Raw genomic sequence first — 57,671 nt, 5'->3', positions numbered from 1 at the left:
TAGCCAACGCCTTAACTTTCATAAGTTAGATGTTAATGACATTGCCGGTTTTAATTTATTAAAAGATAAGCTTGAAAAGTCACATCCTGCTATTTTCTATTTTGCGATGCATCCCAATGCCTTTGGTACGATTTGCCAAGGGTTAGCTGAAGCAGGTTTAAATCAGGCTCAAAATAGAATTGTAATGGAAAAACCACTAGGTTTTGATCTGCAATCATCAAAGGAAATTAATGATTCAGTTGCAAAATTTTTCAGTGAATCACAAGTTTATCGTATCGACCATTACTTAGGAAAAGAGTCAGTTTTAAATTTACTCGCACTTCGTTTCGCTAATCCTGTATTTGCTTCGCTTTGGGATAGAAATTCTATTGATCATGTTGAAATCACTGTTGCAGAACAAGTAGGAATTGAAGGTCGCTGGGGTTATTTTGATAAAGCGGGTCAAATGCGTGATATGGTGCAAAACCATTTATTACAAATTCTGACGATGATTGCCATGTCTCCACCTGCAAATCTTGAAGATAATAGCTTGCGTAGAGAAAAGATTGCTGTACTTAATGCATTACGTCCAATTAATAAAGCAAATATCCGTGAAAAAGTTGTTAGAGGACAATATACTGCAGGGTTTGTTAATGGTATCAATGTTCCTGGTTATTTAGAAGAAGATGGTGCAAACAAACAAAGTAATACGGAAACATTTGTTGCTATTCGAGTTGATATTGATAATTGGCGTTGGGCGGGTGTGCCTTTTTATTTACGAACCGGAAAACGTTTACCAAGCAAGTGTTCTGAAGTAGTAGTTTATTTTAAATCTTTACCCCTTAATTTATTTAGTGAGTCTTATTCTGAACTACCGCAGAATAAACTAACAATTCGTCTACAGCCAGATGAAGGTATGGATATTGAAATTTTAAATAAGGTGCCAGGATTAGACAGTACACATAATTTACAAACGACTAAGTTAGATTTAAGTTTTAGTGAAACTTTTCATCAACAAAGTGCTGATGCTTATGAGCGGTTGTTACTTGAAGTGATGCGAGGAAGACAAGCATTATTTGTTCATCGAGATGAAGTAGAGGCAGCTTGGAAATGGGTTGATTCAATTATTAGTGCCTGGAAATTAGATAATGAACCACCTAAAACTTATCCTGCTGGTACTTGGGGGCCTGTCGCTTCGGTTGCTTTGATAACTAAAGATGGTCATTCATGGCATGAGTTTGAATAGAGGAATTTAACAATATGTTTACATTAAAAAAATATCCAAATAGTCAATTATTAATTGAAGATTTAGCTGCTTATATTGTCAAAGATTTGAAACAAGCTATTGATAAAAAGGGACATGCTTCTATTGCTGTATCAGGTGGTAAAACACCTATTCCATTATTTAAACTATTAAGCCAACAAGATTTAGATTGGCACAATGTTTTTATTACATTAGTAGATGATAGATGGGTAGATGATACCGATGATGCTAGTAATGAAAAATTAGTGTTAACTTACTTATTACAAAATAAAGCTAAATTGGCCAATTTTGTAGGTTTAAAAAATAGTTGTGATAATCCATTTGATGGTGCAGAAATTACAGACAAAATTTTAAATAAAATTCCTATGCCTTTAGATGTTTTAATCTTAGGAATGGGAGAAGATGGTCATACTGCCTCACTTTTCCCTGGTGCGGCAAATTTGCGGGCTGGTTTGGATATGAAATCAGGTCGCAAAGTTGTTGGAATGACTCCATTGACGGCTCCATTAGACCGCATTACTTTAACATTACCAACTATTTTAGATAGTCAAAATATCTATCTGCATTTAGTTGGAGAAAGCAAAATGCAGGTATTACAACAAGCAGAAAAGGGAGATGATATTAATCAAATGCCAATTCGTGCAATACTGCAACAAAACAAAGTCAATGTAATTGGTTTTTGGACAGCATCTTAACTGAACAATCAACTTTGCCAGTTTTACTGGCAAAGCTCTCATTTCTGGTCTTATATTAAAACACCTATTGAGCTATTTTTAATCATTAATAAATTGATTATTTGTGACTTTTTTTATTATTGGTTTGTTTCGGATATTAATAAACACTGTTAATAATTTCGTCTTACCATTTCTAAGCGCTTCACTTAATTTGTTAGTGCTCACTTATTATCTTATTAATTTCTTAAATTGTTAGAAATTAATTGATTAAATATCTATTATTTTTGTAACTTTTGTGGTAAAAAGTGGGGTTAAGTGGTAAAAAATAGGTTTTTAATTAACATATTGATTTTTTAATAATTTAAAAACAATAAAAATTAACAATTACGGTGCTTTCATGTTTAGTGGTGCAATTTCAGTCAATTTAGATAGCAAAGGGCGAATAGCAATCCCTACTCGTTATCGTGAATTTTTGCCTGATGGTTTAGTTTGTACCATTGGTTTATATCACCCCTGTTTGACACTTTATTCAATGACTGAATGGCAAAAAATTGAATTACAGCTATCAACATTATCAACAGTTGTTGAAGCAGAACGAAGAATTAAAAGACTATTATTAGGTTATGCAACGGAATGTAATTTAGATAATGCAGGACGTATTTTACTTCCACCAACTTTACGTACTTATGCAAAACTAGAAAAACATACCATGTTTGTTGGCCAATCTAATAAATTTGAGATATGGGATGAAGCAATTTGGTATCAACAAATTAGTGATGACATTGCCACATTATCAACAGATGTTGAAAACTTATCAGAAAATTTAAAAAGTCTAACAATTTAATAAGAGTAAATAAAGATGGATTATCAACATAAAACTGTTTTGTTAAATGAAGCTGTGGCTGCATTAAATATAAAAAAAAACGGTATTTATATTGATGGTACTTTTGGGCGTGGTGGTCATTCTAGGTTAATTCTTGAACAATTGGGCGAACAAGGGAAACTAATTGCAATTGACCGAGATGAACGTGCTGAACAAGCCGCACTTAATATAACCGATCCTAGGTTTACTTTTATTCGAGGAGAGTTTTCGAATGTACATCAATATATCAATGATTTAGGGTTGTTAGGTAATATTGATGGCTTTTTATTAGATCTGGGGGTTTCATCTCCACAATTAGATGATCCTGAAAGAGGATTTTCTTTTATGCGAGATGGACCACTTGATATGCGGATGAATAACCGCAAAGGTGTAACTGCAAGTGAGTGGTTACTAAATAGTGATGAAAATGATATCGCATGGGTTTTAAAAACTTTTGGGGAAGAAAAGTTTGCCAAAAGGATTGCACGTGCAATTGTGGAACAGAATAAAGTTTCACCAATTACTCGTACATTAGAATTAGCAAATCTAATTGAAAAAGCAACACCGAAAAAAGACAAAAATAAACACCCAGCAACACGCTCGTTCCAAGCTATTCGCATTTATATAAATAGTGAATTGGAAGAAGTTGAGCAAGCCTTAAATAGCAGTTTGTCAGTGCTTGCTGCTCAAGGAAGACTTGCAGTTATTAGTTTTCATTCATTAGAAGATAGAATTGTTAAACAATTTATAAATAAACAGAGTAAAGGTCCTAATTTACCAGCTGGCTTACCATTAACAGAACAACAAATTAAACAATATGGTGATGCTAAATTAAAATCACTTGGCAAAATTAAGCCAAGCAATAATGAAATATATGGTAACCCGCGTTCTCGAAGCGCGATATTAAGGATAGCAGAAAGGAAAAATGAATAGTAACAATGAAATTTATCAAAGAAAAAGTGTAGATATACACAATCAAAAAAGACCCAGCAAAAGTTTATTTGGATTAATCCTTAGTGATTTGCTCGGCCATCAAAAAATTTCATTATTGTTATTGGTTTTTATTATTATTTCTGCTGGAGCTGTATTAGTTATAACCCAGCAAGTCCGTAAACAATTATTTGAACGTGAACAATTATTACTCGAACAAGATGTTTTAGAAAGTGAATGGCGTAATTTAGTTATTGAGGAAAATGTACTTGCTGATCCAAAACGTGTTGAAGATAAAGCTAAAAATCAATTGGGTATGTCATATGTGACACCGCAAAATGAAACCGTTATTGTGATAAAGAGTAAATAATGAAGTTTGCTAATAAAAGAGATAATGTAAAACATACTACAAAGTCGAATAAAGGGAATAAATTAAATAGTAAAAAACAAATTTTTACCCTCACTCGATTTTATATTGTTTATGGTTTTATTATTTTAGCAATTATTGGTTTACTTGTCCGATTGGCAATTTTACAAATAATAGAACCTGATAAGTTAATTGCTGAAGCCAATAAACGCTCAATTCGTCATCAAGAAATGAGTGCACCTCGAGCAATGATTACGGATCGTAATGGCAGAGCATTGGCTGTTAGTGTACCTATGTATGATGTTTGGGCTGATCCGAAAATTGTTGTACAAAAAGGCGGAGTTGATCCTAATGATATCCGTTGGCAAGGATTAGCAAAGACATTGAATATTCCAATGTCGACACTAGAGCAAAAATTGAGTAATCCATCGATGCGTTTTGTTTATTTGTCTAAACAAATTACACCAACAATATCGGATTATTTAAAACAATTAAAATTACCTGGTATTTCGTTTGCCAAAACATCTAAACGTTATTATCCAGCAGCTGAAAATATAGCACAATTAATCGGTTTAACTGACATTGATGAAAATGGAACGGAAAAAGGTTCAGAAGGAATTGAAAAAAGCTTTAATAAATGGCTGATTGGTGAATCAGGACAACGTGTTGTTAGGCGAGATCGTGTTGGTAGAGTTATAGAAGAATTAGAAAGGACTGAAAGTGAAGTTGCTTCTGATTTGACATTAAGTATTGATGAACGTTTACAATCTCTCGTTTACAGTGAACTTAGTCAAGCTGTGGAATTTAACAAAGCTGATAGTGGCACAGCTGTTTTAATTGATGTTCACACGGGTGAAATATTGGCCATGGCAACCAGTCCATCCTATAACCCGAATAATCGATCTTCAATTGATTATAGTTTATTACGAAATCGAGCGATAACAGATGCATTTGAGCCAGGTTCAACAGTTAAACCTTTAGTTGTTATGGCTGCATTAGAGAAAAAAATAGCTGATTTAAACACGGTTATTGATACTAGACCTTTTTTGGTAAATCGTTATGAAATCAAAGATGTGTCTTATCAAAAAGCCCTAAATTTGGCTGGTATCCTTGAAAAATCAAGTAACGTCGGTGTGAGTAAGTTAGCTTTACAAATGCAATCAGGTGACCTTGTTGAGTTTTATAGCCGTTTTGGGTTAGGACAACCAACTGAACTCGGTTTAGGTGGAGAAGTGAGTGGTTCAATTGCTGCTGATAGAACAAGAAAATGGGCTGATATAGAAAGAGCGACGTTTTCTTTTGGTTATGGATTAAGTGTTACCCCACTACAGCTAGCTAGGGCTTATGCAACTATTGGTAGCTATGGTGTTTATCGACCTGTTTCAATATTAAAAATTAACGAGCCAGTAGAAGGTAAACGTGTTGTAGCTGAAAAAACAGCTAAAACAGTAGTGCAATTAATGGAAGCGGTTGCTGTGACTGGAGGTGGTACCAAAGCTTCTGTCCCTGGATATAGTGTAGGTGTTAAAACGGGTACAGCTAAAAAACTATCTGGTGGACGATATGTTAATCAATATTTAGCTTATACCGCTGGTATTGCACCAGCAACAGGACCTAAATATTCACTGGTTGTTGTTATCGATAATCCAAAAGCTGGGCAATATTATGGTGGTTCTGTTTCAGCCCCTGTTTTTAGCCGTATTATGGGGGGAGTTCTTAGAACAATGAATGTAAAACCAGATCGTCAAGTTGATGGTCAAATGATTGTATATTAATAGGTAATAAATAATGGCAACAAGCACATTTAAAACTTTATATAACTTATTAGGTGGGAATCAACTACCAGTAGATGATTTCCCGCTTAATCAATTAGTAATTGATAGTCGGAAAGTGCAAAAAGGAGATGTGTTTGTAGCTATTAAAGGGTATACCGTTAATGGTAAAGATTTTATTCCTCAAGCAATTTCATCAGGTGCTGTTCTTGTTCTAACTGAAACAAACAGAAAATCAAATGATTTGAAAATTGATTACCTAAATCAAAAAGACGAGAAAGTTATTCCACAAATAAGTGTGTTTCAACTTTCTCAAAAATTATCAAAAATTGCAGCTGATTTTTATCATTCACCTTCTAAACATTTATCTGTAATTGGAGTAACGGGGACAAACGGTAAAACGACAATTACGCAGTTGATTGCACAATGTGCAACTTTATTAAATAAAAAATCCGCATTGTTAGGCACGATTGGTAATGGTGTTTACAATCATCTCGAACCCTCGCCAAACACAACTTTATCTGCTGTAGAAGTTCAGTCTTATCTAGCTGATTTTGTAGCAAAACGTGTTCAAGTTGTGGCAATGGAAATTTCTTCCCATGGGTTATCGATGAATCGGGTAAAAGAATTACATTGTGCAGCGACAGTATTTATTAATCTAAGCCGAGATCATCTTGACTATCATAAAACGATGAATAGATATGCTAAGGCAAAATGGTCGCTATTTAGTTCTGATGAAAAAGAAAAGCAGGTAGCTAGTTCAGGAAAACCCATTATTAATTATGATGATGCTTATGGACGACGTTGGATTGATAAATTATCAAAAGCGACTGCAGTATCATGCCAACCTAAGTCCTTGCGACGCTTGAAGATGATGGACAACCCTTTTGTTGGTGTGTCAATGATTGAATATCATGATAAAGGTGCCGAAATTCACATGGAATCAAGCTGGGGTAATGCCATTATTCATAGCCGATTACTAGGTGAATTTAATGTATCAAATTTACTATTAGCAATCGCAACATTACTAACACTTGATTATCCATTTTTTGCAGTAGTCAATATGGCATCGTATCTTAAGCCAATATGTGGTCGCATGGAAGTGATACACGTGAAAAATAGCCCAACGGTAATCATTGATTATGCCCATACACCTGACGCTCTACAAAAAGCATTACAAGCAAGCCGCATTCATTGCAAAGGTAAATTATGGGTGATTTTTGGCTGTGGAGGCGATAGAGATACAGGTAAAAGACCATTAATGGGGGAAGTTGCTGAACAGTTTGCCGATAAAATTGTATTAACTAATGATAATCCTCGTACTGAAGATGAAATAAAAATTATTCATGATATACAAGAAGGGCTAACTGACGTTAAAAATACACAAGTTATTACTGATAGAGTTGAAGCTATCACAAAGACCCTAGCTCAAGCCAAACCTGATGATGTTATTCTAATAGCTGGGAAAGGACATGAAGATTATCAGATTATAGGTATAACAAAGCATCATTATTCAGATCAAGAAACCGTAAAACAGATTTTAGGAGTAGAGAATCAATCATGATTCCTTTAGATATTAAGCAAGTTGAAAAAATAGTTAATGGGATTTCTTATCATATTCAAGATGAGAGATTAACTATTGAAGAAATTTGTACTGATTCACGAAAAATTACTCATAAATCACTATTTATTGCATTAGTGGGTGATAAATTTGATGGTCATTTATTTGCTAAACAAGCTATTAAAGATGGAGCTTGTTTGGTAATTGCTAATCACAAACTCGACGATGATATTCCTCAAATAGTAGTAAATGATACCCATTTAGCATTAGGTCAAATCGCTTCATTTGTGCGAGATCAAAGCTCAGCTAAAATTGTCGCGTTGACGGGTTCATCAGGTAAAACATCTGTGAAAGAAATGACTGCTACTATTTTACAGCAGTGTGGTGAAACACTTTATACTCAAGGTAATTTTAATAATGATATTGGAGTTCCATTAACGTTATTAAGATTATCAAAGCAAGATCAATTTGCAGTTATTGAACTGGGTGCAAATCATATTGGTGAAATTGCTTATACCACTCGTTTAGTTAAACCAAATAGTGCACTCATTAATAATATTGCTTTAGCTCATATTGAAGGTTTTGGTTCACTTGAAGGGGTAGCAACAGCTAAAGGTGAAATCTTTGAAGGGCTTTCAGAAAACGGCATCGCGATTATTAATTTAGATAGTTGTTCTGATAATTGGTTAAAAGAGCTAAATAATAAAACTGTTTGGACCTTTTCTTTACATAATTCTTCTGCTGATTTTTATGCTAGTAATATAAAAGTAATGGATCAGACTATTTTCACATTGTGCACACCAATTGGTGAGAGTGAAATCACCTTACCATTAGTTGGTGAGCATAATGTATCTAATGCAATTGCTGCTGCAGCTTTAGCAATATCAGTAGGTGCAACTTTAATAGAAGTTAAGAAGGGATTAGCAACGTCGAAATCTGTGAAAGGGCGTCTTTACCCAATTAAATTAAATCAAACTCAATTAATTTGGGATGATTCCTATAATGCTAATGTTGGGTCAATGTCGGCTGCTATTAATGTTTTAGCAACTCAACCAGGTTATCGAGTTTTAGTTGTAGGTGATATGGCGGAATTGGGACATAACGCAAAAAATTATCATCAACAAATTGGTGAATTAGCTAAACAACAAAAAATTGATTGTGTTGTCAGTGTTGGTGATTTAAGCGAATTGATTAGCCAATTTAGTGGTGTTGGACACCATTTTGTTGATAAACATAAAGCAGTGGAGTTTTTGTTAGCGTTATTACAAAAATATCCAAACTTAACTATGTTAGTTAAAGGTTCACGTAGTGCAAGAATGGAAGAACTAATCACAGAAATTCAATTAAAAACAGGTCAGGATTAAAAATTATGTTGGTGTGGATATCAGAATATTTAGTTAAATATTTTACTTTTTTTAATGTTATTTCTTATCTAACGGTAAGGGCTATTCTTGCGTTATTAACATCATTGGCAATTTCGTTAATTATGGGGCAAAAAGTAATTGATTGGCTTCAAAAATTACAAATTGGTCAAGTTATTCGCCACGATGGTCCTGAATCTCATTTAAGTAAGAAGGGAACACCAACAATGGGTGGAACGCTTATTTTAGCTTCTATTTCGTTTTCTGTTTTTCTATGGGCAGATCTACGAAATCCTTATGTTTGGGTAACCTTATTTGTTTTACTTGGTTATGGTCTTGTTGGTTTCGCTGATGATTATTTAAAAGTTATCCGTAAAAATACTGCGGGTTTAATTGCTAGGTGGAAATATTTTTGGCAGTCAGTTATTGCATTAATTGTGGCTTTTGGTCTTTATGCATATGGGAAAGATAGTTCCGTAACAGTATTAGTTGTTCCTTTTTTCAAAGATGTTATGCCGCAATTAGGGTTATGGTTCATTTTACTGACTTATGTGGTTATTGTTGGTGCAGGTAATGCAGTAAATCTTACTGACGGTTTAGATGGCCTAGCAATTATGCCAACTGTGTTTGTAGCTGCTGGTTTTGCTCTTGTTGCTTGGGCGACAGGTAATGTTAACTTTGCTGCATATTTACATATTCCATATATCAAATTTAGTGGCGAACTAATGATTGTTTGTACTGCAATCATTGGTGCAGGTCTTGGCTTTCTCTGGTTTAACACCTATCCAGCGATGGTTTTTATGGGTGATGTAGGCTCGTTAGCTTTAGGTGGTGTGTTTGGGATTATCTCAGTACTACTGAGACAAGAATTTTTATTATTAGTAATGGGTGGAATTTTTGTTATAGAGACTTTATCCGTAATTTTACAAGTAGGTTCGTTCAAATTAAGAGGTAAACGAATTTTCAAAATGGCACCAATTCACCATCATTATGAATTAAAAGGTTGGCCAGAACCAAGAGTAATTGTTCGGTTTTGGATTATTTCATTGATGTTAGTCGTAATTGGTTTGTTAACCTTGAAATTACGTTAAATAAAATAGAGTAGGATTGCATCATGGTTGACTATCAAGGTAAAAAAGTTGTTATTATCGGATTAGGGATAACAGGACTTTCGTGTGTTGACTATTTTCTTGCTCAGAATGTTATACCGAAAGTGATTGATACACGTTTATCTCCTTCAGGATTAGAGCAATTAGATGATCGTGTTATTCATCATTTAGGAAATCTAAATATAGACTGGCTATTTGATGCAGATCTGATTATTGCCAGTCCTGGTATTGCATTATCTACACCTGAATTACAAAAAGCCGCTGAAAAAGGTATTGAGATTGTTGGTGATGTCGAGCTTTTTTGCCGTGAAGTTAATCAAGATAGAAATAAAAAAATTATTGCTATTACAGGGGCAAATGGTAAAACAACCGTTACTACATTGGTTGGGGATATTGTCAAAGAGGCTGGATTAAAAGTTGGCGTAGGTGGCAATATCGGTGAACCTGCTCTTTCACTATTAAAACAAGATTGTGATATTTATGTGTTAGAACTTTCGAGTTTTCAGTTAGAAACGACATCAAGCTTACAAGCTTCTGTGGCAACAATATTGAATATTTCCGAAGACCATATGGATCGTTATCCTCTTGGTTTAATGCAGTATGCTGAAGCTAAACAACGCATTTATCACAATGCAAAATGTTGTGTAATTAATCATGATGATAAATTAACTAAACCAAAGAATAATCATCACCACTGTGTTTCATTTGGAATAAAGGCTGGAGATTATCATTTAGATGATAATTATGAATACTTGATTGCACAACAAAAGCCAGTCCTAGCGACTAACGCAATGAAATTAATTGGATGTCATAATTATTTGAATGCATTAGCAGCATTAGCTATTGTCGATAGTTTAAACATTGATCGTGATTCAAGTTTGAAAACTATTGCTAATTTTCAGGGGTTACCTCATCGCTTTGAGTTAGTATTTGAGAGCAATGGGGTAAAATGGATTAATGACTCTAAAGCAACAAATGTAGGTAGCACAGAAGCTGCTTTAAATAGTGTTATATGTAATGGAAAATTGTTTTTATTGCTAGGTGGAGATGGCAAATCAGCAGACTTTTCACCTTTGATTCCTTATTTAAAAGATAGAAATATTGAAATTTTCTGTTTTGGACGAGATCGAAATTTACTTGCTAATTTAGCGCCTAATATATCAACGATTACAGAAACGATGGCTGAAACTATTGAATGTATAGCTAAAAAAGTAGCACCAAAAGACGTGGTGTTGCTTTCGCCTGCTTGTGCAAGTTTAGATCAGTTTAAAAATTACATTGAGCGCGGAAATCTTTTTGCACAACTTGCTAAGCAGTATACTCAAAGGGGTGAAAAATGACATTCTTTTGGATAAGAAAACAAGTAAATCCAAATATTCCTTTCGACAACCAGTTGCTTTGGACAGTGATTGGTTTAATGATATTTGGTTTAATTATGGTGACATCCTCATCAATGGCATTTAGTGAAAGTGCTCCTTTCTTTTATACCCAACGCGAGTTAATCCAAATTGGAATGTCGCTATTTTTAATGTGTATAGCTTTATATATTCCTATGCAACGTTGGCAACAATTTGGATCAGTTTTATTAATTATTTCAATTATTATGCTGATAGTTGTTTTGGGGATTGGTTCTTCAATTAATGGTGCGTCGCGTTGGATTCCGTTAGGTGTTTTTAATTTTCAACCAGCTGAGCTTTCTAAATTATCATTATTTCTATTTTTAGCAGGTTATCTAGCTCGTAAATCAGATGAAGTTCAAAACGGATTTTGGGGCTTTTTTAAACCTATGGTGGTGATGGCTGTTTTATCAATTTTATTACTAAAACAGCCTGACTTAGGTACGGTGATTGTATTATTCATGGTCACAATCGGCATTTTATTTATTGCTGGTGCTCAATTATGGCAATTTATTGCCATTTTACTAACTGGGGTTGGTGCAGTTGCTTGCCTTATTTTATATGAATCTTACCGTTTGACACGTTTAATGACATTCCTTGATCCATGGCAAGATGCCACTGGAGCCGGTTATCAGCTTATTGCTTCATTAATGGCTATTGGTAATGGTGGTATAACTGGACAAGGAATTGGTAATTCTATTTTTAAATTACGCTATCTACCTGAATGTCATACTGATTTTATTTTTTCAATTATTTCAGAAGAGTATGGATATATCGGTGTCGTAGCTTTGTTGTTATTACTTTTCTTTCTAACATTTAAAGCATTAGCTATAGGATATCGGGCGTTAAACGAAGGATCTCAATTTTCAGGCTATTTAGCTTGTGAAATTGGCATTTGGTTTGGTTTTCAAACTTTTGTTAATGTTGGTGTAACATCCGGTATGTTACCTACAAAAGGTTTAACTTTGCCATTTATTAGTTATGGAGGCTCAAGCCTTATTGTAATGAGTATTGCAGTTGCAATATTACTAAGAATAGATTTTGAGTTTAGACAACAACAAGCTCAAGCAAGAATAAGGTCAATTAAATAATGAAAAAGTTATTAGTCATGGCTGGTGGTACTGGTGGGCATGTATTCCCTGGTATTGCTGTTGCTCATCATTTAATGAAACAAGGTTGGCAAGTAAGATGGTTAGGTACAGCTGATCGTATGGAGGCACAGTTAGTGCCTGAAAATGGAATTGAAATAGACTTTATTCAAATATCTGGCCTACGTGGCAAAGGTAAACTAGCATTATTAAAAGCGCCTTATAAAATATTGAAAGCTGTTTTACAAGCTAGGAAAATTTTAAAAGCGTATCGTCCTGATGTTGTTTTAGGTATGGGTGGGTATGTTTCAGGGCCGGGTGGAATAGCTGCCAAAAGTTTAGGTATTCCAGTAGTACTACATGAACAAAATGGCATTGCGGGATTAACAAACAAATATTTGGCTAAAATTGCAACTAAAGTTTTACAAGCTTTTCCAACAGCATTTAAAAATGCTGAAGTGGTTGGTAATCCAGTTCGTAGTGACTTATTAACAATTGAAGAACCCAGTGAAAGACTCAAAAATAGACAAGGCCCTATTAGAGTCTTGGTTATGGGTGGTAGTCAAGGCGCCAAAGTAATCAATACTGTTGTTCCTCAAGCAATTTCAAAATTGTCTGATAAATTTATTGTTTGGCATCAAACGGGCAAAGGAATGTTAGATGATGTACTTAAATCTTATCAGAACTGTAACATTAACCAAGTAACAGAATTTATTAGTGATGTTAAAGAAGCCTATAGTTGGGCTGATATAGTTATTTGTCGAAGCGGTGCATTAACTGTGAGTGAAATAGAAGTTGTTGGTATTGGTGCTATTTTTGTTCCTTTTATGCATAAAGATCGCCAGCAATTTTGGAATGCAAAATCTTTAGCTGATATTGATGCTGCTAAGATTATTGAACAGCCTGATTTTAATGTTGATTCATTATTTCAATTACTTTCAAACCTAAGTCGACAAGAATTAGTTGAAATGGCTGTAAAAGCGAAAAGTTTATCCATTATAAATTCGACAGAAAGAGTGGCAGAAACACTGATTTCAGTGGTAAAATAACGAATTTTATTTATAATTTTAAGTAACAGTTTTGTTAAGTTCTGTTTGAGATCAAAAAATGACTTTACTTAATAAATAATTAACCAGGGGTTTAATAGTGAATACTAAGGAATTAGCTGAATTAAGAGCAATCATTCCAGAAATGAAACGTGTCAAACATATCCATTTTGTGGGTATTGGCGGTGCCGGAATGGGAGGGATTGCTGAAGTTCTTGCTAATGAAGGCTATCAAATTAGCGGTTCTGATATTGCTGAAAATGCAGTAACACAACATTTAGAAACATTAGGCGCAAAGATTGTTATCGGACATGCTGCTGAAAATGTTCTTAGTGCAAGTGTTGTTGTTATCTCATCAGCGATTTCTCAAGATAATATAGAAGTCGTTGCAGCTAGAGAAGCTCGTATTCCTGTAATTCAACGAGCTGAAATGTTAGCCGAATTAATGCGTTTTCGATATGGTATAGCTATTGCAGGAACCCATGGTAAAACGACTACCACAGCAATGGTAACTGCTATTTATGCAGAAGCTAAACTCGATCCAACTTTTGTAAATGGTGGTTTGGTTAAAGCAGCAGGAACCCATGCTAGATTAGGTAGTAGTAGATATTTTATTGCAGAAGCCGATGAAAGTGATGCTTCATTTTTACACTTACAGCCTATGGTATCTATAGTAACTAATATTGAACCTGATCATATGGATACTTATCAAGGAAGTGTTGAGAATCTTAAACAAACCTTTATTTCCTTTTTACGTAATCTTCCTTTTTATGGATTAGCTGTTATGTGTTATGACGATCCTATTAATCGTGAATTGTTACCGATTGTTGGTCGTAAAATTATCACTTATGGTTTTAGTGAAGAAGCCGATGTTGTTATTAAAAATTATCGTCAGGAAAGAGGCGTTAGTTACTACACAGTGTGTCGCCCAGATCATAACGATTTAGAAATTGAATTAAATGCACCTGGCAAACATAATGCCTTAAACTCAGCAGCAGCAATTATCGCTGCGACTGAAGATGGTATTGATGATAATTCAATTATACAAGCTTTAGCAAAATTTGCTGGAACTAGCCGTCGATTTGATCTATTAGGTATTTTTCCTGATGGAAATGGAAAAGATATTATGATGGTTGATGATTACGGACATCATCCAAGCGAAGTTAATGCCACAATTCAGGCAGCTCGAAATGGTTGGCCTGATCGTAGATTAGTGATGTTATTTCAACCACATAGATTTACGCGTACTCGTGATTTATTTGATGATTTTGCGCAGGTTCTTTCTCAAGTTGATGCGTTAGTTATGTTAGATGTATATTCTGCTGGTGAACAGCCTATTGCAGGCGCAGATAGTCGATCACTTTGCCGTTCAATTCGTAATCGTGGAAAAGTTGATCCAATTTATGTTTCTGATTTAGATCTTCTACCTGAAATAATGAAAGAATTATTACAAGGTGGGGATTTGTTATTAACTCAAGGTGCTGGAAGCGTTGGCCGAGTTGCCCGTCAGTTAGCCAGTAGCCAACTATTTTCAAAAGAGGTTTTATAATAATGGTTGATAAAGTTGCTGTGTTGTATGGTGGGACCTCTGCTGAACGAGAAGTATCCCTAAAATCAGGTAAAGCAGTATTTTCAGGGTTACAAGAAAATGGTATTGATGCTCATCTTATCGATACTAAAGATCATTGTATAACAAATTTGAAGCAAGAAGGGTTTACTAAAGCTTTTATTATTTTACATGGTCGAGGTGGCGAAGATGGTATTACCCAAGCTATTTTAACTTATCAAAACATTCCTTATACCGGAAGTGATGTTTTATCATCAGCTTTAACTATGGATAAGTTAAAAACAAAACTAGTTTGGAAATCACTTGGTTTACCTGTTGCTGATTACGTTATGGTTGAAAAATCGCAATTAATTGACATTGAAAATATTGTTAAAAATCTTGGATTACCATTATTTGTTAAACCAAGCCATGAAGGCTCAAGTGTTGGTATGACAAGAGTTGATAAGGCAGAAGAATTAAAAGCTGCTATTGATGTTGCATTCAAATATGATAATACCGTAATGGTTGAATCGTTTTTATCTGGCCCTGAGTTTACCGTTGCGATAGTTGGTGATGAGGTTTTACCAGCAATTTACATTAAGCCTGCTACCAATTTTTATGATTATGATGCAAAGTATTTGTCAGATAAAACCCAATATTTCTGTCCAAGCGGATTATCTGATGAAAAAGAACAAGAGATTCGTAAATTAGCTTTAGATGCTTATAAAGCCGTTGGTTGCCGAGGTTGGGGTAGAGTGGACATTATGTTTGATAATAATGAAAAACCATATTTACTTGAAGTAAACACTGCTCCAGGAATGACAGACCATAGTTTAGTACCAATGGCAGCAAAAGAATACGGATGGTCATTTAGTGAATTGGTTAAACGTATTTTACTATTAGCAACCATATAATTGGCTTTATTTTTATGAAAAAAGTCCGACAAGCAGCACACAAACGAGAACATCAAAATAGAAGAAGGTTGCTTGTTTTTCGTAATTCAGAACAAATGATAGGTTTTTTGTTCTTTATTATAATTATTTGTATTAGTGCCTGGGCTATCAATTGTGTTAAGAACTGGATGGAAGATCCAGATCAGATGGTTTTATCACAATTGACTTTAAGTGGAGAGTATACTTACACAACTGAAGATGATCTTCGACAAGCAATATTAGGTTTAGGATTGCCAAATACCTATATAGGACAGGATGTTGACGATATTCAACAAGAAATAATGCGATACCCTTGGGTTAAACAAGCTAGTATCCGTAAGCAATGGCCGGATAGGTTGATTGTTTATATTGAAGAATACAAACCTGCATTTTACTGGAATGATTTATATCTACTTGATAATGCTGGCAATGTATTTAGTGTGCCATTAGATCGTTTGGGTGAATTGCAATTACCTAGGATATATGGCCCTGAAGGTAAAGCAAAAACAATATTAGAAACGTATTTTAAGCTAGAAGAAATTTCTAGAAAGTTAGCTAATAACAAGTTTGCATCAGAAATTAAAGCAGCTATAGCTGATGAACGTAATGCTTGGCAATTGCTGATTAAACAATGTACAGCTGATTTATGTTCTGAAAGTCAGGATATAAAATTGATAGTTGGTAGTGAAAAAATAGAACAACGCTATCAACAATTTATTAAATTATTTCCTGAAATTCAGTCTCGAATGCCAGCTGATGAAAAAATAACGGCTGCTGATTTGCGTTATGAAAACGGCATCGCAGTACAACGAGAAAAAATATCGCAATAAGGAATAAATAAAGGCTTAAGTATGAAAGCAACAGAGAAAAAATTGGTTGTTGGACTTGAAGTTGGCACATCCAAAGTACTTGCCCTTGTCGGTGAAGTGCTTCCTGATGGTGTGGTCAATATTATTGGTGTTGGACATTGTCCATCGAAAGGCGTTGATAAAGGTGGTGTAAATGACCTTGAATCAGTTGTTAAATCAATCCAACGAGCAGTTGACCAAGCTGAATTAATGGCTGACTGCCAAATATCTTCTGTTTATTTAAGCCTATCGGGTAAACACATTCGTTGTCAAAATGAAATAGGTATGGTGCCAATTGCTGATGAAGAGGTTACGGCAGAAGATGTCGAAAACGTAGTTCATACAGCTAAGTCCGTTCGAATATTAGATGAACATCGTATTTTGCACGTTATTGCTCAAGAGTATTCAATTGATTTACAAGAAGGCATTAAAAATCCTATCGGATTATCTGGTGTAAGAATGAAAGCGAAAGTTCATTTGGTCACCTGTCATAATGATATGGCAAGAAATATTGTTAAGGCTGTTGAACGTTGTGGTTTAAAAGTTGATCAACTTATTTTCTCTGGGTTGGCTTCTAGTTATGCAGTCTTGACTGATGATGAAAAAGAATTAGGTGTATGTGTTATTGATATCGGTGGCGGAACAATGGATGTTACTGTTTATACCGGTGGTGCATTACGTCATTCGGTAGTTATTCCTTATGCTGGCAATGTTGTTACTAGTGATATCGCTTATGCATTTGGTGCACCACCAATGGATGCTGAAAATATCAAAATTCGTTATGGTTGTGCTGTCGGTTCATTAGTTGGTAAAGATGAAGTTATTGATGTGCCGAGTGTTGGAGGACGACCATCACGCTCATTACAAAGACAAACATTAGCAGATGTAATAGAACCACGCTATTCAGAACTTTTATCTTTAGTCCAAAAAGAATTACTAGTGTTACAAGATGAACTTAAGAAACAAAATGTGAAATATCAGTTGGCAGCAGGGATTGTTTTAACTGGTGGAGCAGCTCAAATTAAAGGCATGGTTGAATGTGCTGAAAAAGTTTTTCAAAATCAAGTTCGTATTGGACAACCTTTGAATATTTCAGGATTAACTGATTATGTGCAAAAGCCTTATTGTTCTACAACCGTAGGCTTATTGCACTATGGAAAACAAAGTTTATTGAATGATGATACTAAAGATAGCAATAAATCATCATTGAAAGGGATAGCTAAAAGATTGACCGGTTGGTTTAAAAAAGAATTTTAGCTAATATATTTAATAACTTCGTAGACATTGTAGCTGGTTATCTGTACAATGTTGTTAGATCGTAAATTTGGAGATAAGTTATGTTTGAGCCTATGGTTGCGGATGATGAGCCAGCAGCAGTCATTAAAGTTATTGGTGTAGGTGGCGGCGGCGGTAATGCTGTTGAGCATATGATTGCTGAACATATTGAAGGCGTTGAGTTTTTTGCAGCAAATACTGATGCACAAGCATTGAAAAGAATTAAAGTTGGTCAAACTATCCAAATCGGTAATAATGTGACCAAAGGACTTGGTGCTGGAGCTAATCCAGAAGTGGGAAGGAATTCAGCAGAAGAAGATCGTGATGTTATTCGTAGTGCGATTGAGGGTGCCGACATGGTATTCATCGCAGCCGGAATGGGTGGCGGAACAGGAACAGGTGCAGCTCCAGTTGTTGCAGAAATTGCTAAAGAACTCGGTATTTTAACTGTAGCTGTTGTTACAAAGCCTTTTGGATTTGAAGGTAAAAAACGTATGGCTTTTGCTGAGCAAGGTATTGCTGAGTTAGCTAAACACGTTGACTCTCTTATCACAATTCCAAATGATAAATTATTAAAAGTATTAGGTCGAGGCGTTAAGCTATTAGACGCTTTTGCTGCTGCTAATGGTGTTTTAAAAGGTGCAGTACAAGGTATTGCTGAATTAATTACCAAACCAGGTCATATCAACGTTGACTTTGCCGACGTTAGAACGGTAATGTCCGAAATGGGTTACGCTATGATGGGTTCTGGTCGTGCGAGTGGTGATAACCGTGCCGAAGAAGCTGCTGAAATGGCTATTTCAAGCCCGTTACTTGAAGATATTGATTTATCGGGTGCGCGTGGCGTGTTAGTTAATGTTACAGCAGGTCTTGATCTTGGTTTAGAAGAATTTGAAACTGTTGGTAGTACTGTTAGAGCTTTTGCTTCTGACAATGCAACTGTGGTTGTTGGTACTACATTTGATCCAGACATGTCTGATGAAATTCGTGTGACAGTGGTTGCAACTGGTATTGGTATGGATAAACGTCCAGAAGTTAAAATTAATAAGCCAGTTACATCACATGGTTCATTGTTTGGCCAAACAAATCATTTGCCACAGCAACAAGAGGAACCAATGCCTAAAGTTGTTAATGAACCAGCGGTTTCTCCAATGGAAGAACATAAAATTTTAGATATTCCTGCTTTTATCCGTAAGCAGGCTAATTAGTATTGAACTTATTTGATTTCTTATTGTCTAATGGATAATGGAAGCGAATAAAAAGAGTAGGTGCGAAGTGAAACAAAGAACCTTAAAAAAGACAATTCAAGCAACTGGTGTCGGTTTACATACTGGCAAAAAAGTTACTTTGACTTTACGTCCTGCGCCAGAGAACACAGGTGTTATTTATCGCCGTACAGATTTAAATCCGTATGTTGATTTTCCTGTGGATGCAAAATCTGTGCGTGATACAATGCTTTGTACCTGTTTGGTTAATGAAGATAATGTTCGTATTTCAACTGTTGAACATATCAATTCTGCATTAGCTGGGCTCGGTATAGATAATATTATTATTGAAGTAAATGCGCCCGAAATTCCAATTATGGACGGAAGTGCAAGCCCATTCGTTTACTTATTATTAGATGCTGGAATTACTGAGCAAAATGCGCTGAAAAAATTCATACGAGTTAAAGAAACTGTTCGTGTCGAAAATGGTGATAAATGGGCAGAAGTAAGACCATATAGTGGTTTTCGATTAGATTTCACTATTGATTTTCGTCATCCAGCTATTGATAACAGTTCACAACGTTACCAATTGGATTTTTCTTCAGAGTCTTTTATTCGTCAAATCAGTCGTGCAAGAACGTTTGGATTTATGCGAGATATTGAAGCATTACAATCTAAAGGATTATGTTTAGGCGGTAGCTTAGATTGTGCAATTGTTGTTGACGATTATAAAGTTCTTAATGAAGATGGTCTTCGTTTTGAAGATGAATTTGTACGTCATAAAATGCTAGATACCATTGGTGACTTATACATGAGTGGCCACAATATGATTGGTGAAGTAGTGTGTTATAAATCAGGTCACGCTTTAAATAACCAACTATTGCAAGCGTTATTAGCTAAACAAGATGCTTGGGAATATGTCACCTTTGATGAAGAACAAAATGTTCCTGTTGCTTTAGGTACAAGACAGCTTGTTTTAGCATAAGTCATTAAAATCGTATTATAAATTTACTAACGCTTCCGATTTGGAGGCGTTTTTTATTTTAGAATCAATGAGATAATCATAATGAATAACAGCCATTTTTTTGCTCATTTATCGCGTTTAAAACTAATTAATCGTTGGCCTTTAATGCGTAACGTGAGAACTGAAAATGTATCAGAACATAGCCTTCAAGTTGCTTTTGTTGCACATGCTTTAGCGATAATTAAAAACAAACGATTTAATGGTAATGTTAACCCTGAACGCATAGCATTACTGGCTATGTATCATGATGCATCAGAAGTATTAACGGGTGATTTACCTACACCGACTAAATATTACAACCCACAGATCACATCTGAATACAAAAAGATTGAAAAAATAGCTCAAAATAAACTCATTAATATGTTGCCAAAAGAGTTACAAGATGACTTTAAAACACTAATTGATGACGATTATTATGATGAAGATGAAAAAAGCATTGTAAAACAAGCAGATGCTTTGTGTGCATATCTTAAAACAATTGAAGAGCTTAGTGCGGGTAATAATGAGTTTAGGTTAGCAGAACAACGATTGAAAAAAACATTATCAGATCGTAATACTCCAGAAATGGATTATTTTTTAGATGTATTTGTCCCAAGTTTCAGCTTATCATTAGATGAAATTACAATGGATGAATAGTTTTAGTAAACTTAGTAATCATTTACAGCACAATTAATAACAAACTAAATAAACTATTTTTGATAAATATAACGTTTTACTGGACGGCCAATTGGTAAATAGGTCAAATGGCTTTCTATTTCTCCTAACTCTTCTAAATAATCAAGATATTTCTTAACCGATATCCTAGATAAAGGAATCAATTCGATAATATCGCTCATAGAGAAATCTTGTTGATAGTTAACAATAACATCTCGAACAGATTGTAAAGTTTGTGAGTCGATTCCCTTTGGTAATCTGTTTGTAGTATTAAAGTTTTTAGTGAAAATTCGATCATCTAATTGATTCTGGTTTAGTATTTCGGAAGATGATAATAGGCGAATTCGTTCTTGATATGAAATCAAAGCCGTACGAAATCTCTCAAAAGTGAAGGGTTTAACAATATAATCAATGACTCCTAAACGTAATGCGGTTTGGATATCATTGGTATTACATGCGGCGGTTACCATAATAATATCTATTTTAGGGTAACTAATTCGAATATATTTTAACAGATCAAGACCATTTAGTTTTGGCATAAAAACGTCAAGCAACAATAGATCAATATGATTATCATGGATAAAATGTAGCGCTTGTTCTCCATTAGTAACAGTTGCCACTAAATTAAAACCAGGAAGCATTTGCAAATATTTTTTATTGAGCTCTGCTACCATCGGATCATCTTCAACAATTAAAACTTCTACCATATGATTATTTTTTCCTATAAATCTCTTCTAATGGTAATAATACCTTAAAGCAAGTCCCTTTTTTATTATCAGAATCACATAATTGTATTTGCCCATCTAACTCATCAATACTAGCTAACACTAAATAAAGCCCAAAACCACGATTATCGCCCTTTGTCGAATAGCCTTTTTGAAAAATATATTGAATATCATTTTCAGAAATACCTTCACCATTATCATTGATTTCAATCTGAAAATTAGAATTATCAATAACTAAACTCACCTTTATCTGCTTATCATCCAAAAATTGTACTGCATCAAGTCCATTATCAATTAAATTACCAAGTATTGTAACTAAACCATGTGTCACAGATGTATCTGTTATTGGTGCCAAAATACCATCAATATTAAACGTTAATGTCACATTTAGCTCACGTGCTCGGCTAAATTTACTATTTAAAAATCCTGCAATAATTGGATCTTTAATATATTGACTAACAAGTTTAGATTCCGCTTGTTGATTGCCAATAATTTCTTCAAGATAATCAATTAATTCAGATTTATTGTCATTAAAGGCTAACCCATAAATAACATGTAATTTATTATTAAACTCATGAGATTGTGAACGTAAAGCATCGGCATAACGATTAACTCCTGTTAAATTTTCTGCCAATCTACGTACTTCTGTCATATCTCTAAATGAAGCAATAGCTCCAACTAAAATATCATTAACAAATAATGGAGTTCGATTGGTTAGTATCACCACGCCATTAATATTTTGTTCACAATCATATTCAGCTTTTCCACTCATCATCACTTCGTGCAGTCGAGTATTTGGAATAAAGTCACCAATAGGTAAGCTTATAATATTTTCTTTATCTTTTTTTATGCGCAAAATTCTAATTGCTTCATCATTGATCTGTGTAATTAATCCATCTCGATTGATAACCACAATGCCTTCTTTTACCGTTCGGATAATAGCATTTCGCTCAGCAAATAGCTGCGCCATTTCAACTGGCTCAAGGCCGTATAAAATTTTCTTTATATTGCGAGATAACAAATAGGCCAAAAGAATAGCTATCGATAATGAAGCAAACAAGGATAGCCAAATCGGCTGACTTGTTCTTGATGCTAAATGATTAATTTTTTGCAAGGTCTGACCAACTAAAACTACACCAATTTGTTGATCTTTATCATTCATAATTGGCTTAAATGCCCGAACAGAATCTCCCAATGTGCCTTTCGCAATGGAAGTATAGGACTCACCATTTAATGCGCGCTGTTCATCTCCACCGACTATAGTTTGACCTATTTTATTTTCATCGGGATGCGAATATCGAACGCCTTGCATATTAAATATCACAATAAAATCAGTTTGTGTTAATGCTCTGGATTGTTCTGTTGTTTTTTGAATGGAAGCAATATTTTGTGGTGTTGGATTTTGTATTTCGTCAATGATACTTTGTGATGTAGAGATAATATTTGCGATATTCTCAACTCGTTGGCGAGAGTTGATAAGATATTCGTTATTCACTACATGAACAATATAAATATTTTGTGCAATAACTGAAAGTATAAACACTAAGCAAATCAGGCTTATTAACTTAACGTTGAGTGGTAATTTATTAAATAAATATCTCATTCTCATTTACTGTATAAAAAGCGATCACTTACTATCATAACTTATTAGGCAGGAAAACCTACTAATAAATTTCGTATTAGTAGGTTTATAGCTAATTTAATCGACTATTAAAGATTATTTGCTGCATTTTTTACACTTTCAGCAACCACCTTGGCTACATTAGGTTCAAATGCATTTGGCAATATACAATCAATTGATAGTTTGTCAGGTGTAATGATATTGGCTAATCCTTTTGCTGCTGCAAGCTGCATGGCTAATGTAATATTTTTTGCTCTAGCATCTAAAGCGCCTCTAAATATGCCAGGGAATGCTAAAACATTATTAATTTGATTCGGATAATCACTACGCCCAGTACCGACAATATAAGCACCAGCTGCTTTAGCTTCGTCTGGGAATATTTCTGGTGTTGGATTTGCCATAGCAAAAATAATTGATTTTTCTGCCATCGTTTTAACCCAATCTGCTTTTAATACTCCTGGGGCTGAAACACCAATAAACACATCAGCACCTTTAACCGCATCTTGTAATGTACCTTTTTGTTTGTTCTTATTGGTTCTCTTCGCCATGGCTAAATGGTGAGGTGGTAAAGAAAGATCATCTTCGGATAAAATACCAATCTTATCAACAATTTTAAGATCGGTTACTCCAGCGGCTAATAACATATCGGCAATTGCTAAACCAGCTGCTCCGCCACCGTTAATCACCACCTTGGCCGATTCGATCGACTTACCTGCAACTTTAAGTGCATTATAAAGCGCTGCTAATACAACGATTGCTGTACCATGTTGATCATCATGGAATACAGGAATATCTAATAATTCTTGTAATCGTTTTTCAATTTCAAAACACCTTGGTGCACTAATATCTTCCAGATTGATACCGCCAAATGAGGGCGCTAATGCTGCTATATGTTTAACTAACTCATCTGGATCTTGAGTATTAATTGATAAAGGTATTGCATCAACATCTGCAAATTGTTTAAATAAAATTGCCTTGCCTTCCATTACTGGAATTGCTGCTTCTGGCCCAATATTTCCTAACCCTAAAACAGCTGAACCATCAGTGATAACCGCAACTAAATTACGTTTACTAGTATATTCATAAACTGAATCGGGATTTTTAGCAATTTCGGTACAAACTGCCGCAACGCCTGGTGTATAAGCAACACTAAGATCTGCCATTGAATTAACAGGGACTTTCGAGTGGGTTTCAAATTTACCGTGCATTTGTTTACTGATTGCTAACGCTTTTTCTTGTACTGTTGTCATAATGCTTACCTTTTTAAATACTTAAAACTATATTTAATATTTTTTGAGATCAAACCAATATTTATCTCAAACTGCTTTTAAAACTTCTAATTAATTTTTTAATGTTTATAAAACTACATATGTAAATAACGCATTAGTGCCGTGGTGCATATCACCATTAAAGCTCCCCCTAATCGTGTTGCAACTTGTGCAAAAGGCATCAAGTTCATTCTATTGGCTGTTGAAAGTATTGCTACATCACCAGTTCCACCCATTCCACTTTGGCAAGATGAAATAATAGATGCCTCAACTGGATACATTTTTAAGAAGAAGCTACAAACAAATCCTGTCATTGAAACAGTGAAGACGATAGAGATAATGGTAATAAAGTATGGGATAGTTAATACTTTAACTACGCTATTTAAATCTATATAAAGTAGCCCAAGTCCTGCCATTAATGGAAAGGTAAAGTTGCCTGAGATAAATTTGTACCATTGTTGGCTTCCTCGTTCGACACTCGCTGGTAATAAACGAAAATATTTAACTACAGCGGTAGCAATAATCATTAAAACAGGACCAGGGAAATGAGTTACTTTTTCTAAAATCATACCGAAGATAAATAACGTAGCTAAAATCATAACTGCGCCACTCATTGCACGAGCATCAAGTGGTGTCTTATCATCTTTTAACGCTTCAGCTAAGCCATCAAATTCAATTTTTACTAATTGACCGTGCCCACTTAAGTGAGGTTTAACTTCACCAATTCGGCTCATAATCGCCGTAAAAGTGATTGCAAAAAAGTTACCTACAACAGTTGCAGGAATTAATGCGCTAACAAAAACATTATAATCTTGATTAAGGATATTGCTGTAGGCATTGGACAGTTGCAAAACACCTTCACCAATTCCTCCTGCCATTACTGGTGAAACTGTATAAAAGAAGGCGTGCTCCCAATCATCACCAAAAGCTACGGCGACACAGACGCCAACAAACGCAGCTAAACACATACCTAATAGCATCGGAATCATCATTCGAATAAAGCCTTGAACTAAAATCACTCGATGCATACCAAGAATACTACCGCACACTAAACTGGCGATATAAAAGAGTAAAAAGTTAGAGTCTTTCATTAACATCTTTGTTGCTGATAAAGTATTCTCATCAAAAACGTTGTAGTAAACCAATAATGAAGGAACGATAAGTGACAAAATGGCAGGCGCCCCAAATTTTTTGAAAAATGGAATATTCTGCCCGACAGTGCCTAAAAACCAACCTAAAGGTAATATCACAGCAAAACCACCAATAAGGCTTTTAGGTAGCATATCTAATTGTGCAGCAATAATAACGATAATCGAACAAACTAAAAATATGGGGAGGGGAAGTGAACCTATATACATTTTGTTTTCTTTTATATCTTGTAACATACTCATAACTAAACCTCTTTATTTTTTTATAGCACATATGCAGTATAGTTATGCAGAAAGAAATCAGAAGAATAAGAAAGTTAACTAACTAGTTTTGTAACTAATGTAAGTATCTTAATAATTTTATGATTGATTTATATAGGTTTTTATGACAAAGTCACCTTTAAAATGGAAGAATTAGTAATGACTAATTTATTAGAAAGACTTTTATAAGTTATCTAATTAAAGAATGGATTGATGTCAAATTTTGACTATTTTTAAACTCAAAAAACCCCGCTCCTCAACTTTTTTTATACATCAATGAATCAACAATTTTTGTATTGTTTATCTAATAGATAACAAATAATTTAGGGAATAATAAATTAAGGAGTTGGTTTAATTAATTTAATGAAAAGAAGGATATTACTTACTTATTATCTTATTATTTTATAGCTAGTCTTCATTCATCCTTTAATTTAACTAATTCATAGCCATTTTCAGTTGGTTTAATTTCAAAAGTTCCTAAATCTCGAACTGTTCTATCTTCTACGCCTTCACAATCGCCAGAACGCGAGAATAAATTGATTTGTAATCGAAGATGTGTTTCATCAATTTTTTCAAAAGTACCTTCCGAACCGGTAAAACAATCGTTACCACACCTAGCAGAGTATTTTGATAAGAAAGTACCATTAGTATTAAAAGTTAGCGAGTTACCGTAAATAAATTTCGTTCCATCCGAACTTATATGTAATCTTTCAGCGGGGGGATTGGATAACTCAAATAAATCCAATTCATGATTTACTACTTCATTAATTTGCCAAAAATCATTTTTCCAAAAGTCATTTATGTCATTTTGTGCAAAGCTAGAAAATGGAAGCAATAATAAAAAAAGAATTTCTTTCATGATGAGTTTTACTTTTTAAAATGTCTTGATAAGAATTTTGTATCAATTTTAGGCTTAAAATCCCCGTTCCTCAACTGTAATTTTTTTAGCGTACAGTATTAATGTAATAAACAAGCCTGAATTTTATCGACTTCTTTATTGAGTGCATCAATAACTAAATCTGGGTGGGTTCTTTCCAAGGTTTTTACATTTTCAAACCCTTCATTGCCAATAGAAGCAGTATATTGTTGAGCTTGTTTGATATTGCTAAATAAGTAATGAATATTTTTGGCATTGCGAGTTGCGGTTAATGTATAACTAACGAAGTATTTAGATTGTGATTGATAATTGGTAATAGCGTTAGCAACAACATTATTTCCTTCAACTAATATGAGAGTATCACCACCATTTATCGTAATTGCTTGTAGAGAAGCCATATTATAATATGGCCACCATGCCGAACTTAAATAGTTTTCACGGTTCAAAACTACTGGGCGATTATCAAGTTCTTGTGTAATACAGAGTGATAATGAAGAATGAAGAATGGTAATTGGTTGTGAAGTACTGTATTTATTTATGATATCCTCACCAAACGTGTTTTGAGTAATTTCTACACCATCTGTTTGATAGATTGACAGCATCTTCTGAGAAGAACAACCAGTTAGCAACGCAACTAAAACAGTAAAACCAATTAACTTTCTCATAACTCATCCTTCTTTGCATGATTAGTTTTATTCTAAACGGTTATAAAAGTATTTACCAGTATTTAGAACAGAAGAATTTAAATATTTTTTAGAGCTGAAAATCATTAAAATGTATAATTTAATATATTGAATTAATTATATTTATTTGCAGAAAAATGAGAGAGGTTTGTCTTTCTCTCATTTAATTTATTAATCTTCTTTACCTCGAATTTTACGCGATAACCGTTTAAATCCGTGAGTAAATTTTTTAATTGCCATAGCCAAGAAAGGAACATTAATTTTAATACCAAAGCGCTCACGCAATTCGATTGCATCATTGGCTTTAGTTAACCAAATAAAACCGGAGTTAGTTAAGTCGATTGCTTTGATTTTACCCTCTGGAGTTAAAATAAAGTTACCACCGTGAACATCGTTTGAAACAAGATTATAACTATGCAGTTTTTCAATACATGCTTTAACTTGCTCTCCATATTCACGCATTTCATCCCATGTTAATGAACGTCCTTCAATAAAATTAAAGATCATATAGTGGCGATTGGTGGTTTTATCAAAAGCGACTAAATAGAGTTCATAAGCGATATCGCATTTATCCAACGAAATTTTAGCCAGCTTACGAATCAGATTAAAATAAAAATCACCAGTGATTTTAGCAATAAGTCGACGTTCTAAACGATGCTCAACACCGCCATCTATTTTGAAAATAAATTTAGATTGATTGTGATTAATTAGATAAGTATATCTCTCAATTTTATCACTTGGATCGAGTAGCTCATGATGTCCTTCTTCGGCCAAAAATTGGTCAAAAAGTTCCAAATAATTTATCTCATCATTTTGTACGTAAGCGAACTTCATATTGCCGCGCTCGATTTCAATAATGTTTGCAAAGTTATTCAAGTTTTAAAGTCCTAAGATACATCAAAAAATGAGTTTATCTTAAACACTATCAAGCTTAAAGTAAATGAAACTGTCAATATTAACAGGTGATGCGTGCGAAAAAATATTGGTTACTAGTTAGCTGAAATTTATTTTACATAAAATTGGCAAAAGACGGGCAAGTAACGTTTAATACAATAGCATTTTTGTTATGTCTCAGTGTATTTATTGTCAATAAAGTCAAATCAATCTTTACTCTAATTATGCAATTTAGCTTAGTGATTAAATACAAATGAGTTTATTGTTAAAAGCGGATCAAAACACGATTTTTTTATTTGCAAAATAATTTAATTTCTTCAACAATTCCTTAATTAGGATCTCATTATCTTTGATTAATGCTGAAACTAAATGCAATCCTTTTTCTAAATTATATTGATAAATATGAAAATGTGATTAAACTCACATTTTGTTTAAAAACTAGTTGTCCATAGTTGTACATAGTTGTCTATGGATGTATATTTAACTTAACCAACATTTTGGGGTAACCAATGAGTATCAATAAATTTTCTAGCACACCACTTTATGTACAAGTAAAAGAGTGGATAAGAAATCAGATTTATCGTAATGATCTAAAAGCGGGCGACAGAATCCCGTCGGAAAACGAGATCATGAGCCTACTTTCTGTTAGTCGAGGCACAGTTCGAAAAGCGGTAGAGTTACTGATTAATGAATCTGTGTTGGAACAGATTCAAGGTAAAGGAACGTATGTAAAAGCTGAAAACATCTCTTATCAATTAGGTTATGGACTACAGTCATTTGCCGAATCGTTAGAAATGCAGCACGTCAAGTTCACCACCGAGGTTATCACCAAAAGAGTAGAGAAAGCAAATGAATATATTAGTGGAAAATTACAAGTTCCGCTTAACGCAAATATTTTTTATATGGAAAGGGTAAGAAGCGTCAATGGTGAAAAAATCATGTTTATTGAAAACCGAATCAATTTAGCTTTATGTCCTGAAATAGAGCTGGTTGATTTTACCAAACATAGTTTATTTAACCAAATTGAACGTATTACCCATAAAAAAATAGATCATTCGGACTGCCGTTATTCAGCCCGAGTGGTAGGTAAGGAACGGGCAGATATATTAAATATTAGTGATATCTCCCCCGTTCTTCATTTAGAACAATTAGTTTACCTTGATAATGGTCTACCAATCGAGTTTGGTAATGTATGGCTAAAATCAAACGTAAACTACTTGGGGACAACACTTAGACGAAAGTAGGAGTTAGTTATGGCATTAGTCAATGGGTATACTTTATTAGGTGAAGCTAAAAAACAAAAAACATTAGCTGGCGCATTTAATACAACAAATTTGGAAACAACTTTAGCCATATTAGATGCAATTGAAGAGAGCAACATACCAAGCATGGTGCAGATTGCACCGACAAACATCGTGTTATCGGGTTATAAATATATTGTCGATATGGTTCGTAATCGAGCTAGTACCATGAAGACACCATTTTGTCTGCATTTGGATCATGGCAAAACTTTTGAAGATGTTAAGCAAGCGGTTGAGGCTGGTTTTACCTCAATTATGATTGACGGCTCTCATTTACCTTTTGAAGAAAATATTCAATTGACAAAAAAAGTGGTTGATTTTTGTGGTGGATACAATATTCCGGTAGAAGCAGAGTTAGGTGCCATCACCGGTAAAGAGGACGATGAAGTTAATGAAGCCGATCGCAAAACCGATCCTAATCAAGTTCAAGAATTTGTTAAACGAACTGGCTGTGCAACTTTGGCTGTATCAGTTGGTAATGTGCACGGTTTTGAACAACAGCCCAAAATAGACTTTGATTTACTTGGCAAACTATCCGACATATCCCCCGTATCATTGGTCATCCATGGTGGTTCAGGAATTGATGATCAAACTTTGCAAAAAATCAGCCAATATAATGTTGTTAAACTCAATATTGGTGGTGATTTGCGTAGAGCTTATATTAGTTCAATTGGTAAACAATATGTCGCTAATAATAATGAATATAATCTTATTAAAGTATTGTTAAAAGCAAAAGGCGATGTGAAGCAAGTTGTTTACAACAAAATACTATCTATGAATTTATTAAACATTCATCGTTAGACTAACGTCATAGGTGGTAAATATGCAATTAGAACAATTGGATGACAATATTATTTTTTTAAACAAAAGCTTTGAAAGCCGAGAAGCAATGTTTGAAGCCATTAGCCATGAATTATTAGCAAATCATTATGTTACAGAACAATACTTACAAAAAGTTATTGAACGAGAAAATGAACATCCAACCGGATTTAAATTAAAAACCCTTAATGTTGCGATGCCTCATGTTGACAGTGAGTTTGTAAAAAAAGATGGCATGTTTGTTGTGACCAGTAAACAAGGCATTATTTTTAAAAATGCCGAAACTGATGAAGACCTCTCCGTCAATATCGTATTTGGTTTACTGTTAAAACAATCCGATACCCACTTAACTTTTTTAATGAAATTAGCATCATCGTTCAGCAATGATCAGATTTTGCAAAAAATAGTTGAAAGTAATAACAAATTTGAAATCAAAAAAATCTTAAAAGATATTTTGAAATAAGGAGCTTTATTATGAAAAAAAGAATCATTTTTGCCTGTACCAGTGGTATTGCAACTTCAACTATTGCAACTGAGAAAGTTAAAAATTATTGTGCCGAGCATGGTATCGAGGTTGAAAACATTCAGTCTGATGTCGCAACTGTACAATCTCAAGACGGTATGGCTGATTTAATTATCGTGACTTCTAAAGTGTCTTATCAATTAGAGAAAACACCAATTATCAATGGGGTACCTTTAATTACCACTATAGGTGAAGAAGAAGTCTTAGCCGAAATCGTTAGGATCTTGCAAGGAGATTGATTATGGCTGATAAGTTACTTGAAATTGTCCAATACATTTTGGGCTTCGGGCCGACCGTCATGTTACCTGTTGTCATCTTTATAATGGCACTGTGTTTAGGGGTAAAAATAGGGCGGGCAATTCGTTCATCATTAACCATTGGAATGGGCTTTGTTGGTATCTTTGTTATTTTTGACTTGTTAGGAACCAGTCTTGGCAGTGCAACAACTGATTTAGTTGAACATGCCGGAATTGATTTACCCGTCATTGATCTTGGGTGGCCACCGTTAGCAGCAATTGCTTGGGCTTCACCGATTGCCCCTTTTGTAATTCCAATGACCATTATTATCAATATTGTGATGTTAACCGTTAATTGGACTAAAACTGTCGATATTGATTTATGGAATTTCTGGCATTTTACCTTTGTTGGTGCGCTGGTTTATAGCAGTACTGGCAGCTTTGTCTATGGATTGATTATAGCAGGGGTTACTGCCGTGATAACTTTTGTTTTGGCTGACTGGTGTGCGCCTATGATTCAAAAGTATTTTGAGTTACCCGGTATATCACTTCCGACACTATCATCTGTTATCTTCTTTCCTATTGGTGTGTTAGGTAATCTTATCTTAGATAAAATACCGGGATTACAAAAATTGCATGCCGATCCTCAAACGATACAAAAAAGATTTGGTATCTTTGGCGAACCGATGATGATTGGATTTGTCATAGGTGGCGCAATTGGTATAGCGGCGGGTTATGATGTTAAAGGGATTTTAAACTTAGCGATTAATCTTGGTGCTGTCATGTTAATTATGCCACGAATGGTTAAATTACTCATGGAAGGATTGTTACCATTATCCGATGCAGTGAAGCAATTTTTAAATAAAAAATTTCCTAACCGAAAAAATTTATACATTGGTTTAGATATTGCTGTTGCTGTTGGGCATCCATCGGTGCTTTCTACTGCACTTTTACTTATTCCCGTTGGATTGATTTTATCAATCATATTACCCGGTAATAGGTTATTACCACTTGGCGATTTAACCAATATTTGGGTACCTATTTCCATGGTGGTATTAGCTTGTCGTGGCAATATTGTGAGATCATTTATTATCGGCATACCTTGCTTAATTGTGAATCTTTATGTTGCTTCAGCAGTGGCGCCGATAATTACCAACATTGCAAAAAGTATTAATTTCCCAGTAAAAACCGACGGTGAATTTTCAAGCTTATTAGATGGTGGTAATCCCTACCGTTTTTGGGCAGTAAAAGTATTTGAAGGAAATTATATCGCTTTAGCGTTAATTCCAATAATTTTCATCACTTGTCTTTTATTGTATCGCCACACTAAAAAAACATGGGATCTGGCCTAAAAAAATAACGTATACCCACTATAAATAACACTTTTAATTGAGGTAATGAATCTGATAAGGCAACTTATCGGAATGGAGAAAACTACACTTTTTTTCAAAGTGAATAAATTTAAATATATGATTAACTTGTTATTTTATGGTGGGTATACACTCAATTTGCTTGAAAACTATCGAGCGAAAGGGTAAGTAAGGAGGTTAATATGTACTCGATTGGGATCGATATCGGGACAACAAATTGTAAATTATGTGTTTTTGAATTGCCTTCACTAAAACTGGTTGATAGCGTTGCTTTTCAAACCCCTAAAGTGATTTCAGAATATGGATCGGACTTTGATATTACATCGTTATATAACCAGCTTGAAAAGGCTATCATTACGCTTATTGGTTCATCTTCTCTAGCGCAAAATGTCAAAAATATCGTTATAGCAAGCGTAGGTGAATCTGGTGTATTGATTAATGAAAAAGGTGAGGTGGTAGGCCCGGCAATCACTTGGTATGACACCAGAACTAAGAAAAATGTAGCAGAAATTAATCAAAAATTCACCGATGATGAGCTTTATGCAATTACCGGTATTCCTGTGCATAGTAACTATAGTTTAACTAAAATCTTATGGATTCGAAAAAACATTGATTTGGATATCGATAAAGTTAAATGGTTATGTATTGCCGAATATATGGCTTATAAATTGACTGATGTAAAAAGAGCAGAGCCTTCACTTGCGTCAAGAACGCTGGTTTATGATCTGAAAAATCATTGTTGGTCACAAAAAATTGCGTCAGCTTTTGCGCTCAATCATCTATTTTGCGATCTTGTTCAATCCGGCAAAAATATTGCGAAACTTAAACCAGCGTTGGCCCAAAAACTTAATTGTAGTCAGTCAATCATGGTTTCGATTGGTGGTCATGACCATATGTGTGGTTCAATCGCAGCCGAACTTAAACCGGGTGAAATTCTAAACTCAACCGGCACCACTGAAGGATTACTGTTATTACGTAATCAAGCCAATTTTGACAACGGTTTTTTAGATAGTCATCTATCAAATGGGCAATATGTTATTGATGATTTATATACGCTTTATGCTTCGCTTCCGTCAGCGGGATATAGCATTGAGTGGTTTAAACGATCTTTTTCGGTGAGTGATGATGAATTTAATCAATTAATCGATTCATTGCTTGGCAAACTGACCGATTTACCTTACCTCAAAGCAAACCTATCAATCTTTATTCCGCATTTGCGGGGAAGTGGACCACCTAAGCGTAATATTGATGCCAAAGGGCTTTGGTATGGGTTTGATGAAAACAGCACTTTATCAAATATATTATTGGCTGTTTTTCAAGGATTGTGTTTTGAATTAAAAAATACCTTGACCACTATTGAGCAATTAACCGCAAGCCATCACCCCATAATAAAGGTAATCGGTGCGGCGGCAAAAAATCCACTGTGGTTGCAGTTAAAAGCCGACATTCTTGGTCGAGAAATCATATCGTGTAATATCAAAGAAGCGGTTTGCAAAGGCGCAGTCATGTTAGCCGGATATCAAAATCACTATATTGATAAAAATTCAGATAAGCAGAGTGATAACTATATGGTTCGGTATATCCCCAATTTGCAAATAAATCACTATTACAATTCCGTTTTTAAACACTATTACCAGCCATTTTTTGATTTAAAAAACCGTTTAGAATTTCAAAGTAAAAAGGACAATAAAGATGAAAGCGTCAGTATGTTATAAACAAAACGATTTAAGAACAGAGGATCTTCCGATTCCTGATATTTCTGATAATGAAGTATTGATAAAAATGCTCGCCTGTGGTTTGTGTGGTACCGATATTCAAAAAATTAGGGGCGATAGTGTTAATAAGCCTACCGTGCTAGGACATGAAGTAGTCGGTGAGATTGTTAAAAAAGGCCAAAACGTTGATCGTTTTGAGCTGGGCGATAGAGTTATCACCGCAATACATGTTCCTTGTTTTACTTGCCACTATTGTAATAAAGGACATTACACAATTTGTGAGCAATTTAGAACAAATAATATCGATCCCGGTGGTTTTGCCCAATTTATTCGTATTCCCGAATTACATTTAAAGCATTTGACCCATAAGGTTTCCGATAGTGTTACAGATGAAGAAGCTACCTTAATTGAACCTATTGCTTGTTGTTTGCATGGTCTTAAGCAAGCAGATATTAGACCTAATGATAGTGTACTTATTATGGGCGCCGGAACAATCGGCATCTTACATGCGCAGTTAGCCAAAATTAAAGGCGCAAATAAAGTCATTATTAGTGATATGTCTGAATTTAAATTACAAACAGCACTAAAAGTAGGATGTGATTATGCAATTAATATTGCAGAGAAAAATATTTTTGAAGAAGTGAATAAAATTACTCATGGGCAAGGTGTTGATGTCGTTGTTATTGCTGCCGGGGTTTCATCATTAGTGTCTGATGCAATTAATCTGGTAAGAAGGGCGGGGAAAATCATTGTCTTTTCCGGGTTTGATAAAAATAAAATGGTGAATATTGATGCCAGCCGTTTCTTTAAGGATGAAATTAGTATTATCGGCACTTATTCGGTGACACCTTATGAGTTCCCAGAAGCGTTAGATCTGCTTGAGAAGAAAAAGCTCAACACTCAAGAAATGATAACCCACGTTTTTCCTTTAGATAAATTAAGCGAAGCGATTGATTTATCGACTAATCCTAAACAATCAGTATTAAAAGTTGTCATAAAAACTGAACTATAACAAGCCAATTACTTTGTTTAAAACAGCACAATCATTGGCAATGATGAGATGAGCAAAATTTAGTATTAATAAGGTAGAACAGATGAAAAAAGTATCGATTATTCTGATTTTAGTCGTGTTATTGGTTAATTTTTATTCTATCAGTTATGGTTTATATTCGAATTTTGCTCATTCTCAATTAGATGTTTTTTCAACACTGCTTTACTTGGTCATTCTGTGCTGTATTGCGCTGTTGATTTATTTGATTATCAAAAAAAATCAGAACACGCCAATTTATCTCACTTTTTACTTTTTTCTTTGCTTAATTACCACAACGGTAGAGATTATCTATTTATCTTCACAGCAAATCGGTACAGGAAACAATATGATTTATTTTTTGATCTATTTTTCACTATTTATTTATGTCATCAAATCAATCAGCCTTAAAAAATATTTCTCTACTTCAAAAAATTGAAAGGTATCAACTTTATGTTTAAAAACATCAATCTTTATTTTGTCCGCCATGGTGAAACAAAATGGAATCAATTACAGTTATTTCAAGGATCATCAGATTCTCAACTCACTTTAAATGGTATTAATCAAGCAAAATTAACTGCTAAAGCAGTAGACAAGGTGAATTTTGTTAACGCTTACGTAAGCCCACAAAAGAGGGCTGTTGATACTGCAAAGCTTATTATTAATAATCGAGATATTTCCTTAAAGTTGCATGAAGGATTAAAAGAGATTGATTTTGGTCAATGGGAGGGTAAATTTGTGCCCAATTATTATGCTGACCCAAACTTTATCTATTTACAAACTGATGCCCAAAAATATTCAATAGCTGACAATCAAGGAGAAGATTTTAGAAGTGTATTTATGCGTTCCATACAAGCAATTGACGATATCATAACTGAAAATCATCATGGAAATATTTTAATTGTTTCGCATGGTTCATTGTTAAGACAACTGATTTATGTTCTTACGGGTGGAAATTGGCAAGAACATTTACAAAATACAGAAATTTTAGCAAATACCAGCATTAGCATTATTAATTATAAACAAGATGATATTGACTCGTGTGGTTATTTTACGTTGACATCGATTAATCAAACCAATCATCTCTAATAATTGAACGGGACTTTACTGATTAAATTGGTTAAACCGCGTATTATATCCATCTAAATTACATCTGCATTTTAAATTTGGTTATGGGTAATCATTCTGCTATTTGGTTTTTGTATATTATCAGAACGGCTAAACACTCTTTATATACTGGTATCACAACTGATGTCGCCAGGCGTTTACGCCAGCATCAAAATGGTAAAGGTGCTAAACACCTTAAAGGGCATAATAATTTAACCGTTGTTTATCAAATCAGTATAGGTGACAGATCAACCGCATTGAAACTTGAGTATCGTATAAAACAGCTTTCTAAACAGAAAAAAGAGCAACTGGTGGCAAACGCTCCCGACTTAGTGAATTTATTAACCTTGATCAATCGATGATTTGCTCAATTGCAGAATATTGAATGATATTATTGTCCTGATTTGCAATAGAGGTTATTTGGCGTAATTTATTCTTGATACTGCTCAATTTAAAACATTGACATCAATTGTAGCGGTGGCGCTTTAATGGCTTGACTTTGACGATTAAATTCAGCTAATTGCTGATACCAAAAATCAGCATCGATTATCCAAGGAAATGCGATTGGAAAAGCTCGGTCTTGCCAACGCTGAACTATCCAAGCCAGGTAGTGCACCATTCTCATTGCTCTAAGTGGTTCAATTAAACTCAGTTGGTTCATATCAAAATTATAAAACTCTTGATAGCATTCAAGAATGCTATCAAGTTGCAATTGTTGCGCTTTTCGATCGCCATTGAGTAACATCCAAATATCTTGAATCGCTGGTCCATTACGTGCATCATCAAAATCGACAAACATGGCACTATCACGCCATAATATATTACCCGCATGGCAATCAGCATGAAGGCGAATTGGTTGCCAATCGGTATGCCAATGCTGCTCAACAATCTGTATTAAGTGGGTTAAACTGGTCTTGAGTTCGTCATGGATTTTCTTAGGGATCAAATTAGAGGTTAACAAAACTTCTTTAGGCTGATAAAGATATTCTTCCAGTCCAATTGTAGGGCGATAAATAAAAGGTTGTTTTGCACCAATTTGATGAATACGTCCCAGCAAAGTGGCTACCGATTCCATCTGCTCGATATTATCACTTTCATATTGCCGTCCTCCTACACTTGGGAACAGAGCAAATAGGTAGCCTTCATATTCATGCAAAGTTTGACCATTAAAGGTTAATGGCGCAGCGACAGGAATATCAGCTTCTGATAGTTGCTTAGTAAATTGATGCTCTTCAAGAATTTGTGCCTGATTCCAACGATAGGGGCGATAGTATTTGGTGACATATCGTATGCGATCCTCATCAGAAAATTGATAGACACGATTTTCATAACTATTTAAAGCAGTCAGCCCCGAATCAACCCGAATACCAACGGTTGCCAAACTAGCAAAAATAACGTCGGGTGATAATGATTGAAATGAAAAGGCTGAACTATCCATTTTAACGTTCCTTTATTGCTGGCTGAACCATTGGTCTAATTTCTGTTTCAAAGGCTCTAAGCCGATACGTTTTGGCGATGAAAACGGTGCAACAGTAATATCACCTTGAAAAGGTAAGATAGCTTCTTTAACCATGTTAACCTGTTTTTTTAATGCGCCTGAAGCGAGTTTATCGGCTTTAGTTAACAGTAGCATAACAGGAATATCAACTGATACAGCCCACTCAATCATTTGTTGGTCGAGATCTTTAAGCGGATGCCGAACATCCATTAATACAATTAAGCCTTTTAAGCTTTCTCGTTTTTGCAGATATTCGCCTAATGATTTTTGCCATTTGCGTTTAATCGCTTCCGGAACTTGTGCATAACCATAGCCCGGTAAATCGACTAAACGACAATTTTCTTCCACTTCAAATAGGTTAATAAGTTGCGTTCGTCCCGGTGTTTTACTGGTTCTTGCTAAAGATTTTTGATTGGTTAATGTGTTAAGTGCACTTGATTTACCGGCATTAGATCTGCCGGCAAAGGCAACTTCAACGCCACTATCAATTGGTAAATGTGAAATATCGGGTGCACTTAAAATAAAATGCGTTTTAGCATAGTTTAATGGTCGAATGTCGGTCATAAAAAATGTCCTTTAAGTGCATTAACGGCACTTAATCTCTTAAAATGCCGTTACTGTATAGAAAAACTTAGGAATTGACAACTTTTTCGACTGCTTTGCTAAGTCGGTTCATTCCTTCGTTTATTTCGTCTTCAGATATAATTAGTGAAGGGGTAAAACGAAGCACATTTGGTCCTGCATTAAGGATCATTACTTTAAATTCGGAGGCAACATTCAAGAAGTCACGTGCTTTATTATGAAACACTGGTTGTAATTCAGCACCTAAAAGTAGTCCTTTACCACGGTATTCTCGAAATACTTTGAATTTATCATTTATATTTTCAAGTTGTTCAATAAAGATTGCTCGGCGTTTTTGAACGCCTTGAAGTACATCAGGTGTGTTGATAATATCAAATGCCTCACAACCAACAGCACAAGCAAGAGGGTTACCACCATAAGTCGTGCCGTGAACACCTGGGTGCATTACCGATGCTATGTCATCGGTTGTTAACATTGCACTGATAGGGAATCCTCCGCCAAGTGCTTTTGCAGAAGTTAAAATATCTGGAACCACATCATATTGCTGATAAGTGTATAAAGTACCAGTTCTCCCCATTCCACATTGAACTTCATCAAAGATCAACAAAGCGTTATATTGATCGCAAAGTGCTCTCAAACCTTTCAAAAATTCTGGCGTTGCTGCATTTAATCCACCTTCTCCTTGTACCGGTTCTAACACCACTGCACACGTATGATCATCCATTACTGCCTTAACGGCATTTAAATCATTAAAAGGGACATGAATAATATCAGCAGGTTTAGGACCAAAACCATCGGAATATTTAGCTTGTCCCCCTACTGATACTGTAAAAAAGGTGCGACCGTGAAATGATTGATAAAACGAGATAATTTTAGTTTTATAAGGACTATATTTTTGCGCCGCATAATATCTTGCTAATTTGAAGGCGGCTTCATTTGCTTCGGCACCTGAGTTAGCAAAGAAAACGCGCTGAGCAAAGGTATTATTAATAATTTTTTTGGCAAGGCGTAAAGCCGGTTCATTGGTAAAAACATTACTTACATGCCATAATTGTTCACTTTGTTGATGTAAGGCATTAATTAGCCTAGGATGGCAATGACCAAGCGCGTTAACCGCAATCCCTCCTGCAAAATCGATATACTCTTCACCATGTTGATCCCATACTCTACTACCTTTCCCTTTAATAGGTATAAATTTAGCTGGTGAGTAAACGGGTAGGATTACTTTGTCAAACAGTTCTCGTGTTATTTCTGGCTGCATTATACGATCCTTATCTTATCTAACAGTCTTTTTCTATTTTATGTTATTTATAAAGATAGTAAAGTAAATATTTATTCATAAATATTGAATTTATATTCATTTAAAAAAGTTGGATATTTTGTATATTTTATTCTTTTCTGCAATTATTTTCGGGTATAATTAGCGATTAATTAATAATCGTTAATAAAATAGGAATAAATATGAGTCGTATTATTTATTGCCATTATTTAAAAAAAGAATCCGAAGGTCTAGATTTTCAGCTTTACCCAGGAGAGCTAGGCAAGCGTATTTATAATGAAATTTCTAAAATAGCATGGCAAGAATGGCTTAAGAAGCAAACAATGTTAATTAATGAAAATAAGCTTAATATGATGAATTTAGAACATCGTAAAAAAATTGAAACCGAAATGATAAAGTTTTTGTTTGAAGGTGAAGACGTGGTTATTGATGGATATAAACCTGAAAATTGAGAGATTACAATGAAAAACAATTTTAAAATTCTTACATTACTCATTTCAGTAAGTTTATTAACAGCCTGTCCTGGCTCAAATAACAAAAAAACTGATGAAGACTATTATATAAAAGATACTAATGCATTTAATATTTTAATAAGTCAGTACGCTAATAATATAGAACAAATCTGGGGACCTAAAGAGGTTCTTATTGCTGGTCCTAAAGATTATGTTCAATATGAAGATAATCTACAAACTCGAGTTCATATCAATTTTGTTTCTGGGATAATTACCATTGAAACTTTATCTGATACACCAATCAATAATTTGAAGGACGCAATTGTATCAACATTACTTATGCCTGAACCTGTTGATATTATCAGGCGAGATAAAATAAGTCAGGATTTATCACAAGAACCTTTTTTATATAATCAGGTTCTTGATCAAGAAAGACAACCAATTCGTTGGAGTGGTAGGGCAAATAGCTTTGCCGATTATTTGCTTGCCAATAATTTAAAAGTACGTTCTTCTGGAGCTCATAAAATCACTTATGTTGAAATCAAACTTGTTCCAAACCATATTAATCAACGTGCAAGAAAATTCTTACCTTTAGTGACTGAAGCGTCAAATCGTTACTTTATTGATGAACGATTGATTTTAGCTATTATGGAAGTTGAATCAGCATTTAACCCATTTGCGGTAAGTCGTACAGATGCATTAGGATTAATGCAAGTACAGCAACACACTGCTGGTCGAGACATCTTCAAGTTGCGGGGTAAACCTGGTGAACCGAGCCGTCAGTTTTTACTTGACCCTCGTAATAATGTTGATATGGGAACTGCTTATTTATCTTTACTAAAAACTAAGTATTTAGCAGGTATAAATAATCCAATATCACTACGATATGCAATGATCACCTCTTATAATGGTGGAGCAGGAAGTGTATTACGTACTTTTTCTGATGACCGAAATGAGGCGATCAATATAATTAACTCGATGACACCTCAACAAGTTTATCGGAAATTAGTGACTTCACATGTTTCTCAAGAATCACGAAATTACCTTATCAAAGTTAGTAGAATTCTAGATAATAAATAAAAGTATCTATTTTTTATAGGACTATCACATTATTTTTAATAATGTAATATTGTGATGGTCCTTTTAAAAAACATTATATTTCTTATGCAAAATTTAATATTTTAACCTTTCCCTTTCATTTCTTTAAAAAAGCTTACTTCAAGAGTTGTGTATGACGTTTAATAATTTGTTTTATATCATTTTTTTGGCTTACAACTCTTATCAAATATGAAGTTGCTGGCTATCAAGGTCAAATCTAGAATATATCAAAATTTTTATAATAAATTTCTAATATTTATATGTTTGTAAATGAACATATAAAAAATTTTCATTTCTTTAATTTTGAAATTTCTTCAGCTCTATTTTTATAACAACAAGATGTATTTAAGTGAAAGGAAATAATAGTTCATGGTCAAATTTAATCGTTTCCGTAACATTTCTTATCTAAGTATAAGTGCTGCATTTTTACTTGGTTCAAATAGTGTTTATGCAAGTACGGAGACCGTACCAAAATTAAATATTATTCGTGATGAATTTAATTCAGCGGAAAAACTAAATTTAAGTATCTATAATCCGAAGCTTAAATTAACATCCCAAGGTTTATTCAATACCCCAATGGGGCTTTATGTTTATACCAACTATCCGAGCAAAATAGCAGAATATCAAATCACTATTTATCGTCAATCTGATGTCGATAACCAACACCCAATAAAAACATTGAGGTTTAATGAAATTAGCCCATATGAAGCGCTATTGTGGCAAGGTGATACCGACAATGGTGAACCATTGTCAATTGATAGTGATTATAAAGCGATTTTAACCACGACTAGTCATGACGGCTTAAAAGATAACGTTCATGCCGTTAACTTTAGTACATTAGGCCATGGTATAAAACAAGAGAGTGAATTTATTTCATATAGCAAATCCAATGTTTCTTCCTCATCAGCCGCTAACTTGACCTTTGGTAAATTAAAATCAGATAGTACTATTCCTGGTTTTGGAGAAAGTCGGATCGATCATCAAGGCATTGTCAGTGGTGCGCAGGATCGTAAAGTTGTCATTCAAATGGCGGGACTAAAAGATAAAAAAGATGTGATGTTAAATGGTGAACGATTGGTTGTGGATAATAGTGGTCGTGCCATGCGAGAGATGATTTTATCGCCAGGAGAATATCAGTTCGATTTAACTTGGAAAGATGAATTTGGTCAAACTCATTCACAAAACGAAAAATTAGTTGTTCAAAAAGAAAATGATATTTTTTATGTTGGTATTGTTGATGTCACATATGCACAAAATAATGTTAGCGGTGAAGGCCAATCAATAGTAGAAGATGCTGATAGCCATCATTATAGTGGTAAAGGTAGTTGGGATGGTCGAGTTGCATTTTATTTAAAAGCCAATAAAGAAGATTATCGCTTAACAGCTCATTTAGATACCACCGAAACCAAATTAAAAAATGCATTTGGTCATTTAGGTGAAAAAGACCCAACGCGTTTTGTTCGAGAAATCGATCCTCAAGCTTATTATCCAATTTATGGTGATGACTCAACTACTGAAAGTGATGTTGATACCGAAGGTAAGTTCTATGTTAAGTTAGAGAAAGGTAAAAATTACGGGTTATGGGGTAATTATAATACCCAAATTACTGGCAATGAATTTGCAAATTTTAACCGAAGTCTATACGGTGCTAAGCTTTACCATGAAAGTGAGCAGACGACAAAATATGGCGATACTCGTACATTAGCTACCATATTTTTATCAAATGGTGAAACACGAGGTAGTCATAATGAATTAGCCTCAACTGGTGGTAGCTTATACTTTTTGAAACATCAACGTGTAACTCAAGGTAGTTTAAAACTTTCGGTCGAAGTACGCGATCGTAACACTGGACGAGTATTAAGTACCAGTACCTTAACCGAAGGTGTGGATTATGAAGTTAACCAATTCCAAGGTCGTATAATGCTAACTAAACCATTACCAATGACCTCCAGTGGTGGCTCGGGTAGTTCCATTATCGAAGGTGGAAACTTAGTTGGTGGTGATCCAGTTTGGATTATTGCTGAATATGAATATTACTCGGATGGATTTGACCTTGAAGGTCAGAAAGTTTTTGGTGGAAGAGCTTATCACTGGTTAAACGATTATCTACGAATTGGGGGAACTTACCTAAGTGAAGATCAGGCTAGTGGTGATAATTATGAATTGAAAGGTGTGGATTTAATTGTAAGACCAACGCAAGGAACACATACTCAATTAGAATACGCCAAAACCAAAGCGAAAATGAACGATATATTTGTATCGAGCAATGGTGGTCTATCATTTACTGAAACTGTGCTATCAGGTGATACTCGTGGAGCTGCTTGGAAAATAGAACAAAAAATCGATTTTAATGATTTTACTGAAAAAGATGTTCCACTAAGTTTCAAAGGCTATTACTCGATGCAACAAGAAGGTTTCTCATCTTTTGCTAAAGCACGTAGTAGTGATTTAGAAGAGTGGGGCGGTGAATTGCGTTATGATTTTGAACCAGATAAACAAGGTGTATTGGTTGGTCATAGTCAAGAAAAAGATAAAGCAAATTACGTTGAACGAATTACTCGCGCACAATACTACACTGCCTTAGGTGAATTATATAAAACCGCTTTAGAGCTCCAACAACGAAATGATCATAATTATGGTAGTGATTCAACTAAAGAAACATTAGTAGCGGCAAAATTAGAACGTTCATTCTTTGATGGTCGAGATAAAGGTTATATCATCCAACAATTAACCTTAAATAAATCAGGTGATGTTGCCGATGATAACCGCACGACGCTAGGTTATAACTCGCAAGTGACTGAAAGCATCAATATCGGTGCTGAAGTTTTTGGTTCTAACCGAGGCGCAGGGGGTGGTGTACAAGGTAGCTGGGATGTTAATGAACGAACCAGTTTATACACCAAATTATTAAATGATGTCGATTCAACTTCTGGTCGTGGAATAACTACTGTTTTTGGTGGAAAAACCAATGCGACAAGTAAAATGGAGTTATATTCTGAGCGTCAATTTAAAACCAGCAAAATCGATCACACTACTTCAGATATCTATGGTGTCAATTATAAACCAACTGAAGCGCAATATGTCGAAGGGTCTTACTCTATAGGTCGAGTAAATAACCGTAATCGAAATAGTACCAGTTTGACAGGAAATGATGAAACTCGCCGAGATGTATATGCAGTAGGTTATGGCTTTAAAAATGAAAAATTTCAAATGCGTAACCGCCTTGAATATCGTATAGATGAAGCAAGTGAGCGTATCAAACAATGGGTCACGACAAACCGTGCTAAAACTATTGTAAGTGAAAACTTAAGTTGGCTTACTCAGTTTGATTTTGCTAAAACATTAGGTGAACGCGATGATAAGGTTGTGAGTAACTATACTGAATCAATGGTTGGTTTTGCTTATCGGCCACAAGCCATTAATAATCTAAATCTATTTGGAAAACTAACCTATGTATATGGATTAGATCCTGACGATCAGCTAATCGCAAACTCTACCTCATCAGGCAGTAAAAGTTACACATCAAGCTTATATGATCAGAAGAGCTGGGTGTGGTCGTTAGAAGGGGTTTATGAATGGAATGCAAATTGGGAGACGGCGTTTAAAGCGGCGCACCGTCAAGGGCATTTACGTTACAAAGGCGAAAGTAATTGGTACTCATCAGGCGCAGACTTATATGCCTTAAGAGTCAATTACAAACTTGGCGATTGGGAATATCAGGTAGAGGGAAGAACATTACGCACAAGCTTAGCCGATGACCATAAAGATGGTTTAGTTACCAGTGTTTATCGCAATGTTGGTGACAATATCAAGATGGGTGTAGGTTATAACTTTACTGATTATAACGATAACTTAACACACCTGAATTACCGTTCACATGGTTGGTTTGTAAATGTCGTGGGGAGTTTCTAATGAACAGTTGGCAAAAAGTTAAAAATGGTCAACCGCATTTACAAATGCAAGTGAAATCAGATCAAAAAGTCGAAAACGTTAAAAAGAATTTACGCATATCAGGAGAAAAGATAATGCGAACTGAGCATAACACAAAATCTAAAAGAAGATCATTAATAAAAGTTTTTAATTATAAAGCGATAATAAAACACTTTAATTTAGTGTTGTTCTCATTTTTTATTTCGTTTATGGCTCTATCGGTAGCAAATGCGATACCGATTTCAGGTAAAGTCTTTCTGGATTATGATGGTAACTCTAATAATGTCAACTTCCCATTAAAAAACTTACCTGTTGAACTAAAAGATTATACAGGTGCGAAAATTGCTAGCGTAAACACTGATGAAGATGGAGCTTATGAATTTGATGTATCTTCATTAGGTTCTTATAATGTTGAAGTGAAAACAACAAATAATGAAAGTGTTTCCAAGTCAGTTTCAGTCAGTGGTATGACTGGTGAATTAGGTCAAAATCTATTTTTAAAAGGTAATGGTGGAACTGTTCACCTTAAAGTTAAAGATGATAATAATCAGGGGATTAATGATCTTCCAGTTAAATTGCTTAATACATCAACAAAAAATGTAATAGTATTAGATACTAATTCTAATGGTGAGGTTGAGATAAAAAACACATTATTGAATGATGAATATACTGTTTACTTTGATGCTGAAGTTGATATTTTTTTAAAGCGTTTAAAGTATAAATTGTGGGATGTTACTTTACCAAATGGTAATAATACCTATGATGATAAAATTAAATTTGCAATGAAAGGCGCTGAACAAAGTGGCTCTTTTAATCTCAAAAAGCGAAATCCGAATAAGCTAGATGGTATCATTGCGTTTGATATGGATAATGATGGACTTTACACTGTCGGTACCGATCCAGGATTAGAAGGAATAAGAGTTGATATTTATTATGAGAATACTACTATCCCTGTTATGGGTACAAATCCAGTTACTACGGGAGATGATGGTTTTTATGGTTTCAGTGATTTAGCTGTAGCAACTTATGATATTGTAGTTTCAAATGTTCCTGCACCTCCATTTAAATACTTACCAAGCGATCTGAGAAAGAAAGCGAAAATACCTGATGAGATAGGTAATCCAACAGGTCCTGATTTCTTATTTCAGATTGACCCAAATGATACAACACTATCTAGTATATCAGGTAATGTTTTTGTTATCGGACCACAACAATATCTTAGCAGCGGTCCCGATTCAGGCAAATCGGATAATAATATTTATGATACTTCGGTTGGTAGCCGAGGAATGTCAACAAAAGTTGCACTTTATCAACATACTGGTTCAGAATGGAAAAAAATTTCCACTACAAAAACAAATGGTACAACAGGATTCTACCAATTTATAGGTCTTACTAAAGGTAAAGATTACAAAGTTTCATTGACTGAATCTGGTATTGATGAGACTAAATTCTATTTCCTCAATGATACTGATGGAAAATCAACGAGTACTTCTCCAAATTCAAGAAGTAGTCATAAAGGTAAAGTCACATTAAGCAACAATACAAAAGATAATATTGCTGGAAAAGAAATTATTATACCTAATTTAAATAATAAGAAAGGATATCAAAACTTCTGGTATTCACCAGTACAAAAAGCTATAGGTAATTTAATGGTTGTTAACTATTTAGAAACAGCTGGAGGACATTGGAGTTGGAGTACAACTTACAATGGACTAGAGGCAAGTTCAGCCAGTACCTATACTAAGATAGTATTTTACGAAGAAGATGGTGTTACCCAAGCAACTGACTCTCAAAATAATAAACTTGAAGTAACTTATAAAAGACCAGGGTATTATGGTTTAAGAGACCTTCAGAATTATTATATTGACCGTTGTGGATTGTTTAATTATTCGGTTGAAGATTATGATACTAATCTTCTGGAAAAACCTACATCATTACAGAATTTCACGGTGATGCTAACCCCTGGTAGAGTTTGGGACGATAGACTTATTTTTGCACCTAAACAGAAAAATACTATCTCAGGTTATGTTTATTTAAATAATAGTCATCCAGGTGCTTTAGGTAGTTATGTTCCTAATAATGATACAGCTATTAAATATAATCGAGTTGTTTTGGATAGGAAAGTTGACGGTGAATGGGTCGAATTTACTAACTTTTCTACTGATGAAAATGGTAAATATGAATTTACTAATTTACCGAATGGTGATTATCGAATTACGGCTAAACAAACATATGGTTTGGCTAGTAATATAAAAGACGGGGATCTAGTTTTTGAAAATAATGACCAAAATAAAGGGTTTAGTATAGATCCAGGTAATAACAAAAAAACCATATCACAAATTGAATTATCAGTTAATGGCGGTAGAGTATTTAATACTAATACCAATTTTTGGTATAAGTTGAAAGTCAATGATTATGTTATTCGAGGTACAGTATACCTTGATACATGGTTAGCTGACAGTAAGATCCAAACAGGACAACTTTATAACTCTAATGATTTGCCATTGAAATATGCAACAGTTCTACTTTGCCGTGATGGTAATGAAAGCGATTGTACGGAAAATGGTATAAACTTTCTTGATAAGCAAATCACAGATGGTAAAGGTGACTACACATTTAATGGGCAACTTAATAATGTAACTCCTAATACAGATTATATGATTAAGGTAAAATATGATGGAATAAAAACAGTTACAAATGCTAGTGAGAATTTATATCCATTTTACAGAGTTAAATTTACAACACTTGATGCGCCTATTACTAAAAACTTCCTTATGCAAGGTAAAGGTACTATTTCTGGTGCACCAATTAATGATATAAATGGTGACACTCAATATGCAGGCGAGCAAACAATTGAAGTCGGTAAAGGAAATTTTGCTCTCTATTATTGGGATAACGATCATTATGAATATTGGGCAGATATTGGTGATTATTATCATGCATTCGATTTAAAATCTTTACCGAAAGGTAAATATAAAATTGTGCATAAGACTAGCACTGATGATTATATTGATATAGCCGATCAAGATCCTGCGACTGAACCAGGTACATTGCAGTTTGAAGTTCAAGCTGATGGATCTTTAGCTAATGGAATGCAAGCTGATAAACAGTGGTTTATGCAAGCAAATACAGCTCCAGAAGCGTTAACTGAAGCTGTTTCAGGTAATATCTATCTGGATGTTACTGGTTCAAATGTTAAGAATGATCAGTCAATTTTGTTAACTAAAGAAGAACTCGAAAGGTATAATCCTTCCAAAATAACTGTTGAAGGGGTATTTACTCCTCGTCTTTATAAAAATCATTACAGTGGAAGTTTTGAATCATTATTCAATACACCAGATTTTATAGATAAGGGAGTAAAAGACAACGCTAGATTTGTCTATAACAAGACAAATGCAAGGTTGATAAATAAATTATATATTTCCAACATGATGTTAAAACTAAAAGGGTTGGATAATGCATTCGAAATAGTAGGTAATAGTGGTCAAACGAAAGGCAGCTATTTACCGAATAAAGTACAAAATGGTTTGGAGTATATGCAGGTAGAACTATTGCAAAATGGTACTCCAGATCAATATTGGTTACTAAGATTAAGAGAAACCACTGAAATTGGTGGAAAACTTTATTACGATTATGATAACAATGGTATTTTTGAACCTAATAATGGTGACGTGCCAATGACAGGGGTTCGAGTAGAGTTATATCGTAATGGTTCTAATAATGTTTACTCATATACAATGACAGATGGTAATGGTAATTATAAATTTACAAACCTGTTATATGATGACTATAAAGTTAAAGTCACAGCTGAAGGATTAGATACAAGTCGTTATGAATTGAAAAGTTTATCTGACACAATTTCTAATATTAAAATTACACAAAGCAATCCAACTGTACCAAATGGGGCGTTAGATTTTCTTTATAAAAAAGAAGGTGATTCCTCTATTTATGGTTATGTGTTAATTGATATTAATAATAATGGTGAAGCAGATATTAATTTCGATAAAACAGGTGATGTGCCAGTACAAAATGTTACTATCAATTTATATAAGGGACCTACGGCAACTGGTAGTCCATTTAAGACGATAAAAACTAATCAAATTGGGGTTTATAGTTTTGATTTAGATAAAAATCAACTTAATGATACTTATGTTGTTCAAATTGTGCCTCCTAGTGGGTATGGTGTTATTTCTAATGCTGATAAAAATACCAATACAGTTTTATCGCCAATTAGCTTTAGTTCGGGAAGGCAAAACCAACAAAGTAAATACTTCTTGTTAGCTGGAGGGACAAACCCTAATCCTTCAGCAGGGATTACTAGCCCTACAGCAATAAATAGTGGTATTTCTGGTAAAACATTAATTGATGATCCAGATCCTACAAAATATAAACCATTGAAAAATGTTTTATTGAGTTTGATTGATGAAAACGGTAAAGAGATGGCTCGTCAAAATAGCGATGAGAATGGTGAATATCATTTCTATAATTTACCGAGTGGAAATTATAAAGTTAACGTGAAACATCCACCAGCATATTATGTTGTTGTTCGAAATAGTGTGAGCACTACTCAACCAATTGATACTATTTCAGGTATTGCTATTACTAATTCAGGGGTAACGGATAAAACCTTCTTCTATAGCAAAGCAAGCCATGATGGTATCCAAGGTGATATTTATGTCGATTTTAATGATACTAATACTGATACAAGTCGATTGAATGAGTATGCACATTTAATCAATAGTTCAAACCAAGTAACAGTTAAGCTTTATGATGGTTTAAATGGTACAGGTCAGTTGTTAATGACACAATTGACAACCAATGGGCACTATCATTTTGCAGATCTTTTATATGGAAATGATGTTGATTACTCAGTTAAAATTGAAATGAACACTCTTCCGGGCTATGACTTTAAATTCAGTAAAGCAGGTAATAGAGCGCAAGATATTGTTATTCCTGTAAAAGCATTGAAAGAAGAGGGATCATTAGATAATCACTATGTAGTTTTAGGTAAACTACAACTAGGTGGTGATGTTTGGATAGATAATAATAGTGATAAGATTAAAACTGATCAAAAACTGACTAATAATGTTGAGGTTGAATTATCTTATCAAGAACCAAATACAGATACTTTTAAGACGCTTAACAAGACAAAAACGGCTAACATTGCATTGAATGGTAATGCATCGAAAAATGGGCAATATTTGTTTGATAAATTACCAAAAGATTATAATTATCAAATTAAGGTTAGTACGCCTAATTCGACTGTATTAGTACCAGCGACTGATATACCGAATAATACTAATACATTCAATTTTGAACCTTTAACTGATAATGATTTTAATAGCAGTACAGCTTTCAAATATACTGGACGAGTATCAGGTCAAGTTGTTATTGATGTTGATGATAGCAAAGATAGAACCGGTGTAGACACTAGTTTTGCAGGTGTTAAACTGGTTCTAACGAAAGTATCAAGTTCAAATTTCAGTGGTGGACAAACTCCATTTGAAGCAACAACTGATCCAAATGGTAACTTTGTATTTGATAATATTCCGGTAGGAACATGGGCTATTTCAACAGCATCTTCACAAACAATAACTGATTGGAATAGTTATGTTCTAAATTATACGGCTATTGGAAATAATGTTGTTCCAATACAACAAAGTAATAATTTATCGTTAGAAGTTGAAGTGACAGCTGATCAAAATGTTGTTGATAACATTGATATTGGTTATCGAGGTAATAGTAAGATTACCGGTTATGTCGTTATTGATAGTGATAGTGATGGAGTTTATAGTTCTAACGATATAAGCTTTGGTCAGCTAGCTACTCCTATAACGCCGAAAATAACACTAACTTCGGCAACTAATAAAGCTGGATTTAAAACAAAAGAATTTACTGTTGATGCATCAACTGGTCTTTTTGAAATAACAGGATTGAGCGCTTATAATTATGAAATAAGTAGTAATGTGAGTGATTCTAATTATAAATTAGTCTTTAGTCCTGGAAATCCATCACCTGTATCTGAGACAGCAACTTTTAATGTAAATGGACCAAATGATACAAGTTTTGAAGCAAATCCAAATACAAGAGTGTTTGGGTATCAGTTTGATCGTAAATTATCAGGGAATGTTTATTTAGATATCGGTGGAAATGAGTCTGAAAAAACATTTAATCCAAAACTAGATGGGGCGGTAGTTAAAGTTGAAGGCGAATTGAGTAACAATAAGCATGTAACTCATACTAAAACTGTAGGAAGTAACGGTGAATTTACCTTCAATAATATTACTGAAGGTAAATGGACAGTATCTGTCTCTCATCCGACACGAACTGATTTAACCTATAGTTATTTTGTTGAAAAAGTGGTAACCCCAACTGCTGTCAATAATAATAGTATCACTTATGAAGTAGATTCAAATACTGGCAATGAGATCAAACTTGATTTAGGTATGAAAGGCCAAGCTAAGATTACTGGTAAAGTCGTGTTTGATAATGATGCGGATGAGCAATTGTCATCATTCGATACTGGTGTCGATGGTTTAACCATAAAATTGATAGACCCAAATAGTGATACCGTTATTTATAAGGAAGCGGTATCGAATAGTGATGGTGAATTTACTTTTGATAATTTAGCTAATGGTAGCTACCGAATTAGAGTGACTGACCCATCTAATAAATTAAATGGTTATGTCATTAGCTTTAGTCCTTCTGGTCAAGCATCATCAAATACTGCTTCGGATATTGCGACAATTTCTATTTCAGGCGATGCTGCGCAATCAGATAGGAATGACTTTGGTTATAAATCTAATTTAGGTATAAGTGGACATATCTATCAAGACATTATGGGTAATGGTCAGCATAATACTAACTATCCTCCGCTAGCAGGTGTTGGAATTACCGCAGTTAATCAAAGTAATAATTTAACTATTAATGCAGTTTCTCTTGCAGATGGTAGTTATTCACTAAACAATCTGATTGCTGGTACTTGGATAATTAAAATTTCAAATTCACCGTCAGGTTGGAATTATAGTTATTTTGATGCTGCCGTAGGTAATGCAACTATTAGCGAAGTTAACCCTGGCGAATTGAAAATAATAATCGCGTCAAATGATACGGTAGGAAAAAATATTAATTTCGGTTTGAAAGGTAGTGCAAAAATATCAGGTAAAGTTGTTGTTGACGTGGATGTAAATGATAATGTCGGTTTAAATTATCATGCAGCATCAATTGATAGACCATTAAGCGGTGTAGAGGTTACCCTTAAAGCAAATGGTTTAAACGGTACAACGGCTATTTCAACAACTACAGGAAGTGACGGTAGTTATAAGTTTGAAAACCTTACCGCATATAATGATTATGAATTGACTGTTAATGATAGTAACTTGACTGGAGCTGGCTATCAAATCAGTTTCAGTCCAGCTATGATAAATGGTGGGTCTGCAATTAATCATGATACATTAGCATTAACATCTGCTACTCAAGATCTTGCTCAAATTGACTATGGTTATAAGAGCCAAAAAACCTTGAAAGGAACTATTTATAAAGATGTTTCTGGAAAAGGTGTGCATCAAACATACGATACAACTTTAGCGGGAGTTACCGTTGAGGCAAGAGATGTTAATGATCATAATATAGTATTAACTGCAATTAGTGATCCTAATGGTCAATATGAAATTAATAATATAGCTGAAGGTCAATGGGATGTAACTGTAAACGCAACAGCCGTTGCAGGTTATAGTTACAGTTATGTGATTCAGCCTCAAGGTTCAAATTCAACATCTATAACAAATGGAACAAGAATCAAAATTGAAGCAACATCTTCTAATTTGGTCACGAATGTTGATTTTGGATTGAAGGGACAAGCAAGTATTAGCGGTCAAGTTGTAATTGATGTTGATACTCAAGATGGTAATGCTATTTCATCTCGGGATATCGGTATTGATTCTCTAATTCCAAATTATCAAGTTGAGTTATTTGTAGACGATAATTTAATTGATAAGAAAGCCGCAACTACTACTGGAACAAATATTGATGAGCTTGGTAAATATCAATTTGACAATTTAGCTTCTGGTATTAGTTATAAAGTTAAAGTTAGTATGGGAAGTAATAGTTACATTAGTAGCTTCATGCTTACTGATAGTAATATTGCCGCAACAATCAATAAAACAGATAACTTGATGGAAGAAACCTATCAGTTTGCTAGTGCAACAGATCAAGCTAAAAACGTTACATTTGCTTGGAGTGGTATTAGTGGCATTAAAGGTAAAGTGTTCTTGGATAATAATGATGATGGAGAATATAATCCTTCAATAGATACAGCTATTAATGCTCCAATAACAATTACCTTTAAAAATGTGAATAATCCGTCAATTAACTTCACACGTAATTTAGCTGCTGGTGATATAGATTATGATGTTGCTAATCTTATTCCGGGCAAATGGAGTATTGAAATTGCTGGCGTACCATCAACACTAAAAGCTAGCTTTGACCCTGATGATGCCCATCATAATGCAAATGGTGAATTAAAATTACCGCAAACTGCGAATATTGCCGTCATAAATATTACAGGTAAGTTATCTGATCAAAACTTTGGTTATATCAATGGTGGTATTATCGAAGGTAAAGTTCTAGATGATAATCAAGGTGCTGGTTTAACTGGAGTATCTGGTTATAAAGGTTTATCTGGAGTTAAAGTTTACTTATTAGATGGTAATAAAAACCATATAATGGATAGAAATGGTCGTCCAATTGTTTCGACCAGCAATGACAATGGTAAATTTAATTTCCGTAATCTAATCAGTGATACTACTCGTAGTACAAGCGCACGTTACTTTATCCGTGTTCTTTATGGCGATTATAATGATGGAACTGTTAGTGTAGGTCGAGGTAATCCTTTATATGATCTAATACCATCATTTGATAAGTATAGAGATGCTAGTGGTAATTTAGTAGAGCATGATTTAATTAATCTCTCTAACCCACCGGCTACAATAAACTTTAATGGTGTAGGTGGTGAACATACTGTACCAGTTATGGTAAATGATGGAACAAGTAATTTAGCATATGGAATTTTATTAGGTTATCGTAGTTCAGATGCTGATATAACTATTGCTAAAATTGCATTAAAAGATAAGGTAACGGTTGGTGATATTGTTCCTTACTCTATTAAAATAACGAATAATAGTTCACGCGTTTCAACTATTAAGATCAAAGACGTTTTACCAGCAGGCTTTAAATTTGTTAAAGGCTCCACTCGCCTTAATGGTAAAAAAGTTGAAGATCCTACTGGAGGAAGAACAGTAAATTCACAACTTATTCAATTAAAACCAAAAGGTGAATTAACCTTTACCTATATGCTTGTTGTTGGTGCTGGTGTCACTCAAGGTGAATACACTAATACAGCTGTAGCAGTTAATTCAATAAATGGAAAAGTTGTATCTAATACTTCTCAGGCAACAGTAACTGTTACTGCTGATCCATTATTTGATGATGCACTAATCTTCGGAAAAGTGTATGTTGATAAAAATGGTAATGGTGTTCAGGACGAAGGTGAAGAAGGCTTAGGTGGTGTAAAACTAGTTACTGTACGTGGTGAAATTATTACAACTGATGCTAGTGGTCGTTATCACATAGTCGGTGTATCTGGTGGACGTTGGGAACGAGGTGCGAATTTTGTTCTTAAATTAGATACAAGATCACTACCGAAAGGCTATGAAGTAATTGGGCGTAATCCTAAAGTAGTGAGAGTATCACCAGGCTTACCAAGTAAAGTTGACTTCACAGTTTCAGAGGAAAAGAGTCAATAACAAATGAATTTGGATCGTAAGATCCAAATTTTAAACCACCTTAATTTCCGTCCTTTTCTGATTTATTAGGAAAAGGGCGGAATTTTTTATTTCTAACTGATAATTACATTGATTTATAATTGTTTATCTCTAAATATTAACTATTTAAGTGCAGAAAAAAAACATTGAAAAGTAACTAAAAAAAACAATTGGTTAAAAAAAATGTTTTTTTTTAACTAAAAAATTGATGATCTGACTTAAATTAGTAGTATACTATGCGCCTCATAAAAGCATAGTTTTTTTGAGGATGTCAACTTGAGTAATGATAAGCTTGTGGACTCGTTTTCTCCCGTGCAAATGACCCAAATCGCCGAGGAACTTGGCAACTATAAAGTAAATAAAAACCCTACTAGTACTATAGTATCAGCTATCCTTGCTGGTGTTTTTATCTCTATCGCATTCGTTTTCTATATTACTGCCACAACAGGGACTTCAACCGTTGCTTTTGGCTTGGCTAAATTAGTTGGCGGTATCTGCTTCTCGTTAGGTTTGATGCTTGTTGTATGTTGTGGAACAGATCTTTTTACTTCAACTATTTTAACCATTTTACCTAAAATGACACATAAAATTAGTTGGATAAAAATGTTCCGTAATTGGATTTTGGTCTATATTGGTAACTTTATCGGTGCTATACTATTTGTAGGAATTATTTGGTTTTCTGGGCAATATATGGTAGCCAATGGTTTGTGGGGATTGAATGTATTACAAACCGCAGATCATAAATTACATCATACTTTCATCGAAGCTGTATTTCTTGGTTTATTAGCTAATTTAATGGTTTGCTTAGCTGCTTGGATGAGTTATGCTGGTCGCAGTCTACTTGATAAAATGCTAATTATGGTATTACCTGTAGCAATGTTTGTTGCAAGTGGTTTTGAACATAGTATTGCAAATATGTTTATGATTCCTATGGGAATTGTAATTAATAATTTTGCATCACCTGAGTTTTGGACTACTGTTGGAATATCTCCTGATTCATTTAAGGCATTAACCGTTGAGCATTTTATTGTAAATAATTTAATTCCTGTTACTATCGGGAATATTTTAGGAGGCTTGTTAGTCGCTATCCCTAATTGGGCTTTACATCTTCGTAAGCCACATTGATTTTATAATATTTACCCTTATGTAAGAGTAGATAGATATTTTTGTAAACCTGAGGTTAATAACTATGAGTAATTTAAACGAAGTACAAGCAACGGCTTGGAAAGGATTTAAAGAGGGTGATTGGCAAAGTAATGTCAATGTTCGCGATTTCATTCAAAAAAATTACACACCATATGAAGGTGATGAATCTTTTTTAGCTGGCGCAACAGATGCTACAACTAAATTATGGGATAAAGTCATGGAAGGCATTAAAATTGAAAATGCTACTCATGCTCCTGTAGATTTTGATACAAGTGTAATCTCTACTATTACTGCTCATGATGCAGGTTATATCGAAAAAGATTTAGAGAAGATTGTTGGTTTACAAACTGAAAAACCATTAAAACGTGCGATTATCCCGTTTGGTGGTATCAAAATGATCGAGAACTCATGTAAAGCATACAACCGAACTCTTGATCCTTTAGTCAAAAAAATCTTTACTGAGTATCGTAAAACTCATAACCAAGGTGTTTTCGATATTTACACTCCTGATATCCTTCGTTGTCGTAAATCAGGTGTTATCACTGGTCTTCCTGATGCTTATGGCCGTGGTCGTATCATTGGTGATTACCGTCGTGTTGCACTTTACGGTATCGACTTCTTAATGCAAGATAAATTTGCTCAATTCAATTCATTACAAGCTGATTTTGAAAATGGTGTTGATTTAGCAATGACTATGCAACGTCGTGAAGAAATCGCTGAACAACATCGTGCTCTTGGTCAAATCAAAGAAATGGCAGCTAAATATGGCTACGACATCTCTGGACCAGCTAAAACAGCTCAAGAAGCAGTTCAATGGACATATTTCGGTTACTTAGCTGCAGTTAAATCTCAAAATGGTGCGGCAATGTCTCTTGGTCGTACTTCTACATTCTTTGATATTTACTTCCAACGTGACCTTGAAGCAGGTTTAATTACTGAAAAAGACGCTCAAGAAATTGTTGACCATTTCGTTATGAAATTACGTATGGTTCGTTTCTTACGTACGCCTGAATATGATGAATTATTCTCTGGTGACCCAATTTGGGCAACTGAATCAATCGCAGGTATGGGTGTTGACGGACGTACTTTAGTTACTAAAACTTCATTCCGTTTCTTAAACACACTATATACAATGGGTCCATCACCTGAGCCTAACATGACTATTCTTTGGTCAGAACAGTTACCAAGTGGATTCAAAGAGTTTGCATCTAAAGTATCTATTGATACCTCATCATTACAATATGAAAATGATGATTTAATGCGTCCTGACTTCAATAACGATGACTATGCAATCGCATGTTGTGTAAGCCCGATGATCGTTGGTAAACAAATGCAATTCTTCGGTGCGCGTGCCAACCTTGCTAAAACTCTTCTATACGCAATCAATGGCGGTGTG

45 protein-coding genes (2 of these 45 cut by a window edge) are annotated in these 57,671 nt (G+C 34.4%); 35 read left to right on the top strand and 10 right to left on the bottom strand.

The annotated features are described in order from the left end of the window. From zwf to yfbR, 19 genes are all read left to right on the top strand, one after another. A protein-coding gene (zwf, locus tag J3U16_RS01925) for a glucose-6-phosphate dehydrogenase (RefSeq protein WP_065562333.1) crosses the window boundary here: on the top strand, positions 1–1,225 show its 3' portion. Its footprint begins 236 nt before the window's first position; only the last 1,225 of its 1,461 coding nucleotides appear in the window; the start codon falls outside the window, past its left edge; it ends in the stop codon at positions 1,223–1,225. 14 nt (positions 1,226–1,239) lie between these two features. After that, entirely contained in the window at positions 1,240–1,938 is a 699-nt protein-coding gene (gene pgl / locus J3U16_RS01920; protein ID WP_065734809.1) for a 6-phosphogluconolactonase, read from the top strand. A gap of 376 nt (positions 1,939–2,314) precedes the next feature. Beyond that, complete coding sequence (gene mraZ, locus J3U16_RS01915; RefSeq protein WP_065562331.1) at positions 2,315–2,761, top strand: division/cell wall cluster transcriptional repressor MraZ; 447 nt, start codon at positions 2,315–2,317, stop codon at positions 2,759–2,761. Between the two features lie 9 nt (positions 2,762–2,770). Continuing rightward, the gene (rsmH, locus tag J3U16_RS01910; protein WP_141673911.1) at positions 2,771–3,712 is read left to right on the top strand and encodes a 16S rRNA (cytosine(1402)-N(4))-methyltransferase RsmH; all 942 of its coding nucleotides are present in this window, start codon (positions 2,771–2,773) and stop codon (positions 3,710–3,712) included. Then, positions 3,705–4,079, top strand: coding sequence for a cell division protein FtsL (gene ftsL, locus J3U16_RS01905; RefSeq protein ID WP_065734810.1), 375 nt, complete (start codon positions 3,705–3,707; stop codon positions 4,077–4,079). The genes rsmH and ftsL overlap by 8 nt, the downstream gene beginning before the upstream one ends. After that, positions 4,079–5,851, top strand: a complete 1,773-nt coding sequence (gene ftsI, locus J3U16_RS01900; RefSeq protein WP_081299465.1) for a peptidoglycan glycosyltransferase FtsI — start codon at positions 4,079–4,081, stop codon at positions 5,849–5,851. Before ftsL ends, ftsI begins: the two co-directional genes overlap by 1 nt. 13 nt (positions 5,852–5,864) lie before the next feature. Further along, on the top strand, positions 5,865–7,412 hold the full coding sequence (murE, locus tag J3U16_RS01895; RefSeq protein ID WP_220225122.1) for a UDP-N-acetylmuramoyl-L-alanyl-D-glutamate--2,6-diaminopimelate ligase: 1,548 nt from the start codon (positions 5,865–5,867) through the stop codon (positions 7,410–7,412). Then, entirely contained in the window at positions 7,409–8,773 is a 1,365-nt protein-coding gene (gene murF, locus J3U16_RS01890; RefSeq protein WP_267330044.1) for a UDP-N-acetylmuramoyl-tripeptide--D-alanyl-D-alanine ligase, read from the top strand. The genes murE and murF overlap by 4 nt, the downstream gene beginning before the upstream one ends. Before the next feature lie 5 nt (positions 8,774–8,778). Then, positions 8,779–9,861: a phospho-N-acetylmuramoyl-pentapeptide-transferase gene (gene mraY / locus J3U16_RS01885; RefSeq protein ID WP_065734813.1), complete on the top strand. Its 1,083-nt coding sequence runs from the start codon at positions 8,779–8,781 to the stop codon at positions 9,859–9,861. A gap of 23 nt (positions 9,862–9,884) precedes the next feature. Next, positions 9,885–11,219, top strand: a complete 1,335-nt coding sequence (murD, locus tag J3U16_RS01880) for a UDP-N-acetylmuramoyl-L-alanine--D-glutamate ligase (protein WP_267330045.1) — start codon at positions 9,885–9,887, stop codon at positions 11,217–11,219. Beyond that, the gene (gene ftsW, locus J3U16_RS01875) at positions 11,216–12,367 is read left to right on the top strand and encodes a cell division protein FtsW (RefSeq protein ID WP_267342429.1); all 1,152 of its coding nucleotides are present in this window, start codon (positions 11,216–11,218) and stop codon (positions 12,365–12,367) included. Before murD ends, ftsW begins: the two co-directional genes overlap by 4 nt. Continuing rightward, the gene (gene murG, locus J3U16_RS01870; RefSeq protein ID WP_267330046.1) at positions 12,367–13,413 is read left to right on the top strand and encodes an undecaprenyldiphospho-muramoylpentapeptide beta-N-acetylglucosaminyltransferase; all 1,047 of its coding nucleotides are present in this window, start codon (positions 12,367–12,369) and stop codon (positions 13,411–13,413) included. The genes ftsW and murG overlap by 1 nt, the downstream gene beginning before the upstream one ends. 97 nt (positions 13,414–13,510) lie before the next feature. Next, complete coding sequence (gene murC / locus J3U16_RS01865; protein ID WP_065562322.1) at positions 13,511–14,959, top strand: UDP-N-acetylmuramate--L-alanine ligase; 1,449 nt, start codon at positions 13,511–13,513, stop codon at positions 14,957–14,959. Between the two features lie 2 nt (positions 14,960–14,961). After that, positions 14,962–15,870: a D-alanine--D-alanine ligase gene (locus tag J3U16_RS01860; protein ID WP_267330047.1), complete on the top strand. Its 909-nt coding sequence runs from the start codon at positions 14,962–14,964 to the stop codon at positions 15,868–15,870. A gap of 14 nt (positions 15,871–15,884) precedes the next feature. After that, positions 15,885–16,718: an FtsQ-type POTRA domain-containing protein gene (locus tag J3U16_RS01855; RefSeq protein WP_081299464.1), complete on the top strand. Its 834-nt coding sequence runs from the start codon at positions 15,885–15,887 to the stop codon at positions 16,716–16,718. A 21-nt stretch (positions 16,719–16,739) separates the two neighbouring features. Then, complete coding sequence (gene ftsA / locus J3U16_RS01850; protein WP_065562320.1) at positions 16,740–17,993, top strand: cell division protein FtsA; 1,254 nt, start codon at positions 16,740–16,742, stop codon at positions 17,991–17,993. Between the two features lie 92 nt (positions 17,994–18,085). Continuing rightward, positions 18,086–19,219, top strand: a complete 1,134-nt coding sequence (gene ftsZ / locus J3U16_RS01845; protein ID WP_370632624.1) for a cell division protein FtsZ — start codon at positions 18,086–18,088, stop codon at positions 19,217–19,219. 37 nt (positions 19,220–19,256) lie between these two features. Continuing rightward, positions 19,257–20,201: a UDP-3-O-acyl-N-acetylglucosamine deacetylase gene (lpxC, locus tag J3U16_RS01840; protein ID WP_065734818.1), complete on the top strand. Its 945-nt coding sequence runs from the start codon at positions 19,257–19,259 to the stop codon at positions 20,199–20,201. A gap of 81 nt (positions 20,202–20,282) precedes the next feature. After that, complete coding sequence (gene yfbR / locus J3U16_RS01835) at positions 20,283–20,876, top strand: 5'-deoxynucleotidase (protein ID WP_065562317.1); 594 nt, start codon at positions 20,283–20,285, stop codon at positions 20,874–20,876. Positions 20,877–20,929: 53 nt separating this feature from the next. On the opposite strand, the gene J3U16_RS01830 is transcribed toward yfbR, so the two are convergent. From J3U16_RS01830 to J3U16_RS01800, 7 genes are all read right to left on the bottom strand, one after another. Then, positions 20,930–21,601, bottom strand: coding sequence for a response regulator (locus J3U16_RS01830; protein ID WP_065562316.1), 672 nt, complete (start codon positions 21,599–21,601; stop codon positions 20,930–20,932). 4 nt (positions 21,602–21,605) lie between these two features. Then, positions 21,606–23,222 carry a DcuS/MalK family sensor histidine kinase gene (gene dcuS / locus J3U16_RS01825; RefSeq protein WP_267336714.1) on the bottom strand — a complete coding sequence of 539 codons (1,617 nt, stop codon included), beginning with the start codon at positions 23,220–23,222 and terminating at the stop codon, positions 21,606–21,608. Between the two features lie 107 nt (positions 23,223–23,329). Continuing rightward, entirely contained in the window at positions 23,330–24,490 is a 1,161-nt protein-coding gene (locus J3U16_RS01820; RefSeq protein WP_065562314.1) for an NAD(P)-dependent malic enzyme, read from the bottom strand. 113 nt (positions 24,491–24,603) lie between these two features. Next, positions 24,604–25,899 (bottom strand): 2-hydroxycarboxylate transporter family protein, encoded by a 1,296-nt coding sequence (locus J3U16_RS01815; protein WP_065562313.1) that lies wholly within the window; start codon positions 25,897–25,899, stop codon positions 24,604–24,606. Between the two features lie 433 nt (positions 25,900–26,332). After that, positions 26,333–26,776, bottom strand: coding sequence for a hypothetical protein (locus J3U16_RS01810; protein WP_267330049.1), 444 nt, complete (start codon positions 26,774–26,776; stop codon positions 26,333–26,335). Between the two features lie 98 nt (positions 26,777–26,874). After that, positions 26,875–27,459 (bottom strand): hypothetical protein, encoded by a 585-nt coding sequence (locus J3U16_RS01805; protein ID WP_065734821.1) that lies wholly within the window; start codon positions 27,457–27,459, stop codon positions 26,875–26,877. Between the two features lie 189 nt (positions 27,460–27,648). Then, the gene (locus tag J3U16_RS01800; protein ID WP_065734822.1) at positions 27,649–28,353 is read right to left on the bottom strand and encodes a lipopolysaccharide core heptose(II) kinase RfaY; all 705 of its coding nucleotides are present in this window, start codon (positions 28,351–28,353) and stop codon (positions 27,649–27,651) included. Positions 28,354–28,880: 527 nt separating this feature from the next. Here J3U16_RS01800 and J3U16_RS01795 point away from each other — a divergent pair. The 10 genes from J3U16_RS01795 (at position 28,881) to J3U16_RS01750 (ending at position 36,831) form a co-directional block, all read left to right on the top strand. Beyond that, positions 28,881–29,615 carry a GntR family transcriptional regulator gene (locus J3U16_RS01795; protein ID WP_267330050.1) on the top strand — a complete coding sequence of 245 codons (735 nt, stop codon included), beginning with the start codon at positions 28,881–28,883 and terminating at the stop codon, positions 29,613–29,615. A gap of 9 nt (positions 29,616–29,624) precedes the next feature. Continuing rightward, the gene (locus J3U16_RS01790; RefSeq protein ID WP_267330051.1) at positions 29,625–30,473 is read left to right on the top strand and encodes a class II aldolase; all 849 of its coding nucleotides are present in this window, start codon (positions 29,625–29,627) and stop codon (positions 30,471–30,473) included. Positions 30,474–30,495: 22 nt separating this feature from the next. Beyond that, a complete protein-coding gene (locus J3U16_RS01785) occupies positions 30,496–30,954 on the top strand; it encodes a PTS sugar transporter subunit IIA (RefSeq protein WP_267329942.1) in 459 nt (152 codons plus the stop codon). Between the two features lie 11 nt (positions 30,955–30,965). Further along, a complete protein-coding gene (locus J3U16_RS01780; RefSeq protein WP_220217996.1) occupies positions 30,966–31,253 on the top strand; it encodes a PTS sugar transporter subunit IIB in 288 nt (95 codons plus the stop codon). 2 nt (positions 31,254–31,255) lie between these two features. Next, the gene (locus tag J3U16_RS01775) at positions 31,256–32,602 is read left to right on the top strand and encodes a PTS galactitol transporter subunit IIC (protein ID WP_267330052.1); all 1,347 of its coding nucleotides are present in this window, start codon (positions 31,256–31,258) and stop codon (positions 32,600–32,602) included. A 200-nt stretch (positions 32,603–32,802) separates the two neighbouring features. Continuing rightward, positions 32,803–34,335 carry an FGGY-family carbohydrate kinase gene (locus tag J3U16_RS01770; RefSeq protein ID WP_267330053.1) on the top strand — a complete coding sequence of 511 codons (1,533 nt, stop codon included), beginning with the start codon at positions 32,803–32,805 and terminating at the stop codon, positions 34,333–34,335. After that, positions 34,313–35,347: a zinc-dependent dehydrogenase gene (locus J3U16_RS01765; protein WP_267330054.1), complete on the top strand. Its 1,035-nt coding sequence runs from the start codon at positions 34,313–34,315 to the stop codon at positions 35,345–35,347. Before J3U16_RS01770 ends, J3U16_RS01765 begins: the two co-directional genes overlap by 23 nt. Before the next feature lie 82 nt (positions 35,348–35,429). Next, positions 35,430–35,801 (top strand): hypothetical protein, encoded by a 372-nt coding sequence (locus tag J3U16_RS01760; protein ID WP_267330055.1) that lies wholly within the window; start codon positions 35,430–35,432, stop codon positions 35,799–35,801. Between the two features lie 14 nt (positions 35,802–35,815). After that, positions 35,816–36,451, top strand: a complete 636-nt coding sequence (locus tag J3U16_RS01755) for a histidine phosphatase family protein (protein ID WP_267330056.1) — start codon at positions 35,816–35,818, stop codon at positions 36,449–36,451. Between the two features lie 83 nt (positions 36,452–36,534). Then, positions 36,535–36,831, top strand: coding sequence for a GIY-YIG nuclease family protein (locus tag J3U16_RS01750; protein ID WP_267330057.1), 297 nt, complete (start codon positions 36,535–36,537; stop codon positions 36,829–36,831). 89 nt (positions 36,832–36,920) lie between these two features. On the opposite strand, the gene J3U16_RS01745 is transcribed toward J3U16_RS01750, so the two are convergent. From J3U16_RS01745 to J3U16_RS01735, 3 genes are all read right to left on the bottom strand, one after another. Beyond that, positions 36,921–37,907: a serine/threonine protein kinase gene (locus J3U16_RS01745; RefSeq protein WP_267330058.1), complete on the bottom strand. Its 987-nt coding sequence runs from the start codon at positions 37,905–37,907 to the stop codon at positions 36,921–36,923. A gap of 12 nt (positions 37,908–37,919) precedes the next feature. Continuing rightward, the gene (gene yihA / locus J3U16_RS01740; RefSeq protein WP_065562307.1) at positions 37,920–38,531 is read right to left on the bottom strand and encodes a ribosome biogenesis GTP-binding protein YihA/YsxC; all 612 of its coding nucleotides are present in this window, start codon (positions 38,529–38,531) and stop codon (positions 37,920–37,922) included. A gap of 67 nt (positions 38,532–38,598) precedes the next feature. Continuing rightward, positions 38,599–39,810 carry an aspartate aminotransferase family protein gene (locus tag J3U16_RS01735; protein ID WP_267330059.1) on the bottom strand — a complete coding sequence of 404 codons (1,212 nt, stop codon included), beginning with the start codon at positions 39,808–39,810 and terminating at the stop codon, positions 38,599–38,601. Between the two features lie 200 nt (positions 39,811–40,010). Here J3U16_RS01735 and J3U16_RS01730 point away from each other — a divergent pair, with 200 nt between their 5' ends. The 6 genes from J3U16_RS01730 to pflB form a co-directional block, all read left to right on the top strand. Next, positions 40,011–40,280: an oxidative damage protection protein gene (locus tag J3U16_RS01730; RefSeq protein ID WP_065562305.1), complete on the top strand. Its 270-nt coding sequence runs from the start codon at positions 40,011–40,013 to the stop codon at positions 40,278–40,280. A gap of 9 nt (positions 40,281–40,289) precedes the next feature. Further along, positions 40,290–41,360: a membrane-bound lytic murein transglycosylase MltC gene (mltC, locus tag J3U16_RS01725; protein WP_065562304.1), complete on the top strand. Its 1,071-nt coding sequence runs from the start codon at positions 40,290–40,292 to the stop codon at positions 41,358–41,360. Positions 41,361–41,747: 387 nt separating this feature from the next. Next, positions 41,748–45,290 carry a hypothetical protein gene (locus tag J3U16_RS01720; RefSeq protein ID WP_267330060.1) on the top strand — a complete coding sequence of 1,181 codons (3,543 nt, stop codon included), beginning with the start codon at positions 41,748–41,750 and terminating at the stop codon, positions 45,288–45,290. Next, positions 45,290–55,111 (top strand): SdrD B-like domain-containing protein, encoded by a 9,822-nt coding sequence (locus J3U16_RS01715; protein ID WP_267330061.1) that lies wholly within the window; start codon positions 45,290–45,292, stop codon positions 55,109–55,111. The genes J3U16_RS01720 and J3U16_RS01715 overlap by 1 nt, the downstream gene beginning before the upstream one ends. Before the next feature lie 294 nt (positions 55,112–55,405). Continuing rightward, positions 55,406–56,254, top strand: coding sequence for a formate transporter FocA (gene focA, locus J3U16_RS01710; protein WP_267330062.1), 849 nt, complete (start codon positions 55,406–55,408; stop codon positions 56,252–56,254). 64 nt (positions 56,255–56,318) lie between these two features. After that, positions 56,319–57,671 carry the 5' portion of a formate C-acetyltransferase gene (gene pflB / locus J3U16_RS01705; RefSeq protein WP_267330063.1) on the top strand. The gene runs 930 nt beyond the window's last position, so the window shows 1,353 of its 2,283 coding nt (coding positions 1–1,353); it begins with the start codon at positions 56,319–56,321; its stop codon lies beyond the right edge, outside the window.

It is taken from the genome of Gilliamella sp. B3023, from assembly GCF_026536845.1.
Classification (GTDB): domain Bacteria; phylum Pseudomonadota; class Gammaproteobacteria; order Enterobacterales; family Orbaceae; genus Gilliamella; species Gilliamella apicola_E.
Note: the sequence above shows the minus strand (reverse complement) of the source record. Positions and strands in the feature narration are given on the sequence as shown.

Excerpts from the sequence above, each read along its gene's own strand:
- pgl (WP_065734809.1), top strand. The coding sequence starts at position 1,240 with ATGTTTACATTAAAAAAATATCCAAATAGTCAATTATTAATTGAAGAT.
- mraZ (WP_065562331.1), top strand. The coding sequence starts at position 2,315 with ATGTTTAGTGGTGCAATTTCAGTCAATTTAGATAGCAAAGGGCGAATA.
- ftsL (WP_065734810.1), top strand. The coding sequence starts at position 3,705 with ATGAATAGTAACAATGAAATTTATCAAAGAAAAAGTGTAGATATACAC.
- ftsI (WP_081299465.1), top strand. The coding sequence starts at position 4,079 with ATGAAGTTTGCTAATAAAAGAGATAATGTAAAACATACTACAAAGTCG.
- murE (WP_220225122.1), top strand. The coding sequence starts at position 5,865 with ATGGCAACAAGCACATTTAAAACTTTATATAACTTATTAGGTGGGAAT.
- murF (WP_267330044.1), top strand. The coding sequence starts at position 7,409 with ATGATTCCTTTAGATATTAAGCAAGTTGAAAAAATAGTTAATGGGATT.
- mraY (WP_065734813.1), top strand. The coding sequence starts at position 8,779 with ATGTTGGTGTGGATATCAGAATATTTAGTTAAATATTTTACTTTTTTT.
- murD (WP_267330045.1), top strand. The coding sequence starts at position 9,885 with ATGGTTGACTATCAAGGTAAAAAAGTTGTTATTATCGGATTAGGGATA.
- ftsW (WP_267342429.1), top strand. The coding sequence starts at position 11,216 with ATGACATTCTTTTGGATAAGAAAACAAGTAAATCCAAATATTCCTTTC.
- murG (WP_267330046.1), top strand. The coding sequence starts at position 12,367 with ATGAAAAAGTTATTAGTCATGGCTGGTGGTACTGGTGGGCATGTATTC.
- J3U16_RS01860 (WP_267330047.1), top strand. The coding sequence starts at position 14,962 with ATGGTTGATAAAGTTGCTGTGTTGTATGGTGGGACCTCTGCTGAACGA.
- J3U16_RS01855 (WP_081299464.1), top strand. The coding sequence starts at position 15,885 with ATGAAAAAAGTCCGACAAGCAGCACACAAACGAGAACATCAAAATAGA.
- ftsA (WP_065562320.1), top strand. The coding sequence starts at position 16,740 with ATGAAAGCAACAGAGAAAAAATTGGTTGTTGGACTTGAAGTTGGCACA.
- ftsZ (WP_370632624.1), top strand. The coding sequence starts at position 18,086 with ATGGTTGCGGATGATGAGCCAGCAGCAGTCATTAAAGTTATTGGTGTA.
- lpxC (WP_065734818.1), top strand. The coding sequence starts at position 19,257 with ATGGAAGCGAATAAAAAGAGTAGGTGCGAAGTGAAACAAAGAACCTTA.
- yfbR (WP_065562317.1), top strand. The coding sequence starts at position 20,283 with ATGAATAACAGCCATTTTTTTGCTCATTTATCGCGTTTAAAACTAATT.
- J3U16_RS01830 (WP_065562316.1), bottom strand. The coding sequence starts at position 21,601 with ATGGTAGAAGTTTTAATTGTTGAAGATGATCCGATGGTAGCAGAGCTC.
- dcuS (WP_267336714.1), bottom strand. The coding sequence starts at position 23,222 with ATGAGATATTTATTTAATAAATTACCACTCAACGTTAAGTTAATAAGC.
- J3U16_RS01820 (WP_065562314.1), bottom strand. The coding sequence starts at position 24,490 with ATGACAACAGTACAAGAAAAAGCGTTAGCAATCAGTAAACAAATGCAC.
- J3U16_RS01815 (WP_065562313.1), bottom strand. The coding sequence starts at position 25,899 with ATGAGTATGTTACAAGATATAAAAGAAAACAAAATGTATATAGGTTCA.
- J3U16_RS01810 (WP_267330049.1), bottom strand. The coding sequence starts at position 26,776 with ATGAAAGAAATTCTTTTTTTATTATTGCTTCCATTTTCTAGCTTTGCA.
- J3U16_RS01805 (WP_065734821.1), bottom strand. The coding sequence starts at position 27,459 with ATGAGAAAGTTAATTGGTTTTACTGTTTTAGTTGCGTTGCTAACTGGT.
- J3U16_RS01795 (WP_267330050.1), top strand. The coding sequence starts at position 28,881 with ATGAGTATCAATAAATTTTCTAGCACACCACTTTATGTACAAGTAAAA.
- J3U16_RS01790 (WP_267330051.1), top strand. The coding sequence starts at position 29,625 with ATGGCATTAGTCAATGGGTATACTTTATTAGGTGAAGCTAAAAAACAA.
- J3U16_RS01785 (WP_267329942.1), top strand. The coding sequence starts at position 30,496 with ATGCAATTAGAACAATTGGATGACAATATTATTTTTTTAAACAAAAGC.
- J3U16_RS01780 (WP_220217996.1), top strand. The coding sequence starts at position 30,966 with ATGAAAAAAAGAATCATTTTTGCCTGTACCAGTGGTATTGCAACTTCA.
- J3U16_RS01775 (WP_267330052.1), top strand. The coding sequence starts at position 31,256 with ATGGCTGATAAGTTACTTGAAATTGTCCAATACATTTTGGGCTTCGGG.
- J3U16_RS01770 (WP_267330053.1), top strand. The coding sequence starts at position 32,803 with ATGTACTCGATTGGGATCGATATCGGGACAACAAATTGTAAATTATGT.
- J3U16_RS01765 (WP_267330054.1), top strand. The coding sequence starts at position 34,313 with ATGAAAGCGTCAGTATGTTATAAACAAAACGATTTAAGAACAGAGGAT.
- J3U16_RS01760 (WP_267330055.1), top strand. The coding sequence starts at position 35,430 with ATGAAAAAAGTATCGATTATTCTGATTTTAGTCGTGTTATTGGTTAAT.
- J3U16_RS01755 (WP_267330056.1), top strand. The coding sequence starts at position 35,816 with ATGTTTAAAAACATCAATCTTTATTTTGTCCGCCATGGTGAAACAAAA.
- J3U16_RS01750 (WP_267330057.1), top strand. The coding sequence starts at position 36,535 with ATGGGTAATCATTCTGCTATTTGGTTTTTGTATATTATCAGAACGGCT.
- J3U16_RS01745 (WP_267330058.1), bottom strand. The coding sequence starts at position 37,907 with ATGGATAGTTCAGCCTTTTCATTTCAATCATTATCACCCGACGTTATT.
- yihA (WP_065562307.1), bottom strand. The coding sequence starts at position 38,531 with ATGACCGACATTCGACCATTAAACTATGCTAAAACGCATTTTATTTTA.
- J3U16_RS01735 (WP_267330059.1), bottom strand. The coding sequence starts at position 39,810 with ATGCAGCCAGAAATAACACGAGAACTGTTTGACAAAGTAATCCTACCC.
- J3U16_RS01730 (WP_065562305.1), top strand. The coding sequence starts at position 40,011 with ATGAGTCGTATTATTTATTGCCATTATTTAAAAAAAGAATCCGAAGGT.
- mltC (WP_065562304.1), top strand. The coding sequence starts at position 40,290 with ATGAAAAACAATTTTAAAATTCTTACATTACTCATTTCAGTAAGTTTA.
- J3U16_RS01720 (WP_267330060.1), top strand. The coding sequence starts at position 41,748 with ATGGTCAAATTTAATCGTTTCCGTAACATTTCTTATCTAAGTATAAGT.
- J3U16_RS01715 (WP_267330061.1), top strand. The coding sequence starts at position 45,290 with ATGAACAGTTGGCAAAAAGTTAAAAATGGTCAACCGCATTTACAAATG.